The following is a 57,671-nucleotide window of genomic DNA, read 5'->3' as shown; positions in this document are numbered from 1 at the left end:
GGATTGCCTGGAACGAGAAGGGGTGGGAGGCTATATGGCCGGACAAGGCTATATGGCCGGGGATTAACGGGATTTTTTCCCGTTAATCCGGCTGAAATCGCCCATGGGAGAGAATTAACGGGATTTTCTCCCGCTAATTCGGTGCAAAATGGGCCGGGCGGGCTTTCCGAGGCGGAATTAGCTGGACATTTTCCTGCTATTTGTTCACCGCCGGCTTGAAGGGCTGAAATTAACGGGAAGTTTTCCCGTTAACTCCCCCTCCTCCCCGCCCACTTCATGTAACTCGTACACCACTTTCAGCCGCTAATACTCAAACCTATCATGTTACTCCAACTAACTAGTCTGTCTCATCCGTGCCAATGCATCTTGTTGGTGGGATCTAGGTGGGCCGAGACGCTGCAAACCCGGATGCTGAGGCTGGGACGCTGTGGCCGGGACTTAACGGGATTTCTTCCCGTTAATCCGGCTCAAATCGCCCATGGGGAGAGAATTAACGGGATTTTCTCCCGCTAATTCGGTGCAAATGGGCCGGGCGGGCTTCCTAGCCGGGGCCCGTACCCATAGCGGCCTTTTGGGCCGCTATTTCGGCTCGATTCGGCTCCACGGGGATAATAGCGACCAAAAACGGCCCTATTTTTTTGTTGCGGGCTTCGAAATAAGGGTTTGGCCTATCTTTTCCCAGAATAAGGCCCTAAAAGGCCGCTACTGGGCGTGCGTAAACCGGCAGCACGCGGAAAGGCCGCCCCGCCGCGGCGTATCTTACACCGACGGCGAGGCGGCCAGTCTCCCAGGCGAACAGCCGCCAGAAAGCTTATTGCGCGGTATAATCCCGCATCGTGCTTACGCTCAGCGACCCGGGCGAGCCCGCCACAAAAGCTTCGCCCCCCAATCCGCCGCGCCGGCGGAACTCCACAGTCACGGGCTGGCCGGGAATCAGGTCAAAGAAATTGTCCGTGAACATCCCTTCCTCCTCGGCATGAAGCCAAACCTGTCTGGCCAGAGCGTCCGTGCTCAGCTTAAACGCGCTGCCGCCGCTGCCCGGCATTTCTTCCACGATCACCTTTGCCGAAGGCAACTCGATGTCCCGGAAGGAGGCAAAATAATGAGGCCGGCGGGCCAGCACGACGCGTTCTCCGTCGTTCTCCTGCTCCACCGTCGCCAGCAGCACGACGCTACGCGGATCATGCCCGTTCAGCAGTTCCGCCGCCGGAGCCGTGTAGACCACCTGCGCGGCATCCGCCGGGAGCGTGACTTCGCGCGTATGTTCTCCGAGTGAACGTCCGCCGAAGTCGAACAGTTCCAGGCGAAGCCGGGCATGGAGCGGCTCCCTCCGGTCGGATACCAGATGGACCGTTACGACGCCCTTGCCCGCATCCGCTCCCGTATCCGCTTTCGCCTTGGCCTCGCCCAATCCCCTGCCATCGCCGGCTTCGCTTCCCCCGTCGATCGACAGCATGATCTCGCCGAAGCTGCGGCGCACGACATACTGCAGCGCCTTCCAGCGGCCGTAGTAGTCCATACCCGCCCAAGAGGCCACGGGCCAGCAGTCGTTCATCTGCCAATACAGCGTGCCCATGCAGTACGGCTTGTTTCTGCGGTGCGCCTCGATGGCGGTTTGGATCGCTTCGGCCTGAAGCACCTGGCTCATGTATAGAAACGCCTTGAAATCCCGCGGAACGGGGAGATACTGTTCCATATATTCCTTGATCAGCTGGTTGCCCCGGCCGTTCTTTTGGTGGGCGAGCATCACTTCGGATTCCAGCTCCAACTGCTCTTCCGTCGCGTACTTCAGCACCGTGGACAGCTCGGGAAAAGACTGGAAGCCGTATTCGCTCATAAAGCGTCCGACGCGTTCGTTATAATTGGAGAACGGCTCCACGGCGTGCCATACGCCCCAATAATGAATATCGCCTTCCCCGGTGACCTTCGTCGCGTGCTGACGCTCATCTCCGGTCAGCTCGCGCAGCGGCGAGGACGGCCAGTAAGCGATGCCTCCGCTCCAGCGTTCCACGGCTTCCGGGAGAATCCGGTGGAAAATCGCTTCGTAATCCGCCCAGATCTTCGACCGCTGCTCCGCGGTGTAGTCCTTTTTCCATCCCCAGCCGCCTTCCTCTTCAAAATGAGCCCAGGCCGAGTCGATTTCGTTATTCCCGCACCAAAGTGCGATACACGGATGATTTCGCAGCCGTTTGACATTGTATTCCGCCTCAGCGGCAACGCTGTTCAGGAAGGCGTCGTCTCCGGGATACATGCTGCAGGCGAACATAAAGTCCTGCCAGACGAGCAGGCCGTATTCGTCGCACAGTTCGTAGAAGACTTCCTCCTCGTAAATGCCGCCTCCCCAAACGCGCAGCATGTTCATGTTCGACTCGGCCGCCGAGGCGATCTCGTGACGGTAGCGCTCCGCCGTGACTTCCGGCGAAAAGCTGTCGTTCGGGATATGGTTGGTCCCCTTGATAAAGACAGGCACGCCGTTCAGTTCAAACAGGAACGAAGTCCCCGCGTCGTCCCGCTGGCGGACCAGCCGGATGTCCCGCAGCCCCGTGATTACCCGCCGGCTCGACACCGTTTCCCCGCCTTCGCGGAGACTGGCGGTAAACGCGTACCGGTTCGGTTCGCCCAGTCCCCGGCACCACCACAGCCTCGGTTCCGCCAACTCGGCCGCCAATTCCAGCGTCTGGCGTCCCGGCGTCAGGGCGACCTCTTTGGCCCAAGTCCGCCCGTCCGCGGCAACTTCCAGCGTCCCCTGCCAGGCAGCGTCGCTTTCGATCTCCACCACGGCCGTCAGCTTCGCTTCCTCGGCCGTGACCTTATCCTGCCGGATGAACAAATCCGTCAACCGCGGACCGGACCATCCGTTCAGCCGCACCTCCCGCCAAATCCCGCTGGTTACGAAACGCGGACCCCAGTCCCATCCGTAATGATAAGGAGCTTTGCGGGCAAAAACGCTGACTTTCCGGTCCCCCAAGCCCCCCAGCTCCGATTGATCGTTCGTCGCGGGCAGCGGATAACCGAGCTTCTCCAGCTTGGGCAAATCCTCCGCGATCGGGGAACGGAAGCGGACTCGAAGGGTATTTTCCCCGGGCACGATAAATTCCCCGATGTCCACGCTCCAAGCCCGGAACATATTGTCCGTGGACAATACATGTTGTTCGTTTACATAAACATCGGCATACGTATCCAAACCGTCAAACACGAGCTCGATGTGACGGCAGCGTTTCCAATCTTCCGCCAGGTTAAATACGGTCTGATATTCCCAGTCTTTCTTATCGATCCACTGCAGATCATGCTCATTCGTGCCGTAGAACGGGTCGGAGATTTTTCCGTTCCGCAGCAGGTCGCTGTGTACCGTCCCCGGAACTCTCGCTTCGCTCCATTCCGATTCGTCGCAAGCTTTAAAGCGCCATTCGCCCAATACCAAATGTTGGTTGTACATAAGACCTCCATCTTCGCTGTGTTATAATCCCATTATCCTTATTTCATATCAAATATCAATGTTTTTGTTAGCATTTTGTTAGATACATCTTGCAAACAAACATCTCGTTTTCAGAACATTTCCTGTAAAATAGCATGAAAGCACATCTATACAACATGACAATTCAAGACAACAAATAATAACTCAGTGCATTTAAGAACCCTAACAATTAGTCTAATATATAGGTGTAAGCGCTAACAAATACCTTAAACAAGGGGCGATTCAAGTGAAAAGAAATCTTCTGCTCACATTTCTAATGGTCTTTGCTCTCTCCGCGGTCCTGGCGGGCTGCGGCGGAAACGGCGGCGCCAAAACGGGAAATGCCGGCGGTACCGATACGGCCAATACCGGAGGCAGAGGAGGATCGGGCGGCGATAAGCTCAGCGGCAAAGTCACCTTCCTGACCAACCGTACGGACATGATCGGCAAAGAATACGACGAATACGTCAAGCGTTTCAACGAGAAATACCCCGACATTAAGATCGAATTCGAAGCCAGCCAAACGGACTATAACCAGCAAGCCAAAGTCCGGATGGCCAGCGGTGAGCTTCCCGACCTGATGTTCGTTCCGGATATTCCGAACTCCGATCTACCGAAATATTTTGCGCCGCTCGACGATATCCAGTTCAGCAGTGAACTGACCTTCAAGGATTTCAAATCGTACGAAGGCAAACTCTACGGTATTACCACCGGGAACTCGACTTCGGGCATCGTATACAACAAAAAAGTGTTCGCCGATGCCGGTATCACCGAAACGCCAAAAACCTGGGACGAGTTCCTAGCCGCTTGCGAAAAGATAAAACAGAACGGCGTCATTCCGCTCGCCTCCAACTTCAAAGACAAATGGCCGCTCGGCAACTGGGTATTCGATATGCCGCGGATCATCGAGAACAACAAAGGCTTCCCGAACGAAAGAATCAACATGGACGCCCCGTTCTCCATGGACAACGGCTACGGCAAAGCGATGATGCTGCTCAAGACGCTGGCCGACAAGGGCTATCTGGAAAAAGACATCAATTCCACCAACTGGGAGCAGTCCAAAAAAGACATCGCCAGCGGCAAAATGGGCATGTACTTCCTGGGTAACTGGGTCATTAATCAGGTCATCGGCGTAGGTGCGGAATCGGACAACATCGGCTTCTTCCCGCTTCCTTATGACAACTCGGGAGAACTGAGAGCCGCGCTCAGCCCGGACTTCTTCTATGCCGTCAACAAGAACAGCAAGAACCTGGAGGCGACCAAGACCTTCCTCAAGTGGATGATCGAAGAATCCGGTTATGAAGATTTTGCCGGCTTCATTTCTCCGCTGAAAGGACGCGAGTCCAAACTGACGCAGCTGGCCGAGTTTCAGGCTACCGGCGTGGAGCTTCAGGAAGGGGAACCGGACGACCCGAAAGTCATCGAGATCTCCAACAAGGCGCAAATCGATCTGCCTGCCATCGCTCAGGAGTTCGTGCTCGCCAAGGACCCGCAGACCGTTCTCGATAAGTGGAACAAAGCTTGGGCCAAAGCCAAAAAAGACTTGGGCTACTAATATAAAGAGACTAGCCTAAAACCGGCAAAATGGGTTATCCGCCAGAGATAATCCATTTTGCTTTCAAGATCATTCATCTGAAGTGCGGAAAGAAGGGATTTAAAGCATGTTCGGAACATTATCTTACAAAAAACAAAAAAGGCTCATCATCTTCTCCTTCCTGCTTATTCCGGTAGCCTTGCTGCTGTTGTTCACCTATTATCCGGCCGCCAAGCTGGTGTATTTCAGCTTTACGAACTGGGACGGCTATAGCCCGGAGAAGCCTTGGGTCGGTCTCGACAATTACCGGGAGGTCTTCTCCAACCCGGATATTTTCGGCGTATTCGCGCATAACTTTGCCTATTTTGTAATGGGGCTGATCCAGAACGTCATCGCGATTTATTTTGCGGTGATATTGAACAGCCGGCTGCGGGGGAGAAATATGTTCCGCCTGCTGCTGTTCCTTCCATATATTATGAACGGCGTTGCCGTGGCCTTTATGTTCGGTTACGTGTTCGACACCACCCAGGGGTCGCTAAACCTGTTCCTGAACAGCATCGGATTAACCGGCCTCGGTGAAACCAGCTGGCTCGGTACCGAGGGCCTTGTCAACTATTCCCTGGCCTCCACCGGACTATGGCGGTTTATGGGCTATAACATGGTGATTTACATCGCCTCGCTGCAGGCGATTCCGAGCGATATCTACGAGGCGGCCAAAATCGACGGAGCCAATGCCTGGCAGACCTTCTGGCGCATGACGCTGCCCAACATGAAACCGGTCATTCAGCTCAACCTGTTCCTGACCGTGACGGGCGCGCTTGAAGTGTTCGACCTTCCGTTCGTACTCACCAAGGGCGGCCCCGCCGGCGCGAGCCAAACGTATGTGCAGCGCGTCGTGGAGACGGCTTTTGCCTACAACAACTACGGCCTGGCATCGGCGATGAGCATTATCCTGCTCTTCTTCGTCGTGGCGGTCGTGGCACTTCAGCAATTCGTGCTTAGCAGAGGAGGCGGCAGCAAATGAATTCCAAAAAATTTTCGGTCATCGGCGCCCTGAAATATCTGACCCTGCTCATCGGGGTGTTCGTTGTGCTCTTCCCTCCTTACGTGGTCATCGTGAACTCTTTCAAAGCGGATGAAGAATTCAACACGGCCAGTACGATGGCTTTGCCGAAGAGCTTCTTCAACTTCGAAAACTTCAAGGTTGTCTTTGAGCGCGGCGGACTCCTGAGCGGGTTCGGAAATACGCTGATCATTATGGCCGTGGCGCTGATCTTCAACATCCTGTTCGGGACGATGGTCGCTTACGTCCTGGGCAGGTTCGACTTCCGGATGAAAAAAGCGGTGTTCGGCGCCTACCTGTTCGCCACCGTCATTCCGGGCATCACGACCCAGGTGGCCACCTTCGGCATTATCAAATCGCTGGGGCTTTACAACACGCTGGGGGCGCCCATTATTTTGTATATCGGAGCCGACGTGATCCAGATCATCCTGTATCTGCAATTCATCCGCAATATTCCCGTCGATCTCGACGAAAACGCCATGGTGGAAGGGGCTTCGCTCTTCCGGATCTACCGGTCGGTCATCTTTCCGCTGCTGACGCCGGCGACTTCGACGCTGATTATTCTGAAATCCATCAGCATTTACAACGATATGTATACGCCGTATCTCTACATGCCGAAGCAAAGCCTCGGGGTCGTCACCACCGTGCTTATGCGGTTCCAGGGGATCAACGTGGCGAACTGGAACTTGATCAGCGCGGCGATTCTGCTGATTTTGCTCCCGACGATCATCTTGTACTTTTTCCTGCAAAAATATATCTTTGAAGGCGTCGCCAGCGGCGCTGTAAAATAAGAGAAATACCGTCAACACGAACAAGGGGTCCACATCATGAAGAGAATCCGCCTTCTAGTCCGGGCATGCTGGATGTTTTTTGCCAACCTGTCGATGCAGAAAAAGCTTGTCGTCATTTTCATTTTCCTGATTTCCCTGCCGATCACGTATGTCAGCTATGCTTCCTACAGAGCGAACTCCAGCGTCGTGCTGGCCAGTGCCACCACCTCGGCGGGGCAGTTAACCGACAATGCCATGGACAAAGTCGACAGGTATATTGCGGATCTCAAACGCTATACGATGCTGCCGCTTTATAACAAGGACGTTCAGAAATATCTGGACCAGCAGGGTACGGATTGGGACAAAAGCTCGGCCGTCAACATGTTCCTGATGTACTTGACCAATACGAAGGAGGAAATCTCCGCGGTCTATATGATGGACCACTACGGCTCGATTTTTTACTACAACAAGCCGGGCTTAAATGAACTCTATCCCCAGGAAAGAGTGGCCGAGTGGCGGCAACGGACGCGGGAAGCCGGGGTGGCCCCGGTGCTGACGGGGACGCAGTCCATTCGGGTCAACGGAACCGCCCAGCGCCAGGTGTTCACCGTCATGCGCTCGATCCAGTCGGTCAGCACGCTTCAGGATATCGGCATCATCGCTATCGATGTGGATATCGGTCTGTTCGAGGAAATCATCACCCCCCTGAATGAGGTAACCCATGGGGACGCCCTGATCCTGGATGAACGCGGACGCGTCGTATATAACAAAAACCTGGGTCAACTGGGGAAAGATTTGGCGGGGAGCCCGCTTCTGACCCAGGCAACCGGAACCAAAGGAAGCTTCCGGCTCGAGATTGAAGGCAAACCTTACATGGCGGTATATACGGTCTCTAGCCATACGGGATGGAAAACGATCGTTTACATTCCGCTGGAAGAGCTGCTCGCGCCGATGAAGCAATCCCGGAATACGATGTTGATTATGGCGCTCTCCATCATCGGATTCGCCCTGCTGGTCGCCATCTTCATCTCTTACGCGCTGACCAAACCGCTGAAGCGGACCGTACAGCTGATGAAGCAGGTACAGCGCGGCAAGCTGGACGTCTTCGTCAATGTCAAATACAATGACGAGATCGGCATGCTGGGCAGCCACTTCAATCGGATGATCGGGCGGATCCGCGATTTGCTTCAGGAAGTGTACGAAACGGAAAAAAGCAAACAAAAGGCGGATATGCTGGCCTTGCAAAACCAGATCAATCCGCATTTCATATACAACACGCTGGAATCCATCCGCATGCTGGCCGAGTTGAACGATGACGACCGGGTGGCGGAACTGACATATCTGCTGGGTCAATTGCTGCGTTACAGCATTACCCGCAGCGATGAGATCGTCACCGTCCGCCGGGAGCTTGAGCATGTGGAGAATTATCTGAAGCTGCTGCAAATCCGCTTCCCGGGCAAGATCGGCTACCGCTTTATCGTGCCCGAGGCTTGCATGCACCTGCCGCTGATCAAGCTGGTTTTTCAGCCGGTTGTGGAGAACGCCATGTTTCATGGCCTGGAAAAGCAGGAGGAGCCCGGCACCATCACGATCCGGGGCTGGTTCGAGAACAGTGACGTGCTGTTTTCGGTACAGGATAACGGGGTGGGAATGAGCGCGGAACGGCTAGCTTCGCTGAACGAAAGCCTGAGCGACGGTAAAATCGACAAATTCGGCATCGGATTGCGCAATGTGAATGAACGTTTGCGTTTGTATTACGGGGAGAGCTCCAGTTTGGCCGTGGACAGCAGTCCCGGCGAGGGAACGACCGTCACGCTGCGGATCGCCGGACTTCTCGGGAACGGTCCGACGCAGCCGCTGGAACTGATGAGTCCAAGGGGACAGGAGTAAAGGAGGAATTGTCATGCTTCGCATCGCCATAGTTGACGATGAAGCTTCCATCCGCGAGGGGCTGGGCAAAATCATCCGCCGGGAGAGCGAACAATACGAAGTGGCCGGTACGTTCTCCAATGGACAAGAGGCGCTGGAATTCGCCCGGTCGGAACCGCTCGATATCGTCATTACCGACATCCGGATGCCGTTGATGGACGGATTGGAGCTGATCAAAGAGCTCAAAGCGGTGAAGCCCGAGACCCGCTGCATCATTATGAGCGGATTTACGGACTTTGAATACGCCAGGCAGGCTTTGCGGTATTCGGCGGTGGATTATTTGCTTAAGCCGATCAATAAAAAACAGCTGTTCGAGCTGCTCCAAAACCTGGGGGAGGAAAAGGCGGCCCGACTCGGCAAAAACCTGCAGCTCCGTTCGGGGCTTCTCATATCCTACATGAAAAGCTCCCCCTCCCTCTGTCCGAAGCTTCCGGAATTGGCGCTGCCCCTCCCCTACTTTGCGGTCATTGTGATCAAGGGCAGCGATATGGACGCGCTTCGCTCCAGCGTCGGGCTTTTGCAGCGCCAGCCGCAGCATCTGTTCGACGCCGTCGACACCGGGGAACGGCTGATTTCGCTGGTCAGCTATTATGCCGATCCTCCGCTGGCGGAGGATACGGACCGGCTGACCGGCGCGCTGCGCCAGTTCCCCCACCCCGGCGTCGTTCTCGTCGGCGTCAGCCGGGGCTACAGCGACCCCGCCCGGCTCGGCCAGGCGTTCGCCGAAGCGAAGCTCGCCTGCGAGCGCGGCATGTACCGCGAGGAGGCCTGGAGCTGCGAAGCGTTCGACGCGGCTGCTGCGGAGGCAGAGGCAGGCGGGGTTCTGGCCGCCGCCCGCGAGGCGTTGGTTCCGCCGATCCAGGTGCTGAACGTCCAGGAGACGCTCCATACGATGGAACGGCACCTGGACGTACTCCGGCGGGTCCGGGCCTCCCAAGCCGCCCTCCGCCAGTACTGCCGGGTCGTGCTGGAGACGACGGCGGCCGAATTGCCGGAATGGCGCAAGGCCTTCGGAGAGGCCGCGGCGGTCCCGGGCGAGGAGGATGGCCAGGAACGGGGCCTTGGTAAGGAACCCGGGCCGGGTTCTGGATCGGACCCTGTTCGGAGTTCTATTCCGAGTTCTGTTCGGAGTTCTAATACGCGGTCAGGTTCGAGTTCGGCCTTGGGACCCGGACCAAGCTCGGCATGGGATGCCACGGCGGCCGCAGCCCCGGAAGTTTCCCCGGGTTCGGCGGGTTCGCTGCATTCGGCAGGTTCGGCAGGTTCGGCGGGCTCAGCGGGGTCCGTAGGCTCCGCAAGTTCGGTGGCATCGACATCGGCATCTGTTTCGGCGCAGGCATCCGCTTCAGCACCGGCCGCTACATCGTCATCTGCCTCCGTACCGACAACCGCGTCCGTACGGGAATTCGCACTGGCATCTTCACCGGCTTCAGACCCGTTGTCGGACTCACCGTCCGCGCCGATGGGAACGCCGGATTCCCTGGACCGGAAGCTGGAGGCTTGCCTGAAGTTCGCCGAATACAAACAGCTCCTGATCGGCATAGTCGGGCGAACGCTTCAGGACATTCGCGAGAAGCGGCTGGCGCAAGGCGGGAAATCGGTCGAGGTCGTTAAAAGGTGGATCGAAGAACATTACAGCGAGCAGGCCGAGCTCAGCAGCCTGGCCGGCCTGGTCTACCTGACCCCCACCTATTTAAGCAAGCTTTTCAAGCAGGAGACCGGCATGACCATCACCGACTATTTGATCGAGATCCGGATCAAAAGGGCGAAGCAACTGCTCGCCGACTCCTCCAACCTGAAGATTCATGAAGTCGGACACGAAGTCGGCTATCCCGACCCAGCCTATTTTAACAAGCTGTTCAAGCGGATGGTCGGCGTCACGCCCAATGAGTACAAGCGGATCAGCCACAGCAAAGACGCCCCCCCTCCTAGCGGGGAAGTGAAAAAGGATCTCTTAAAGTAATAACGGCCTTCAGGGGCGCTATTTTGTCGAATTTGGGTCATCGGGGAGGAATAGCGGCTTTTTAAGGCCTTATTTTGGGGAAAAGCGGGCCAAAACCTGATTATTGGCCTACTCGAAAGGAAATAAGGCCCTTTTTGACCGCTATTTTCCCCGTGGAGCCGAATCGGGCCGAAATAGCGCCCCAAAAGACCGCTATTGCGCTCGGCTAGTGGAAAATCTCTAAACCCGCATCACGAAGCGCGGGCACCGGCCGGGCCATCCGAGCAGAAAAGATGCAAATCTGCAGGCATTTCCGCCGACTCGCTCGGTCATCCATTAAAAAGATGCAAATCTGCAGGCATTTTCCACTCTTTTTCCGAACCAGGGCGATTGCGCATGAAAAACCTGCACTTTTGCAGGTTTTTGAGTAAACAAGCGCCTCACTGCCGAAAATCCCTGCACATTTGCAGGAATTTGCTCAAAAAGGGGACGCCCTCCCCCATCCGAATGCCGGATGGGTATAGGGGGCGCCCCTTTTTGCTAGTTCGCGCCGGCGGAAGCGCGATCCTTGCCTTTGTCCGCTTCGCGGGCGTTCTTGTTCGCCGCTTCGCGGTCTTCCATCATCTCCGCTACGCTCTTGACCGCCAGGCGGGCCGCTCCGGCATAGCCCTCCCGGGTCGGCCGCCGCTTCCCTTCGGCCCGGCGGAGCTTCGCCTCCGCGATCGCCGCCTTGTACTGCGGCAGCCAGGCTTCCTGGGCGATCAGCATGTCGTCGACCATCTGCCAAATCTCCGGCGGATTGCAGACCGCGCCGACCAGCGGGTCCATCATGAACGCCTGGCGCAGCAGCCGGTCGTCGCCATGGACGGCCGCCTCCACCGCCAGACGCTGCACGGAGATGCTGGCGCTGCACACCGCGGCCGGGCCGAGGGGCAGGGGGCCGACATGCGGCATGGAAATGCCGTTGCGGTCGACGTAGCCCGGCGCTTCGATCACCGCGTCATCCGGCAGATTGGCGATGATGCCGCGGTTGACGACGTTGAAATGGCCCCGGTACACCCGGCCCGTTTCCAGGCCCTCGATAATGTAGGAGCCATGCTCCTCGCTCCGCTCCTCCGCCTTGAAGGCCAGGGCCGGCTCCTTCATCCAGTTCGGAAAATCCGTCTCGAACCAATTGCGCCCCTCCGTACAAACCCGCAGATAACCGCCGGTCTCGCCGTTGATCCAACTGCCGAGATCGATCCATTCCCGGATCTCCTCCGGCCGTTTGCGGTACCAGGGAACGTATTCGCTCAGATGCCCGTTCGACTCCGTGCTGTAGTAGCCGAACCGGCGGAGCATATCGATCCGCACCTTCTCCGTCCGGGAGAAGTCCGGATGCCGCTCAAACGCCTCCAGGAGTTTGCCCGTCAAGTCCTCCCCGCCATGCTTGATGCTGATATACCAGGTCTGATGATTAATCCCCGCGCATATAATGTCGACTTCTTCCTTGTTCAAGCCGAAGGCTTCGGCAATTTGATGGTGACCGCCCTGCACGCCATGGCAGAGCCCGATCGTCCGCACGCCGCCGTATTGGTTGCAGGCCCAGGTCAGCATCGCCATCGGATTGGCGTAGTTCAGCAGCAGCGCATCCGGCGCCGCCACTTCCCGAATATCCCGGCAAATGTTCAGCATCTCCGCGATGCCCCGCTGCCCGTACATAATCCCCCCGGCGCAAAGAGTATCGCCGACACATTGGTCCACGCCGTATTGCAGCGGAATATCGACGTCCGTCGCGAACGCCTCCAGTCCGCCGACGCGGATGGTGCAGATGACGTATTTCGCATTCCTCAACGCCTCACGGCGGTCCAGCGAAGCCCGAATCGTGATCGGCAATCCGTTTTCCCGGATATCCCGCTGGCATAACTCCGTCACCATTCGCAAATTAGACTCACTGATGTCAGTAAAAGAAACCTCGATATCACGAAACTCCGGCACGGACAGCAGGTCCCGAAGCAGCCCTCTTGTAAATCCGATGCTGCCCGCCCCGATAAACGCCACTTTAAAAGACATGTTCCCATGACCTCCCCAAGCTTAAAATCAGGCTTAAGATCCCGGAGATCTCAGAAAACCCGGAATCCCTTTGCACCACCCATTTTATCAGGGAGACCCGAGTAAGCGTTATCAGGATTCTGACTTATCCGCCGGCTTCCTGTCAAAAATCCTCACTTATCGTATCCGGTGCATCCTTCTGGGCGTGCAGAGAATTCCGGTATTCAATCGGAGTTACGCCCATATGCTTTTTGAACAGCGCGTGAAAATATTGCCGGCTCCCCACCCCCACATAATCGGCGATATCGGCGACCGGGATATTGGTATGGAGCAGCAGCATGGCCGCTTTATCCATCCGCAAGCGGGTCAGGTACTGCATGAGCGTTTCGCCCGTATGCAGCTTGAAAATCCGCTGCAAATACCCCGGATGCAGGTTAACGATCCCCGCCGCATCCTCCACGCGGATCTCGCGATCGTAATTCTCGTGCAGGTAGCCGAGGCACTGTTTGACGTAATAGTCCATCTCCTGATGGTTGCCGCTTTCATGTTCATCGCGAAGACGGCTCAAGGAAATCAGCAGCTCCGCAAACAGCAGGCGGACCATGGCCGAGTCTCCTTCTCCTTCCTCCGCGTGCTGCCGATCCAGCTCCAGTACGAGGCTTTTGAGCGTACGGTAAATTTCCTCGGGATCGCGCAGGACCACATATTGAAACGGGCGGGTCAGCATGGCCGCGACCTCCCTTCCCGCCCCGTCCAGGCATTGGCGAAGCGATGGAAACCGGCCGCTGCTGGGAGCAAAGCGGAACTCAATGTTCAGCATCCGGCAAGGGGAGTTCGGCTCGACGATCAACCGGTGCGGAACGCCGGCGTCAAGCAGAATAAATTCGCCCTTCTTGAGCTGTTTCCCCACGGGACTCAGGTGTTCCGGTGTCCGAACCTCCACCCGGCAAACTCCAGAAAGGATATACATAATTTCCGTCGAGTCATGGCGATGAAAGGACATATGCAGCTCATCCCATTGTTTAAAATAGTAAGCCGTAAACTCCGGCTGATATTCCCCGTCCATTAAGCCTGTACGGTACAGACTGCCGCGTTCCATGGGCCCCCTCCTCCCTTTCGGATTCATCCTGCCCCTATTTTATCAGGGGATAGGTTTCCCCGGCAAAACCTTGTATGATATGGCTGGGAATGGCTGGAACCCTCCCGAGCGGCATCCTATCCATATTTATGAAAGGGGTTGCACTATGAAAAAGCTAGGTTTGATCTATGTGCTGCTTATCGGATGTTTTTTGCTTTACGCGGCGGACTACCGCAGCAAGAGCCACCTTGAGGCGTCCCGGCAGGCGGGCGGACTTCGGGGCGAAATCGGCGAAAAATACATTATGATCACGTTTCAAATGGGCATCGATTATTGGAAAAGCAGTCTCAAAGGGTTTGAAGATGCCGCCTCCGCGCTTCAGGTTTCCGTCGAATATCGGGGAGCCACCCAGCGGGACGTGAATGAGCAGATTACGGTCCTTGAGCAGGCGATCGCCAAAAAGCCAGCGGGGATCGCCATTTCCGCCATTCACCCGCTTGAGCTGAACGCCACGATCGATAAGGCCGTGGAGGCCGGCATCCCGGTCGTTCTGTTCGACTCGGACGCTCCCGGCAGCAAAGCGTATTCCTTCCTCGGCACGGATAACTACAGCGCCGGGGTCAAGGCGGCCCGGCAGATGGCCGAGCTTACGGGGGGAAAGGGGCGGGTCGCGATCGTGACGCTTCCCGGCCAGCAAAACCATGAGGAACGCACCCGGGGATTTGCCGACACGATCTCCCGGGAGTTTCCCGAGATGAAGGTGATGGCCGTTAAGAACGGCAAGGGTGATCCGCTCCTCTCCAGACAAGCCGCCGAGGATATTTTGTCCGGCGACCCCGGGATCGCCGGGATTTTCACCACGGAAGCCAACGGGGGGATCGGCGTTGCCGAAGCCGTTCGGGAGCACCTGAAACGGGGCAATCCGGGTCCGAAAATACTCGGCTTCGATACCGACAAGGGTACGCTCGATCTGGTGAAGAGCGGGGATATCGCGGCCACGATGGCGCAGGGAACCTGGAATATGGGGTACTGGTCGCTCCAGTATCTTTTTGCCTTAAAACACGATCCCCCTGCGGCGCAAAATTCCGGCTCTTCCGTTCCCCGGAGAACCGACACCGGCATTACGGTAGTGACGCGGAGGAATGTCGATGATTATTACGCCAAATAAACGGTTAACGGGACTGGCGCGGATGTCCATGAACAATATGCCGATCCGCTATAAACTGATCCTTCATTTCCTGCTGATCAGCATTCTCCCTTCGATCGGACTGGGCTTTCTCGTCAACTGGTCGGCGGACCGCGTCATCGAGCGCCGGATGACGGAGAATACGCTGCAGCTGATCGGGAAGGTCAACCAAACGCTGGAGGCCTATGTCGAGAATTTGCAGAACATCACCTATTTCATCTCTTTTAATCCCGAAGTCCAGGACTTCCTGAAAAAAGGGACCGCCGGGTCCGGTAGCCGTATCGCCATCGGCAGTCCACAGCCCGAAAGCGGCGCGGAACCGGCATCTTATGCGATCCGCAAATTTCTGCAGGGCTTCACCACCCTGCACTCCGAGGTCGCCGGCATTCTGATCGTCAACCGCCGCGGAGCTTACCTCAGCAATGAAATGTATGCCCGCTATCCGAACGAAAGCCTCACGGAGGAGGAATGGTATTTGGAAGCCGTCCGGAACAAAGGCATCTTCAAAATTGTAGGCCACCCTTCCGGCCGTAACGTTACGACGCATGCCAGTTACAAAGACAGCGAGGTCGTTTCGGTCGTTCGGGCCATCCTGGATCCCGAAACCGGCGAGACGCTGGGCGTCGTGCTCATCGACCTTAAGCTGCGGGTTATCGCCGAAACGGCGCAGGATGTGCGGCTGGGTAAAACCGGCTACCTGACGGTGCTGGATCCCGGCGGCGAGATGATCTATGCGCCGCCGGAGCCTTATGTCGAGAAAATCCCGCGTTCGTGGCTCAAAAACCCGTCCGGAGCCGGCACGGCCACCCGTCAGGTGGACGGGCGCAATCTGCAGTTCATCTACCGGGAATCGGCTTTTACGGGATGGACGACGGTCGGTGTTTTTTCGCTTAAGGAATCCGCGGCGGAGACGCGGGAAATCCGCTTTTCGATCGTCAGCTTCGTGTTCTTCGTTTGCCTGCTCGGGATGACCGCCTCCTTCTATTTGGCCTACTCCCTGTCCAGGCCGATCGGGCAGCTGATGTCCTTCATGCAGAAAGCCCAGTCCGGTGACCTGACCATCCGTCACTGGGGCAGCCGCTCCGATGAAATCGGGCTGCTGGGCCGGAAGTTCAACGCGATGCTGCAGCAGATCAACCGTTTGATCAAGCTGACGGAGCGCCAGGAGCGGCAAAAGCGGGAGGCGGAGCTGCGTAGCCTGCAGGCTCATATCAAGCCGCATTTTCTGTACAATACGCTCGATACGATTCACTGGATGGCCCGGCGCAAAGGGGCCGAGGATATCGCGCAGATGGCCGAGTCGCTGTCCAGGCTGTTCCGGATCGGTCTCAGCAAAGGGAACGATATCATCCCGCTGAACGATGAAATCGAGCATATCCGCAGCTACTTGCAGATTCAACAGGTGCGTTACCAAAACAAGCTCAGCTATTCGATCGACATCGATCCCCGCGTGCAGGGGGCCTATGTGCTGAAACTGATTCTCCAGCCGATCGTCGAGAACGCCATCTACCACGGCATTAAGGAGCGGCGGGGACCGGGCAAGGTGGAGGTTCGGGGAAGCATCCAAGACGGCGGACTCCTGCTTACCGTCCGGGACGACGGAAAGGGGATGACGGCGGAACGGCTGCTTGCGCTCCGCCGCGCATTGGCCGCAGCCGGCACGGCCGAACCGGCGGGGGCGGCCTCCGAGCCTGACCCCGCCGGGGGAAAGGGCTACGGCATGCTCAATGTCCAGGCCCGAATCGCCCTGACCTTCGGGGGCTCCTACGGAATCTCGATCGAGAGCGAGGAAGGCGAAGGTACGACCGTTACAGTAACCCACCCTATTCTAACGGAACCCTTACTCACGAAAGGAGCTGGTGAAGATGACGAATAACAACCCGGGGACCGTACTCCCCGACTGCAAGGTGCTGATCGCCGACGACGAGGCGATTATCCGCGAGGGCATCCGCGAAAGCGTCCGCTGGTCCGAACTCGGGATGCGGGTCGTCGCGGAGGCCGAGGATGGCGAAGAAGCGCTCGAACTGGCGCTGCGGCATGGCGTGCAGATCGTGCTTGTCGATCTGAACATGCCGATTCTGGACGGCATCGGTCTGATGGAGAAGCTGCGTGAACATCTCCCCGCCTGCAAAATCATCATCATTACCGGACATGATGAATTTGCTTACGCCCAGAAAGCCATCCGCCTTCAGGTCAAAGATTACATCCTCAAGCCGGCCAATCCGGGCCAACTGGAGCGCGTGCTGCGTCAGGTCCGCGGGGAACTGGAGCAGGAAGCCGACAGGCAACAGCAGCTGGAAACGGCTTCCCGGCAGTTTTCCCGAAATTATCCCCTCTTGCGGGAACGGTTTTGCCAGGAATGGATGGACGGCCTTATGGACGCGGATGAAATCGCGGAACATTTGGGGTTTCTGAACCTTCCCGTCCTCCCCCCCGCCCTGCTTGGCGTGATCCGCCTGCGGGAAGCGATCTTGCCCCAGCCGGCCTTGAAGGAGCAGGAGCGGCAGCTTTTTCTATATGCCGTGGAAAATATCGCCGCCGAACTGCTCGCCCCCTACCCGAAAGCGATTTATCGCGATCCTTTCGGGTTTGTGGTCATCCTGCTTTGGGATGCGTCCGCTCCGGCCGAAGCCGCCTTCCGCCGGATCGAGCCTGCGGCACGCACCTTTCTGAAGATCGCCGTCGATCTGGAGGCCATGGAGGGCGGCAGGGAACTGACGGAGATTCCGGCGATTTACCGGAAATGCAAAAGCGCCGTGTTGAAGGAGGCCCCGCTCTCTCCGCTGGTGCGGCGGGCCAAATACTATATCCACGACCATTATGCCGATCGTGGTTTGACGCTGGAGCGAATCGCCGCCGAACTGCATACCTCTCCGGTATATTTAAGCCGTCTGATCAAACAGGAACTCGGCGTATCCTTCAACGGCTATCTGACCCGGCTGCGGATGCGCAAAGCCATACAGCTGCTTCATACTACGGAGCTGGCGATCCATGAAATCGCCGAGCGGGTCGGCTACGAAACACAGCATTATTTCAGTACGGCGTTCAAACGGACGACGGGCGTTTCGCCGCTGCAATTCCGGAAAGGCGAGAAAAGTTAATTTTTTATAAAAAGAGTAAATTCCGTATAAATACGCGACGCTCCCCCGTTGCTATACTCGGTCATGAAAACTGCAAACGCATTCATTGGCGAATGCGAAATTGTATTCCATTCCTAATCGAGGGGGAGATCGAATGATGAAAAAATGGACGGCTCTGCTTCTGGCCTGCGCCTTGCTGGCCTTATTAACCGCCTGCGGCGGGGCGGGAGGCGGAACGGAGGGCGGGACCGCCGGGAAATCCGGCTCCGGCGGCGGCTCTGGCGGAGAAAAAGGAACGGTCGGCATCGCCATGCCGACGAAATCCTCGGAGCGCTGGGTCAATGACGGAAACAACATGGTCAAGGAATTCGAGAAGCTGGGCTACGGGGCGGACTTGCAGTATGGCGAGGATGTGGTGGAAAACCAGATTTCGCAGATCGAAAATATGATCACCAAGGGAGTCAAGATCCTCGTCATCGCCTCCATCGATGGAGCGGCGCTGACCGATGTGCTGCAGAAAGCCCATGATCAAGGCATCAAGGTGATCGCCTACGACCGCCTGATCATGAACAGCGAACATGTGGACTATTACGCCACGTTCGACAACTTTAAAGTCGGCGTCCAGCAGGCCTCTTACATCGAGGAAAAACTCGGCCTTAAAGAGGGGAAGGGGCCGTTTAACATCGAGCTGTTCGGCGGATCGCCGGACGACAACAACGCCTATTTCTTCTTTGACGGAGCCATGTCCGTGCTTCAGCCTTACCTCGATTCCGGAAAGCTGGTCGTCCGCAGCGGTCAGACGAAAATGGAGCAGGTAGCCACGCTCCGCTGGGACGGGGCTACCGCTCAGTCGCGGATGGATAACCTGCTGAGCGCCCACTATGCGACGGAAAACGTGGACGCCGTGCTTTCGCCCTATGACGGAATCAGTATCGGCATTCTGTCCTCCCTGAAAGGCGTCGGTTACGGATCGGGCGACAAGCCGCTGCCCATCGTGACCGGCCAGGACGCCGAACTGGCCTCGATCAAGTCGATCCTGGCCGGGGAGCAGACGCAAACCGTATTCAAGGACACGCGGGAGCTGGCGAAAAAGGCCGTCGCCATGGCTCAAAGCATCCTCGAGGGAACGGAGGCCGAGGTCAACGATAGCGAAACCTACGATAACGGGGTTAAAGTGGTGCCCTCTTACCTCCTGGAGCCAAAATCGGTGGATAAGGACAACGTGGAAAGCGTACTGGTCGAGAGCGGCTATTACACCAAGGAAGAATTGGGCCTTTGAGGCGGGGTGACGACCGATGAGCGAGCACATTTTGGAGATGAGAGGCATCACCAAGACCTTTCCCGGCGTCAAGGCGCTGTCCCAAGTCCATCTGCAGGTTCGGGAAGGCGAGATCCACGCGCTATGCGGGGAGAACGGTGCCGGCAAATCTACGCTGATGAAGGTGCTCAGCGGCGTATACCCTTACGGCACCTATGAGGGCGACATTATTTTCCAAGGCCAAGTCTGCGAATTTAAAGATATCAAGCAAAGCGAGAACCTCGGTATCGTGATTATCCACCAGGAGCTTGCGCTGATTCCCTACCTGTCCATCGCGGAGAACATCTTTCTCGGCAATGAACAGGCCCAAAGGGGCGTCATCAACTGGCACGAAACGACGGTACGGACCAGGGAACTGCTCGAGCGCGTCGGTCTCCGGGAGTCTCCGACCGCTCCGGTGCTTCAGCTTGGCGTCGGCAAGCAGCAGCTGGTGGAGATCGCCAAGGCGCTGTCCAAAAAGGTAAAGCTCCTGATTTTGGACGAACCGACTGCCGCGCTGAACGAGGCCGACAGCGAAAACCTGCTTAGGCTGATCGTCGAGCTGAAGCATCAAGGGATCGCCTCGATCATCATCTCCCATAAGCTGAATGAAATCGAAAAAGTGGCTGACGCCATCACGATTATCCGCGACGGCCAAACGATCCAAACGCTGCGCATGGAAGAGGAGCCGGTTACGGAGGACCTGATTATCAAAGGCATGGTCGGCCGCGATTTGACGCAGCGCTATCCCGAGCGGACCTCCCGCAACGCCGGGGAGGTCATCTTCGAGGTGAAAGGCTGGGAAGTCCGGCACCCTCAGCAAGCGGACCGCAAGATGCTGGACGATATCCACCTGCATATCCACCGCGGCGAAATCGTAGGCATCGCCGGGCTGATGGGGGCCGGGCGGACCGAGTTGGCGATGAGCCTGTTCGGCCGCTCCTACGGCCGATATGTGCGCGGACAGACCTTTCTGCACGGCAAGGAGGTTCATTTGACCGATATCGCCACGGCCATCCGTCACCGCCTCGCTTATGTGACCGAGGACCGCAAACAATACGGGCTCGTGCTGATCGACGATATCAAGCGGAACATTACGCTGTCCAACCTCGGCAAGCTCTCGCGGTTCGGCGTCCTCAACGAGAAGGAAGAGGTGCTTGTCGCCGAGGATTACCGGCGCAGACTGAACATCAAAACGCCGGGCATCTGGCAGAAAACCGGCCATCTCAGCGGCGGAAATCAGCAAAAGGTCGTGCTGAGCAAATGGATTTTTACGGAACCGGAAGTGCTGATCCTCGATGAACCGACACGCGGCATCGATGTCGGCGCCAAATATGAGATTTACTCGATCATCCATCAACTGGCCGATGAAGGCAAAGGCATTTTGTTCATTTCGTCCGAACTGCCGGAAATTCTCGGGATGTGCGACCGAATCTACGTGATGAGCGAGGGCCGGATTACGGGCGAAGTCAAGCGCGAAGAAGCCTCGCAAGAGGTGCTGATGAAACTGATGACACGGGGAAGGGGGTAACCGGAATGCAAGCGATCGGCGAACTTTTTAGAAAAAATATCCGGCAATACGGCATGATTATCGCGCTGGTCTTCATTACGGTATTATTTCAAATTTTGACGGATGGGATTTTGCTGAAGCCGCTGAACATCACCAACCTGATCCTGCAGAACAGCTATATCCTCATCCTGGCGATCGGGATGGTGCTGGTGATCATTACCGGGCATATCGACTTGTCGGTCGGCTCCGTCGCCGCCTTTATCGGCGCCCTGGCCGCCATTATGATGGTCGATATGCAGCTCCATCCTTTCGTCGCGGTGATTCTCTCGCTGCTGATCGGTGCGCTGATCGGCGCCTGGCAGGGCTTTTGGGTCGCTTATGTGAATATCCCGGCGTTTATCGTCACCCTGGCCGGGATGCTGCTCTTCCGGGGCTTGACGATGATCGTGCTGGGCGGCCAGTCAATTGCGCCGTTTCCGAAGTCTTTTCAAAAAATCAGCTCCGGTTTCCTGCCCGACTGGCTCGGGGGCGGCTCCCTTCACGTACTGACCCTTGTGCTGGGAATCCTCCTCTCCCTGCTCGTCGTCTGGCAGGAGTACCGGGAACGGCGGACCCGGATCAAATACCGGTTCGAGGTACCGGCTTTATGGATCTTTGGCCTCAAACTGGCGGCGCTCGTCGTCGTGCTTAACCTGTTCACTTACGTGCTGGCCACGTATCATGGGATTCCCAACATTCTTGTCATCCTGTTCTTCTTGATCGTCATCTATTCCTTCGTGATGAACCGGATGATCGCCGGACGCCATATTTATGCGCTCGGAGGCAACGAGAAGGCCGCCAAGCTGTCCGGGGTCAAAACGAAGAAGGTCACGTTCTGGGTGTTCGTGAACATGGGCGCCTTGGCCGCCCTCTCCGGCCTGATCTTTGCGGCCCGGCTGAATTCCGCCACGCCGAAGGCCGGCACGAACTTCGAGCTGGACGCCATAGCCGCCTGCTTCATCGGCGGCGCCTCGGCCACCGGCGGGATCGGTACGGTCTATGGCGCGATTATCGGAGGTCTGGTCATGGGGGTTATGAACAACGGGATGTCCCTCATCGGTCTCGGCGTGGACTGGCAGCAAGGAATCAAGGGCTTGGTGCTGCTGCTGGCGGTCGCCTTCGATATCTACAACAAATCCAAAACCCAGTAACTCCCCCTGCCGTCAGCACGGAAGAAATCGCAGCGCCAAAAAAGCAAGTTCCTTTCGCCTTGAACGGCGGTAAAGGGACTTGCTTTGTTTCGCCTTAGAACGACAATGGCTGCCCATCGGGCTCGAACAAAAAGGCCCGCAGCTTGGCGCATTCTTCGCGCAGGTCTTCCAGTTGTTCGAGGTATATCAGCAGCGCCTTGAATACCACGCTCTCCGTTAAGGAGTCGTTCAGCTCCGTTCTTAATTTCCCGATCGCTTCGAGGTAATCTTCCTTTTCCTCCTCCTTCAGCGATTCGTGGTCTTTTACGATCAACTCCATATTGCGAAACGACTTCTGAAGCTGACGGGAACGCAGCACCGGGGTCATCTCCTCCGAACGGCAGTTCATCACCCAGGAAGGCGTCTCGAACAACAGCGGCATCTCGGGCTTGCGAATCTTCCAGCCCTCCACCAGTACGCCGATCAAATGCTCCACATAGGTGGCCAACCTGTAGCAGTGTTCGTGGGAAAGGTGCGGGCCGACCACGCGGATGTAATCCAGCAGCACACTGCTCGCGACAAAGGTCAAGTCCGTCGCGTAGCCTTCGACCTCTTCCCCGCATAAGTCGATGATGCTGTCCTGGAACCACATAAACAGTTTGCGCTCGATGACCATAAAGGCGTTCTGGATATCTTCATTTTCATAAATCGGCATCAGCGGCTCTATAAACAGCACCATATAGGTCCGGTGATTGAAAATATACTCCAGAAAAATCACGATCAGCTCGATAATCCGATCGCTTTTCGATAAACCGGCTTTTCGGTACAGCTGGTGAACCCTACCCTCGAGTTCCTCGGAGAGCATCGCCATCGCTTCGAGCAGCAGGTCCTCTTTTCCGGGAAAATATTTGTACAGGGACGGTTTGGTCATTCCGCAAGCTTTCGCGATTTCGTCCACCGTCGTAAAGGCATATCCTTTTTCCGCAAAGAGCCGAATCGCTGTCTGAATGATTAAGGTTTTCTTGTCCACAGCTACCGGGTCCTTTCAATTGGATTTCCGCCAAAAAGGCCGAACCGGGAACATTCCCGGTCCGATCATAAAGGCGGTTTTACATCGATAACGGATTCTGCGGCGCATCGGTGCCGGGTTTAACGCCGGACTTGTTCGCTTTACGTTCCTGGCGCTTGATTTTGTAGAGCGCTACAACCATATAAAGCGAAGGCACAACGACCAGCGTCAGGATCGTCGAGAACATCAGCCCGAAAATAATCGTGTATGCCATAGGCCGGAACAAGATGCTTCCCGATATGGCCAGCGGCAGCATCCCGATGATCGCGGTGAGCGAGGTCAGGAGAATCGGCCGGAACCGGGCGGCGGTGGCCTCGATGATGGCCTCCTTCAACTCCATGCCCTCCCGGCGGGCCTCCTCGATGAACTCGATCAGGACAATCCCGTTCCGCACGACGATACCGGCGAGGGAGATGATGCCCATGATGCTCATGAAGCCGATCGAGGAGCCCGAGATGAAGATCCCGATCACCCCGCCCGCGGCGGCCAGATAGACGGTGGTCATAATGATGACCGGTGCCGACAACGAATAGAATTGCACCGTAATCAAGAGCAGAATCAGGAAGATCACGATGATAAACAGGCTGCCCAAATCGCCGAAGATTTCCGACTGGTCGGAAGTTTCGCCGCCAAGCTCCCAGGTATACCCGTCCGGGAAAGGCATATCCTCCAGCATGGCGCGGATCTCCGTATTCAGCTCGGTCGCCGTTTTCCCCTTCGCGTCCGCTTCGACCGTTACGGTCCGCACCAGATTGTAATGCTGAATCTTCTGAATTGCGAAGGATGGCTTTAATTTAGCAATCTGCGACAGCGGCACCTGCATCCCTTGCGCGTTCGTCACATTCAATTGTTGGAACAGCTCGCCAGGGTCGCCGTTGTTGTTTTTCATATAGAGGTTGACGTCAATGATCTGTTCGCCCGTGTCAAAATCGCCGATATCCAGTCCGTCGCCCATCAGGCGCAGCGTCTGGGTCAGCGTTTTGTAGTCCACGAGATGCTGGTTCATCGCTTCCTTGTCAATCTCGAACTCTAACGTGTAGCTCTGGTTTCCGAAGTTGTCCTTGATTCCCGTAGTCCCGTCCACTTTGGCGATCTTCTCTTTCACCTGCTGGGACAATCGCTGCAGCTCATCCAAGTCCTCTCCGGCGATCCGGATCGAGACGGCCGCGCCGACCGGGATCCCCATTCTCGGGATGTTCAGGGAAATCTTCGCCGCGGGATACCGCTTCACCAACTCCTTCTGCCACGCATTTACGGTCTCCTGCAAATCAAACTCGCCTTCCTTACCCACGACGGCGATTTGTCCGACGGTCGGCGAAGAGCTCATCATGTTCGTGATATCGGAGAACAGCTGCGGCGCCTTGCCTCCCGCGGCGTAACTCACCAGCTCCGCCTCCGGCTGCTTGCGGACCCACTCCGCGATGCTGGAGAGGGTACGATCGGTTTCCTGGAAGGAGGTGCCGACCGGCATTTCCACATTGATGTTCACGTTCGGATCCTCCGCCTCGGGGAACAGGTCCACCGGGGTAAGCAGCGCAAAACCGAACGACGCGGTGCCGATCAAAAGGCCGGCCAACGCCGTAAGCAGCGGTCTTTGCAGCACTTTCGGAATCAGTTTCCCGGAATACGCCCGGGTCACGGTTTGAATCTGCTTGCCGAGCAGGCCGGGCGGCCTAGGCTCGCCCCCGTTCCTCTGCTTCTTGCTTCTCCGCTGTTCATGCCATTCCCGGAAGATCGGAATGATCGTGAGCGACATTAACATGGAAGCGAGCATCGAACTGGAGATGACGATCGGGATCGGCTTGATGAAGGAGCCGACGTCGCCCGTCAGGAACAGCAGCGGCGCGAAGGCGAAGATCGTCGACAGCGTGGCCGTCAAAATGGAAACGGCGACTTCCTTCGCGCCTTTGACGGAAGCGACCGCCGGGCTTTCCCCCAGATCGCTCAGCCTGCGCTCGATATTGTCGTTGACGACGACGGCGTCGTCGACGAGAATCCCGAGCACGATAATCAGACCCACGATCGAAATTTCGTTCAGCGAAACGCCGGTGATCGGCAGCACGATCAGGCCGAGCGCGATCGAAATCGGGATGGCCAGCGCCACGAAGGCGGATGTCAGCAGGTTGAGCCCCAGCGTACATACGATAATCACCGCGATAATCGCAATCAGCATCTCCCGGGACAAGTGGCTGAACATCTTGTTTACGACATCCAGTTGGGCAAACGCGTTGGTAAACGTCACATGTTTCGGCAAATCTTTGGTCAATTCGTCCAGTTTGACGTTGATCGCCTTATCCATGGACGGCACGTCCGAGCCCGTCTGGGCGTTCACATTGATCAAAATGGCGGGCTTGCCGTTGTAATACGGCAAATAATCGGCTTCCGCCTGGGTCACCGCCACTTCGCCGACATCTTTCAGATAGACCGGAAATCCGGTCTGCGTGCGCATGATCAGCACATCGTTCAATTCGTCGACTTCCTCGATGCTATCGACCAGCAGCTGATAATTGCGGCTGTCGACATCCAGATCCCCTAAAGGCACCCGCTCGTTCATGGCCTGAACGGACTGAACCACCTTTTCCCACGGAATGCCGTACTGCTGCAGTTTCTGCATATCGAGTTGTATCCGTACTTCCCGGTCCGGAAGGCCGCCGAGCTCACCCCCGGCTACTCCCTGTACGGTACGAAGCTTGTCGCGCCACTGAATCATCGTATCGTTGAGGGCGTAAAGCTCCTCCCGGGTATCGGCGTAAATGACGTACGAGCCGACGAACGCCGAGGCCAAATCATCATTGACGACCGGCTGAAGCGCATCCGCCGGCAAATCCGCCGAGGCGTCCTGCACGTTTTTGCGCAGCTGATCCCAGGTTTTCTCGGCGTCCGCGTCGGGATAAGCCTGAACCTGAATGCTCGAATAACCGTTGCCCGAGGTCGAGATTACCGTCTCGACGGTCTCGACTCCCTTAATCGCCTGCTCCAGCACTTTGGTTACGGATTGCTCCACTTTTTCTGGCGAAGCCCCGGGGTATACCGTGGTTACGAGCGCCGTCTTGACCAAGGCGTCGGGCATATCCTGTCTGGCCAGCCCCGTAAAGCTGTAGACGCCGAACACGATTAGCATGGTGAAAAAGAGCAGCGTGATTTTGCGTTTTTTGACGAAAAATTCAATCATAGGGTCACGTCCTCCGAAGCCGCGATGGCATCGCCGTCAAATAGCCCGTCGGCTCCGGCGCTGACGATCACGTCGCCCTCCTTCAGGCCGGCCACGATATGGAACCGGTTGTTGCTGATTTCACCCAGCTCCACCGGCGTCTTCACCGCCTTGCCGTCCACGGCCCGGAATACATAAGGCTCCTGACCGCTGCTGATAACCGCCTCGGCCGGAACGAGAATCCCCTGTTTCCCGGCTGTCTGGCGACCGGCCTTGACGACCTGCCCCGGGAACCAGTCCTTCTCCGGGTTCGGCACACTCACCTCCACGGAAATCGTGCCTGTCCCCGCATTCGTCTGGGGATGGATCCGGGTGACCGTTCCGGTCCGGGTTTTGCCGGACTGGTCCAGGTCCACCTTCTGTCCGGCCTTCCAATCTCCGATCTGGCCGTCGGGAACCGGCAGCATCACCTTAAGCGTCTGCGTCGAGCCGATGACGAAAGCCGGGGTACCGGCTCCGGTGGTTTGACCGACGGAGACGTTCTTCTCCAGCACCGTTCCGGAAATCGGAGCGGTCAGCTTCGTCTTCGACAGGGCCAGCTCCGCCTGGGCTTGGGCCGACAGGGCGTTTTTGTAACCGGCCTGCGCCTGCGCCTCCGCCGCCAAAGCCGACTCTTTTCCGGCCTGGGCCTGGGCCACGGTCGATTTCGCCGCCTGAACCTGCTCATCCGTCGCTCCTTCGGTGGCCTCCGACAAGGCTTGCTTCGCGTTGTCCAGCGTAATTTCCGCGTTCTTCAGCTGGACCTGGGACTTCTCGTAATCGTCCAGCGAAATCAGACCTTCCGCGTAAAGCTTATTGTAGCGCTCCGCGTCGGTCTTGATTTTGTTATAGGCTTCCTCCGCTTGTTTTACACCGTTCTGCGCTTGCGCCAGCTGCTGCTGGCTCGCGCCTTTCTCCACCGCGGCCAGATTGGCTTTGGCCGCTTGAATCTGGGCCTCCGCGTTGGCGATCCCCGCCTTGGCCGCCTTCAACTGCCCTTCGGCCTGGGCCACTCCGCTCTTGGCCTGGGTTAATTGGATGTGTGCCAGCTCCGTGTCGAGCTCGGCCAGCACGTCGCCCGCCTTCACCGTGTCCCCGACCTCAACCTGCGTTTTCTTGACCTCGCCCCCGGCCTGGAACGAGACCGTAGCGGATTGATTAGACTGAAGCGTGCCCGACAAATCATATACTGAATTCAAAGGTTCATTCTTTACTTTGATGGTTTTTACCGCAACCGAATCGCTTACTTTGTCGCTTTCCGCCGCCGCTTTCCCTCCGTCCGTTCCCGAAGAACATGCGGTGATGGACAGCGTTAATAAAGCTGCTGCAAAAAGGCATGCCCAGCGTCCTTTCATCAGGTTAATCTCCTCCCCCGTCTAACTCACCGGTTATTTTTTTAACTCCAAAGTAACCCAGTCAGGACACGGTTGTCAAGCGAACCCCCCTGCCATTGATTTTCAGAATCTTGATGTGTTAGCATGGGAAAATGAGAGAAGAATGGGGAGGGAATTTTTGATGAAAAAGGAAGCCGCCGCACTGGTCCTGTCCTTCGCTTTACTGGCCGCAGGCCCCGTTTCCGTGAAGGCCGCCGACGGCGATACGACCCAGACGGGACATCACGCGACGACAGGCGAGAAACTGAAGACGTCTTTTGTCGATTCCGGCACGCTTGCGTCGCTCAAGCATTGGGACCTCGATACGATCGTAAAGCGGGCCATCGACAATTCCTATAATTTGTCGCTGCTCAGTATGAAGCTGACCGCGTTAAAGCAAAATGAGAGCAATTTAAAAGACCAAAAGAAAGAGTTGGATAAGGCGAAGATGGATACGGGCTCGGGGAGCTATACATTGCCGACTAGCCCGGATGAAATCATGAAGAAGTACTTTCCGCCGGACCAAATGCCAACTGAACCGCCTTTATGGTTGGGGCCTGTGATCGAAACCAACACCGTGGTCAACCAAGTCATGAACGGGGTCGGCGGCATCGCTTCCGCCCTGAACAAGCAGTTGCAGAGCCAACGGGAACAACTGGAGCAAGGCTTGGAGCAGTTGAATACGGAGCAATCCAATACCCTCCTGGATCTGGAGATGGCCAAAGACGGAGCGGAGCTGCAAATCACCTCCCAATACGTCCAGCTCCTGTCCCTGGACAAGCAAATCGAGCTGGCGGAGCAATATCTGGAGCTGCTCAAGCGCGATGAGCATAGAGCCTCCGTGTTGCAGGAAGAAGGGCTGGCAAGCTCGGAAACCGTCATGAACGCACAGCGAGCCATAAGCGACCAGGAAGAGCAGTTGGAGTCCTTAAGGGAAAATTACCAGCTTGCCCTGATTCAAATGTGCTTCGATTTGGGGATTGTCTACGACCCGGAGATTACGCTGGAAGATATCGAATATACGCCTCAGCCCGTCACCCGCAAGGACAACAAGGCGTTATTGGAGAATTCCTATGAAATGAAAAAACAGTGGAACGCAATCGTCCAAGCCAAAAATGAAGAGTACGGCACCGATGCAGCCAACGACCATCAGGAGGATTACCTGAACACGATGACGCGAATTTCGGAGCAGCAAGCGGAACAAACCCGCGTCGAACTCAGCAAAAAAATCAGCAAAACCTACAGCGACGCCGATACCGCCTACCGGGCTTATCGGACCGCCGAGAAGGACCTGGCCGAGGCGAATCAGGATTATATCCATATGGAAGCCCGCTTCAATAACGGACTCGTTTCGTCTTATGACTTTTATAAGTACGGATTCACCCTCACCCAGCAAGAGCTCGCGCGGGATCTGACGCGCCTGCAGGTGTACATGGCCAATAAAGCCGCGGACAAAATGGAGGAAGGGTTAATCAAGTAAATTAAAGACTGTTCCGCCGACCATGCAGGGCCGGTGGAACAGTCTTTTTTGCGGTCAACTCGGTTCCGTGAAAAAGCAAGACTACGCTCACTACGCTCACTACGCTCGACGTTTCTCGTTTCCCTTACGGACGTAATAGCCGCTATTTCGCGCTTTTTCACCTTTCCGAAATTCTAACGGAAGCCATAGCGCCTATTCTGCTTATTTGCCCCCGGCTGGCCTCATTTTGCCAAAATAGCCGCTAATATTTCCGTTAGAACCCCGATTCGCCTTTAAAATACGAAATAGCGGCTATGGCTTCCGTTAGCGCAGAACGCGGACCACGGTCGTCCGCTTGCGCTAGCGAACCGGGGGCGTTGGCCCAGCGGAACGCAGGCGGACTCGGTCGTAGCGGCGACTACGCTCCACGGTCTCACCCCCCGCCAACGATGAAGGCCCCCGGCTGTCAGACAGCCAGGGGCCTTGCATATTCATGCCACATCCTTCGTATCGACGTTCCGGATCGCCAGGTACGCGACAAGCAGACCCAGCACCGCAATGATCACGGGGATGATTACGATTTTACTCAGCGTAAATTCCGTCCCGGTGTTGGCGTTCAGAGCCATCGCGACAAGGATGGAGGACACAATCGTCGTAGGTACCGAGTACTTTCTCATCCCGAAATATAGCGGGACAAGGGAGATGCAGCTGTACACCGCCGAATTTACCAGGAAGCGGATGCCATGTTCGATCAGGAGCGATGTCGGCAGCTCCCCCGGGATAAAATGAGTGAAGCTATTGTAAACATAAAACCCGTAAAAGGCCACCACGCGGCCGATGATGCCGAACAGGAATGTGAACAGGACCACGATGATGATTTTTGCCGCGAGCAGCTTCTTGCGCTGGATCGGATACATGAACAGTACGGTGATGGATTTGTTCTTATATTCGTCGATAATGAACTTGGACAGAAGTACGGAGGCATAGATGATGAACGTCAACGACACGAAGAGATCGACGCTCGTCAACACGTCCCCGTAATTGGTAAACGGCTTCTCGGAACCATCGTAGTTTACGACGATGACAAAAAACATGATCAAAAACGAGGCGATGAATCCGCCAAGGATGCTGCGGCCGATTTTCGTCTTTTTCAATTCCAGCTTGATTAAATTAAGCACTCCGGTTGCCTCCATTCAACAGGCTAAAGAAATAATCCTCCAGCGAGCTGTTCTTTTTGTGGATCGATTCGATCACCACATCATGCAGCACCAGCGTTTTGGTCAGTTCGTTCTGCCGGACCTGCGGATCATAGACCCGTACCGTAACCTCATCCATCAGTTTAAAATTGGACACACTTAACTGATTCGTCAAAACAAACGCCGCTTTTTTGCTGTCGCCGACCTTCAGTTCAATGTAATCCGTATTCCGCTCGCGCACCCGGTCCATCGCCACTTCCTCGATCAATCGCCCGTGGTTGATCACGCCGATCGTATCAGCCATCTGCTCCATTTCGCCCAAAATATGGCTTGATACCAGCAGCGTCATCCCGTACTCCTTCGAGAGCAGCTTGAACAAATCGCGGATTTCCTTGATCCCCAGCGGGTCAAGCCCGTTGATCGGCTCATCCAGAATAAGAAGTTCCGGCTTCGTAATAATCGCCCGCGCGATCCCGAGCCGCTGCTTCATCCCGAGGGAGAAGTCTTTTACCGGCTTCTGTTCGATATTTCGCAAATTAACCAATTCCAGCGCCTCATCGACCGCCTTTTTATTGTAGTAACCCATATATTCACAATGCATTTCGAGATTTTCCCGGGCCTTCAGTTTATCGTAAAAAATCGGGTATTCGATAATCGCCCCCATGCGGCCTAGCATCTGGTACGATTTTGTCGTCAACTTCTCTCCGAAAATTTCAATTTCCCCACCGTAGGCTTCACCAGATTGGTGAGCATTTTCATCACGGTCGTTTTCCCCGCTCCGTTCGGCCCCAAAAACCCGTAAATCTCACCCTTCTTTACGTTCATGTTTACCTCGGACACGACCTCCTTGCCTTGAAACACCTTCGTCAGTCCGATCGTTCTCAGAATAGAGCTCATCGTATCTCTCCTTTTGGTCTTGCCTTACTCGTGATCTGTTTTTCACTATATTTTTATTGTAAAGTCCCTTCCGTTCTTGTTTATTAATCAAATCTTACTTGTTTCTTAAGTTGAAGTTGCCGCATTTACAGCGCACAAAAAAAGCCCATAGCATGCAGTTGAACCTGCTTATCTATAGGCTAAGCCAGCAATTAATACCGAAACGGCCGGAGGTATACGGAGAAAATCGTCTTCTCGAAGGGCCGGCTGTAGAGCCGGACGTCCCCTCCCATCTGCTCGGCCAGCCGCTTCGTAATCGTCAAACCCAAACCGCTGCCCTGATACGCCTTGTTCCGGGAATCCTCCAGCGTATACATCCGCTCGAACACCCGGCTCTGGTGAATTTCGCCGATTCCCTTCCCCCGGTCCCATACGTCGATGCACACCCGGTCCTCTTCTTCCCTTAAACTCAAGCCGATCACTTTACCGTCTCCACCATACCGGATCGCGTTCGAAATCAGATTGTCCAGAATCCGATCCAGCGCACTCTCGTTGGCGTAGGCATAAATCGGTTCCTCGGGGATTGACAGATTAACCTCGAAGCCTTGCCCCGTCAGCACCTCGTAAAAAGCCAGCATATTCCGCCGGCAGACCTCATTCATGTGAACCCGGGTCAGCGGCACGGGCAGATCCCCCGCCTCCAGCTTGGCCAGGTCAAAGAATTGCCTGATCATCTCCAGCACTTCGTTGGCCTTGCGGTGAACTTTACGTATCAGCTCCGTCCGCTCGGTATCCGGCATGCCGGGGTCCAGCTCCATCGCCTCCAAATAACCGAGGACCACCGTAAGCGGGGTTTTCAAATCATGGGAGATGTTGGACAGCATTCTTCGGGTCGACTGCTCGGTCCCCGACCGCTCGGCCAAAATGCGCTGATTTAACTCCAGCACCCGGTTGATATCCGTGAGAAGCAGGCGAAGCTCCGGGTCCCCGGTAAAAAGCAGAAGCTTGGCGCCCGATTCATCCGTCAGAATCCGCTCCAGTTTGTCGTGAATATGCCCAAGCTGCCGGGATCTTCTCCGGTTGTCCTGATGCAGCTTGTATACCCACCCCGCCAATATGAAAATCACGCCGACCAGCACGCCGTAGATCATTCCGCAACCGTCCATCTGTAGCCGATGCCCCAAAGGGTTTGCAAATAGCGGGGTTCGGAAGGATCTTGTTCGATTTTTTCCCGCAGCCGGCGGATATGCACATTGATGACATTCTCGTCGCCCAGGTAATCGTCGTTCCAGATGAACCCGTAGATTTGCGCCTTCGTGAATACGCGATTCGGATTCCGCAGGAAAAGACCGAGAATTTCGGCTTCCTTGGCCGTCAGCTTGATCTCCTCCCCATTCCTGCGAACCAGGTAATTATCCAGATCCACGGTTAAACCGTCCAAGACGACGACCGTCTCCGGCTTCTCTTCGGATTCGCGCCGGGCATACAAGGTCGCCCGCCGGATCGCCGCCTTGATGCGAGCCGTGATTTCGATCAGCGAAAACGGCTTGGCGATATAATCGTCCGCGCCGAAGCCGAGACCGATGGCCTTGTCGACATCATTGTCTTTGGCGGACATGATCAGAATCGGGACGGAACTGGTTTCGCGGACCCTTTTGATCACTTCCATCCCGTCCAGCTTCGGCATCATCAAATCGACCACCAGCAAATCAAAGTTCTCGTTCCGGAACAGAGCCAGCCCGTCCTCACCATCGCCGGCCGACCGGATGACGTAACCTTCTTTGGTTAAATAGCCGGTCAGCATATCTATAATCGAAGCGTCATCTTCTATCAGCAAAATTTTATGCGGCACACTTGCCCACCCCGTCTCTCATTCTCTCCCTGATTATACACCATCGGAACAGCGGACGGCCGTTTTTGAGAATCGTGAGGCGGAAGCGTATAATGGGAATAAGGTTTTTGAAAAATTTTACAGGTGCAGGTGATGTCGATGTCGAATTCCCTTCTCACCAAAAAGGCGCTGGCCGCCGCTTTAAAGAACCGGATGAGTACGACTCCCTTAAGTAAAATAACCGTTAAGCATTTGGTGGAACGCTGCGGTCTCAACCGCCAAACCTTTTACTATCATTTTCAGGATATCTACGAGCTGCTGGGATGGATCTATCAAACCGAGGCCGTCGATACCATCGCGGGTTACCGCAGCTACGATACCTGGCCGCAAGGACTGCTCAAAATTTTCAAGTATATCGAAACGAATCGGAGCTTCTGCCTGAACACGCTTCACTCTCTGGCCCACGAACATCTTGACGCCTATTTGTTCGCCGTCACCAATCGGTTGATCATGGGCGTTGTCCAGGAGCTCTCCTGCAACAAACAGGTAAGCGACGAAGATAAGAAATTTATGGCCGATTTCTATACGCTGGCGTTCACGGGTTTGGTGATCCAGTGGATGCGGGAAGGCATGGTGACGGAACCGGAGTTGATCATCGAACGGCTGACGCGCTTAATGGAGGGAAATTTTGAACGAGCCCTGCAGCGCTACGAGGAGAGCCGCCTGTAATGTCCGAAAGCTCCATGGCTGATCGCGTCGCTTCTCTAGACAATCCGGGGCGGGTGTACAAAAATTAAACACGCGCATTCCTTTGTTGATTTTCAAGTCGGGGGTCGGCGTACTACATTAAAATTGTTCATAACATGAACAATCCCTTTTTGTGGAGGCGACAGATATGGCAGAGAACGGAAACGGAAGACAGGTGTATTTTGTCGGCGGCGGTATAGCGTCACTGGCGGGTGCGGCTTTTCTGGTACGGGATTGCGGCTTTCCAGGTGAACAAATTCACGTGTTGGAGGAAATGAAAATTCTCGGAGGAAGCAACGATGGCGCGGGAAACGAACAACAAGGCTATGTGATCCGCGGCGGCCGGATGCTGAACGATGAAACCTACGAAAATTTATGGGATCTGTTAAGCTCCATCCCTTCCCTTGATCAACCCGGCTTGTCCGTGCGGGAGGAAATCGTCGCTTTTGACACGGCCCATCCGACCCACTCCAATGCGCGGCTGGTCAACAAGGAGGGGCAGGTCGAAGACGTCACTTCCATGGGCTTCGATATGGCCGACCGGTTGGCGATGGCCAAGCTGATCGTCACGCCTGAGGAGAAATTGGGCACGGCCCGGATTAACGACTGGTTCGGCCCCCATTTTTTTGAAACCAACTTCTGGTTCATGTGGGCGACCACCTTTGCGTTCCAGCCTTGGCACAGCGCCGTCGAGCTGAAAAGATATATGATTCGCTTCATGCACGAATACCCGCGGATTCACACCTTGGAGGGCGTTACGCGCACGCCGTATAACCAGTACGACTCGATCATTCTTCCGCTGCATAAGTATCTGGAAGAGCATGGCGTGGATTTTACGCTGAAATGTACGGTAACGGATCTGGATTTCAAAGAAGGCGACGGGATTACCGTAACCCGCCTGCATTACATGAAGGATGGAGCGGAGCAAGTATTGGATTTGGGCGAAGGGGATTTGGTGATCGTCACCAACGGGTCCATGACGGAAAGCTCAAGCCTGGGCTCCATGACCTCCGCCCCCGAATTGCTGGGGAAGGGAAGCTCCTGGAAGCTTTGGGAGCGCATTGCGGCCAAAAAGCCGGGATTGGGAAATCCTTCGCCTTTCGCCGATCATATCGAAGGCTCCAAGTGGGAATCGTTTACGGTGACCTGCCAAGACTCCCGTTTCTTCGATCTGATGGAGGCGTTCTCGCGCAATAAGGCCGGTACGGGGGCACTCGTTACTTTCAAGGATTCGAGCTGGTTCATGTCCATCGTGCTCGCCCATCAGCCGCATTTCCGCAATCAACCGGAGCATGTGAAAGTGTTCTGGGGATACGGCCTGTTCCCGGATCGGGTCGGAGATTACGTGAAAAAGAAGATGAGCGATTGTACGGGGGAAGAAATTTTGACCGAGCTGCTGCATCATCTTCATTTTGAGAAGGATAGGGATGCCATCATCTCTACCGCCAACTGTATTCCTTGCATGATGCCGTTCATAACGGCACAATTCATGCCTCGTGCCTTGGGCGACCGTCCCAAAGTCGTTCCGGACGGCTCCACAAACCTGGCGTTCATCAGCCAGTTCTGCGAAATTCCGGACGATGTGGTATTTACCGAGGAGTATTCCGTCCGGGCGGCGCGGATTGCGGTTTACACGCTGCTTGGCTTGGATAAGCCGATTGCGCCGATCAACCAGTACCAATACGATGTAAGGACCTTGCTGCAGGGTTTTGTCACTTCGTTCCGGTAAAATACATCACACAAAGAGCTGCGTCCCTGTCTCGGGCACAGCTCTTTGTCATCCGCTATTCATGCAGCCCAACCGATCCCGCCGAAGCCGAATCATGCCGTCGGCTGCCTTCTCTTCATATCTTCATACTTCACCTTGTTATACTTATTAATCAATTTATCCAGCAGTACGGATTGATTGAGCACCGCCTTGTGACGCAGTCCGTAACGGTCCGCCAACTGGTTTAATTTCTGTCTCTCTTGTTCAATTCGCACTATCATTCTCTCCTTATTATTCATAGCCTCTCACCCTATGAAACATATTAGAAGATGTTGCCATTTATAGCATTATGAGACGTATTGCAAATATGAGATAATATACCAAAATGTTCATGAAAATGAAAATAGGGCCAGCTTGGGGCTGACCCTGAAGATATTGAGATTATCCACTCCAACCATGCGCCATGGTCGTTATCAAGCCAGTCCCACCAACAACCGTGACACTAAGCATTAGAATACCCGAAACCAACCAAGACATGTTCTTTTTCATTTTCCCACAACCTCCTGCAAAGTTTAATATACTCTTGATTTTGCTCTTCCGTAGAAAACTGCCGATGGAGTTCAAAGATGACCATAGCAATATTGACAAAGATATCCTTGCTGCTGATTTGGAGAGACATTTTCATGCTGTGCAGTATATTGTTGAGCCCCTCCTCATAAGAGCCTTTTCTGAAGAGATAAACCGCATAGTTTTGAAAAAACACGGCATACCGAAAAAAGTAAGGGGGTTCTTTAGAATAGTCCATTTCCAACGCATCTCTGGCCTGCCAATGTTCCTCGCCAAATCTTCTATATACCTCAATTTCTTCCGAGAACTTGTCTAGGACCTCATCAATATAAAAATCATATCTGTTGGCGGATTCGATTAATGTAATTAAACCTTCAACAATCTCGCCCGGATGAGCCTCCAAAAAAGAGACGTATTCCGGAATTCTCAATTGGTTGCCGGATTTAATATCCAAACATAAGTAATTGGCTTTAGCGAACATTTTTAATTGCTCCACTTCAGCCCTTGCCTCGTCATCCTGCCATTCAAACCAGCTTAAATCGGCATATTCGGCAATCCACTTTTTTGCCTCCTCATACATGCCGCGGTATTCGTAACTCCCTGACTTAAACAAAAAGGCTCTGCCATAGTAAAACACAAGAGGGCGAACCGGCTTAAAGTCCGGTTGCTTCCAAACTTTCTTTTCATAAAATGTCCAAGCCAGTTTAATTAGTTCATCCGCGTAATTTTCAACTTCCGTCCAATTAAATCTAAAGGCATAAATCTGAATAAGCATGGACAAACCTTCAAGCGCCAGCGCTTCGGGTAATCGATAACGGTAAGGCAAAAACTGCAGTGCCGCTTTAAATCCCCTTCGCCCGTCGTTTTTTAAAATCTGAAATATGCGATAATAGCTCATCGCCAACCGTTCCGAATGGCTGGAGCGCTCGCACTCAATAACGCTCTCATATAAGATAACGGCGGCTTCCTTCCAGCCTTGGGCAAACATGAGTTCCGCGGCTTCAAAGATCCCGGGGACCTGCTTCAGATCCTCAAGCAATCGATTTAAGATCCCGCTAATGCAGTCATGCCGTTTAAGTTCCGCGCAGCGCAACAAAAAAGGCTTAAGCCGACGCCAATGCGGTGCCTGGAAAGCAAAGCAGTCTTCCACGTACAGCTCGTACAACTCCCCTTCGGGAAGTCCCATCGCTGCCGTGATCCGGTCCAATTGCCCGATGGATATAGACCGGTTTCCGTTCAGAATGCCGCTTATTGTCCCAACATTCACTCCGGAAATTCCGGAAAATTGATGAAGGGTAACCCCTTCTCTCTTGATATGGTTTTCTATTTTTGCGCGAAGCGTGGTTGTGGAAATCAAAAAGCTATCACCCCCCAAGCCATTATCGCGTGCCTTTAAATCAACATCCATAAAATAACAACTTGTGATGTTATTAGTGAATATACTTCCAATATTTTCATACGTCAACAGGAAAAAGACAAAATTCATATATAATTTGGGTGTTTTGTCCTTCCTTCATTTTATTTGTTGAATTGCCCGGGAAATACCGCATAGTTCGACAAAAGTCCGGTTTGTTAAACATAGATTGCTCGGATGATATAGCAATTGGGATCTATACAAGAAAAGGAAAAAGTGGATTTTTCGAAGGTCGTTGCACCGCGGGGGAATGTTTCTGTCGGACGAAGTCGTCAAATTCTCCAAAGTAGGCTCAATTTTAAACTTTGAAGGAAAGGATTTGGCGGAAATAATAGCTGCTATTTGACTAAAGATCGGCTGTTTGGGCGCAAACGCTGCATTGAAACCTATCCTCCTCCTGACATCGCGAGAAGCAACCGGTAGACCCATAAGCCGCGACGATCCATTAACGGGAATTCCTCCCGTAAATTTGGTCTGCTTCGCTCCTGAGGTCCATTTAGCTGGAATTCCTCCAGCTAATCTCCCTCCAAAGGGCCAATTTGCCACTAGCGCTGCATTAACCCGAGGGGACTAACGGCTGTAACAGACTCCCTTTGAGCCGCACGGGTGAATAAGTGCCATTTGAGGCGCTATTTTGTCGAAATCGTCCTTTCTGTGTGAAATAGCGGTCCTTTGAGGCCATATTTTTGGGAAAAGCGGGCCGAAACCTGATTTTGGGACCCGTACTGGAGAAATAAGGCCCTTTTGGGCCGCTATTTTACCCGCGAAAGCGAATCTGGCCGAAATAACGGCCCAAAACGCCGTTATTAAACAGGCAGCACCATGTTAGGTTTAATGCAGCACCAGTACAAATTTGCCCCCTTTACAGGTGAGGTGATTAGTTGGAGATTTTCCCGCTAAGTCTGGGCGAACCGCCAAAAGGACCGGCCAGGCATGGAATGAAGCGGCGGGACTTTTGTGGCGCTCCGGCTAGGCGCTGCCTAGTACACTTCCGACTTCAAAAAGATGCAAATCTGCAGGTGTTTTGGCCGATCGACGCCCCTATAACGAAAAAAGATGCAAATCTGCAGGCATTTACAGCGATTTTAGAGAAACAAGCCGGTTTCGTCGAAAATTCCTGCAGAATCGCAGGAATTTTCATTTTTTTAGTTCCGAACAAGAAAAAACATGCATATTTGCAGGAATTCTATGTTATCAAGGCTATCAAGGCCGGTTGATGGGCCACTAGCGTTCCGGCGGTTGACGCTCGCCAGGCGTCATCCCTCATTCTCGACTAGCTCGGCCGCGCTCGCGTTCGCCTCGACTTGCGCCGGGTTCTTGCAGCCGGGGATGACCGCGCTGACGGCCGGATGGCGGAGGCACCAGGCCAGTGCCCACCGGGCCATGTCCACGCCCTCCGGCACCTCTTCCCGGGCGATCCGCTCCACCTCTTCGAGCTTCTGCCGCGTGCTCTCCGGGTCATGGCGGTGCCGCACATCCGTGCTGTCAAACACGGCCCCGGGTTTATACTTTCCGCTGAGGTAGCCGCTGGCCAGCGGAACCCGGGCCAGTACGCCCAAGTCCTGCCGCTCGCAGGACGGGAAGACCCGCTGCTCCGGCGTACGGTCCAGCCGGTTATAAACGACCTGGATCACCTGCGAATTGACCTTGGTCGAAGCCTCGGTCTGATGCAGGTTGTCATTGCTGCCGATCGACGTGCCGAGATGGCGGATTTTTCCGGCTTGAACCTGCTTGTCCAACGTCGTCCACAATTCGTCATTATCGAAGGCCTCGTCAGGCCCCGAGTGGAATTGGTACAGGTCGATATAATCCGTCTTCAGCGCTTTTAAGGAGCCGTCCAACTGCTCCAGCACGTCCTTGGCCCCAAATTTGTCGCTGCGGGTGAACCGTTCATGAAAGTGATGGCCAAACTTGGTCGCGACAATCCAGTCCTCCCGTTTGCGGCGGCTCAGGTAATCGCCTATGAACGATTCCGACAAATGATCGCCGTAGCATTCCGCCGTATCGATCAGATTGATTCCCAATTCCTGACCTTTGTCCAGGATGGCATCGACTTCCTTTTGCGTAAACTGCAAGCCCCACTCGCCGCCAAACTGCCACGTTCCGATCCCGATCACCGAGACGTCAAGCTCCGTTTTTCCCAATCTGCGATACTTCATAACGTTTCCCTCCCGCTGGTTAACTAATGGATTTGAGTGTCGATTTCATTGTATCACGCGGCCCGCCCGCGTCTCAAAAATGACGTTTGCAGCGTTGCTTCCGCGCCCCGTTTTTTTAAATTCCGCAGGAGTTTAGTCGCCGGGCGCTTCGGAAATAATGGGGCTAGAATCTCGAGAGGAAGAAGATCCCATGCCGCTTCGAAGAAAACACCGCCAGACCGGGGAAATCGGCCACCAAGGGAAAAGCCCGGATCATTCACCCGACTCGTCGGAGGACAAGCTGTTTCCCGATCTGCAGGCCAATTTGAAAAAGATCCGGCAGACGCTCGGAAACAGTAGCGATATCGGGATCCGGGAAATCCCGCTGGGCGAATCGCAAAAAAACTATATCGCCATTCTCTATACGGACGGACTGGCCGATCAGAACAAGATCTATGAGTCGATCATGAAAACCGTGGCTCACCTTGCCTCCAAAGCCGCCGGGCAACAGGATCAGCAAAGCTCTCCGTTCAGCGACGGGAAGCGCCTTTTGGCGGAAATCTCGCTATACAATCAACAAAGCAGGACCGTGAACGATTTTTTTACCCTGTTCCGCTCTCTTTTGTCCGGGGATACCGTCATTTTGGTGGATGGCTCCGCGGAAGGCCTTATTGCCGGCACAAAGGGTTGGAAGGATCGCGGCGTGATGGAAACGTCGGCGGAAAATGTCGTCCGCGGTCCCAGGGAAGCTTTCTCCGAGTCGTTTCGCACCAATACGTCGTTAATTCGCCGAAAAATCAAGGACCCGAATCTGTGGCTGGAAACGATGCAGATCGGAAGGGTGACGCATACGGATGTCGGCATAATGTACATCAACGGAATTGCCAATCCGGAGATCGTTCAGGAAGTTCGCGACCGACTGAATCGAATCGATGTGGACAGCATTCTCGAAAGCGGCTATATCGAAGAGTTCATCCAGGACACCACGTTCACGCCGTTCCCGACCATTTACAATACCGAACGTCCCGATGTCATCGCCGCTGAACTATTGGAAGGAAAGGTTGCGATCCTGGTGGACGGAACCCCCTTTGTTCTGGTGGTCCCGGCCCTGCTGATTTCCTTCCTGCACGCTTCCGAGGACTACTATCAGCGGGCGGACATCAGCAGCTTTCTGCGCATTCTGCGTTATCTTAGCGTTTTTATATCGCTGCTGGGTCCCTCTATTTATATCGCGGTCACGACCTTTCATCAGGAAATGCTCCCGACCCAACTGCTGTTCGGCTTGGCCGCACAGCGCGAACAAATTCCGTTTCCGGCTTTCGTGGAAGCGTTGTTGATGGAATTGACTTTTGAGATTTTACGGGAAGCCGGGGTTCGGCTGCCTAAAAACATCGGTTCCGCGATTTCCATCGTCGGAACCCTGGTCATCGGCCAAGCAGCCGTAGAAGCGGGGATTATTTCCGCCGCCATGGTAATCGTCGTGGCGATTACGGCGATATCCAGCTTCGTGCTTCCCGCCTTCAATATGTCGATCGCCTTCCGGATGCTGCGATTTCCGCTCATGGCTCTGGCCGGATCCTTTGGACTGTTCGGCATTTTTGTCGGCGTGATGGCCCTGATTCTCCATCTGTGCAGTCTTCGCTCCTTTGGAGTTCCTTATATGGCGCCTTTGGCCCCGCTCATCCCGGAATCCCAAAAGGACTCCATCCTGCGGTTACCCCATTGGCTGCTTTCCACCCGACCGAGGCTGCTCAGTAAGGCGAACCGCACGCGCAGACCGGGCAATCCTCCAAAGAAATCACGAAGCGAGAATTAAGCTATGTGGAAAGCGAGTGTGTTGGGCATGAAACGGATAGGAGCCTTATTTGTACTCTTCGCATTCCTCACTCTCCTGTTGAGCGGCTGTTGGAACCGCAGGGAATTGAATGAACTGGCCATTGCGGTGGCCGCCGGGGTTGACCGCGTGGACGACCGTTACCGGCTGTCCGTTCAAGTCGTGGTTCCCGGGCAGGTGGCTTCCAAAAAAGCGGGTGGCAGTCAGGCGCCGGCCACCTTGTATACGGCCGAGGGAGATACGATCTTTGAAGCGGCGCGAAGAATGACCCAAGTAAGTCCGCGAAAAATTTATTTTTCGCACCTGCGGATGTTTCTGATCGGGGAATCCATGGCCAGAGCGGGGATCGCCAAGTTTTTGGACTTTTTGATGCGGGATCATGAGTTTCGGACCGATTTCTACCTGGTAACCACAAAAGGCGCAACAGCCGAGGATACCCTGAAGATCATGACCCCACTGGAATCCATACCGGCCAACAAGCTGTTCAATTCGCTGCAAACCTCCGAGCGGGTGTGGTCCCCCAGCTTAACGGTGACGCTGGACGAGTTGATTAACGACTTGAGCAATGAAGGGAAGCATCCCATATTAACCGGCTTGGAAATCACCGGCAACCGTGAAGCCGGAGAAACCCCGGAGAACGTGAATGCAATCAAAACGGACGCCAATCTTCGATTTGTGGGGCTCGCTATTTTTAAAGTCGACAAGCTTATCGGTTGGCTCAACGAGACGGAAAGCCGCGGGTACCGCTATATTAAAGGCGGCGTCAAAAGCTCCGTCGCTTTTGTTCCCTGCGGCGATAAAGGGAAAGTCACCCTGGAAACCGTCAGAAGCCATACGAAAGTAACGGGAAAGATCCTCGGCTCCAAACCGGAAATTGAGATTAAGGCCTTTGTCGAAGGAAATGTGGGGGCCGTAGAATGCAGAGGGCTCGATCTGATTCAGACAAAGACCATTGATGAACTGGAAAGCAAAATGGAAAAAAAGGTGGAACAATTGATGAAGTCGGTCATCGCCAAAGTACAGGAAGAGTATAAGGTCGATATCTTTGGCTTCGGTGAAGCCATTAGGCGGTCCCACCCCGGTTTTTGGAAACGGCACAAGGAAGACTGGGACGACCGTTATTTTCCGGATCTGGCCGTCCGGATTAAGGTGGATTACCATATTCGTCGAACGGGGACGCTCAACAATTCTTTTATAAACGACATGAAAGAATGAGGCGATACGATTGATCCGAATATTATTGATTTTAGCCGTCGCAGCCTTGATCTCCTGGATCGAGCTTCCCCGGATGATCCGGGCGAAAGAACGGAGTGCCGTTTGGGTGTTCTCCGTTCTGCTCCTCCTTGCCGTCGGAATATCGGTGGCCAAGGTGCTATTTACCAGCCTTCCGACGCCTTTGACCTATATAGCGATCGCGTTCCGACCGTTCAGCCGCTTCCTTACGGCACTGGGACTAATCTAATTAACGAAAGGAACATAGTTATGCCGGAATATAAATTATCCCTGCGTCAACTTATGATCGTGACAGCGATGTATACGATCGGCAGCGGCATCTTGCTCGTCCCCTCAGGCCTGGCCTCGATCGCCAAACAAGATGCCTGGATCGCGGCGTTGATCGGCGTTCTTTTCGGCTTCGGCGCCGTCTCTGTACATCTGCTGCTGGCCAAAATGTATCCAACAAAGAACCTGATGCAAATCTGTGAAACCCTGATGGGCAAATGGATTGGAAAAGCCGTAGGCCTTCTATTCCTGGTCACTTTTTTGCTTTGCGGTCCCACAACGGTTCTGCAAGAAATCGGAAACTTTGTGACCATCCAAATGATGCCTGAGACTCCCGTCGAGGCGATCATTCTCCTCTTTGGCGTGATCATGACCCTAGGGGCCCGGCTGGGGCTCGAAGTCCTGGCCCGTTCCATCGAGCTGATGTTTCCCTGGCTTGTGTTTCTGTTTACGGCCATGACCCTGCTCCTGCTATCCGAAGTCAAGCCGGAACAGATGCTTCCGGTATTCGAGTTTGGGGCGCTTCCGCTTTTTTCGGCCGCCCTCTCCTTTGCCAGCGTGGTATTTTTCCCGCATATTATGCTGCTGATGATTTATCCGGCCAGCGTCAACCGACCGGAACGGGCCTATAAAGCCGTATATATCGGAAGTCTGTTCGGCAGCGTGGTTCTCGTCATCGTCATCGCGCTGACCATTCTCGTACTCGGCCCGAGTATTACGGCCCAAAGCATGTACCCCAGTTATATGCTCGCCCAAAAAATCAGCATCGGTAATTTTCTGCAGCGCATCGAAGCGGTCATGGCCATCATGTGGTTTATCTCGCTGTTTTTCCGGCTCGCCCTCTATCTGTATATGATCGTCGCGGGCCTTTCCCTTATTTTCGGGATAAAAAATAGTCAAGCCCTCATGCTGCCCGCCGGGTGGATTATGATTTCCATGGCGTTCTTTATCTATCCCAATGTTTCTTACAGGCAGTCTTGGGACGCCAAAGTTTGGGTCCCCTATACGCTAGTCGTAGGCGTGTTTTTCCCTTTGCTGCTGCTGATCCTGCACGGTTTCCGAAAATTATGGACAAAGAAGTCCGCCAGCCGCGCTTAATCCGCTATGAATTTCATCAGTTCCGAATTGAATTTGTCCCGTTCCTCGTAAAACAGGCTGTGTCCGCTGTATTCGAACCAGACGAGCTTGGCGTCGGAAATGCCCTCCTTCTGCGCGACGGCCAGTTCCGGGTAGCAGACCTTATCATGAAGGCCGTGCAGAATCAGCGTGGGCACCCCGATCTTGCCCAAATCGGAGAACAGGCTTTCGTCCCGAAAGGACATCGCCACCTTTGCCGTGGCGTAACCCGCAGCCGGCAGCGCTATGTCGAAGAACCAGTCGCCAAGGGCGTTCGAGATGTTCTGAAAAAAGAACAGTTCCTTCAGCCCCCGAAGCATCTGAGGTCTGTCGCTCAGCGTATCCTTGACCAGCTTGGTCACATCTTCCTTCGGCATCCCGTAAGGATAACCCGGCCGCCGGGTCAAACTGGGCGCCGCCGCCGCAAACAGCGCCAGCTTGGAAACCCCGTGTCCCCGGTGCCGGGCCATGTACCGGATCGCCGTCGCCCCGCCATAGGAATGTCCGGCCAGCGTGAAATCGCAGAGTCCCAGCGCGTCGACCACACCCCGCACATCATCCGCCATCCGGTCCAGGCAATAGCCGTCCCACGGTTTATCGGATTTGCCGAACCCTCGCGTATCGATGCCGATGCAGCGGTATCCTTTTTCCGGCAGCACATTGAACTGATATTCAAACGCCTTGTGGCTGAGCGGCCAGCCGTGAATAAACAGAATCGTCTTATCTCCGCGGGGGTTGACGTCTTCCACGTACAGCCGGACATCCGGCGCGACCTTCACATAATATCCCATTCTTCACCCTCCGATGGCTCAAGTAGTTGCTCTCCCAACAGCATACTCAGCCCCGTCTAAATAGGTGAATGCCCAAGATATTGATGTAAGCCAAAAAGCCTCCATCCCGCAAAATCGGGGCGGAGGCTTGCGCCATATTATGGATTTAAGGATTGACCTGTTGGATTTGGATCAGGTTCGTCGTCCCGGCCTGTCCAAGCGGCAGTCCGGCGGAAAGAACGACCGTGTCTCCGGGCAGCACATAGCCTGTCTTCAAAGCGCTTTGAATCGCCGTTTTGAACATTTCGTCCGTCGTCGAGACCTGCTCACCCTGGAACGGGAATACGCCGGAGAGGAGGCAAATTTTAGGGAGCACCTGCCGGTCATGCGTAATGGCCAAAATCGGAGCTTTCGGACGGTATTTGGACACCATTCTTGCTGTAAACCCGCTCTCCGTCGAGGTGATGATCGCTTTGGCGTCCAGTTCCAGCGAGGCGCTTACCGCGCTCTGGCTGATCACTTCGGTGATGTTCGTGGCATGCTGCGCTCTTTTGCGGTCGAATTGCTCGCGGTAATCGATCATCGATTCCGCCTGCTGAGCCACCCTCGCCATCGTCTGCACCGATTGGACCGGGTATTTGCCGGCCGCGGACTCGCCGGACAGCATAACCACATCCGCTCCCTGCAGGACCGCGTTGTACACGTCGCTGACCTCGGCCCGGGTCGGCCGCGGGTTGACCTGCATCGATTCGAGCATATGGGTGGCGACAATAACGGGTTTTCCGGCCAGATTGCATTTGTCGATCATTTCCTTCTGGCGCATCGGCACGATTTCGACCGGAACCTCCACGCCCAAGTCCCCGCGCGCTACCATGATGCCGTCCGAGGCCTCGATGATATCGTCCAGATTTTCGATCCCCTCGTCGTTCTCGATCTTCGAAATGACTTGGACGTGCTCCGCTCCCCGTTCCCCGAGGATTCGCTTCACCTCGCGGATGTCGTCGCCCTTGCGGACGAACGAGACGGCGATCATTTCGATCCCCTGCTCCAAGCCGAAGCCGATATGGCGGATGTCCCGCTCCGTAATGCCGGGCAGCGTCGTTTTAATCCCCGGCAAATTCACACCCTTCCGCGGCTTCAGCGTACCGCCGCTAATGATGCGGCAGCGGATTTCCGACCCCTCGACCGCAAGAACGCGAAGCTCGATCAGACCGTCGTCGATCAGAATCCGGTCGTTCTCATCTACGACTTGGGGCATCTCCGGATAGTTGACGGAAATGCGCCGCGAATCCCCCTCGATGACCTCCGTCGTCAGGATCAGTTCTCCGCCGGGCTCAAGCCGGCAAGAAGCTTCTTTAAGCTTGCCGATCCGGACCTCGGGCCCCTTGATGTCCATCATAATGGGAATGAAAGTGCCCAGCTCCCCGGCCGCCTGCCGGACCCGCTTGATCCTTGCGGCATGTTCCTCCGGTTCCCCGTGCGCCATATTCAACCGCCCTACCGTCATTCCCGCCCGGATCATTTCCTTCAGGGTGTCCAAAGAGTCACAGGCCGGTCCTAGCGTACAAATGATTTTTGTCCGCAGCATGAAATCCCTCCTGGTCTGATGTAGTGTGTGATTACTGGGTGTTTATTGGTTCTATTGGTTCAGCAGCGTGAACACATCCTTGGCGGGCAGCCCCTGCGCTTCGGCCACAGCCGGATAGGTCACATGCCCCGCCATGACGTTGATCCCCTTGGCCAGAGCGCGGTTATCCAACGCCGCCCGCCGGCATCCTTTGCCCGCGAGCTGCAGGCCGTACGGCGCGGTGACATTGGTCAGCGCGATCGTTGAGGTGCGGGCGACGGCTCCCGGCATATTGGCAACGGCGTAGTGCACGACGCCGTGCTTCTCATAGGTGGGCCGGTCATGGGTCGTGACCCGGTCCACGGTGGCGATGGAGCCGCCCTGGTCAATCGCCACGTCGATGATGACCGAGCCGGGTGTCATGCTCTTCACCATCTCTTCCGTTACCAGCCGCGGCGCTCTTGCGCCGGGAATCAGCACGGCTCCCACCAGCAAATCGGCCCGGCGGACAGCCTCGCCTATGTTGTACGGGTTGGAGATCAGCGTTTTCACCCGGCCCTGGAACACCTCATCGATTTGACGAAGCCGCTCCGCGCTCAGATCGATGATGGTCACCTCCGCGCCCAGGCCGATGGCCATCCGGGCCGCATTCGTGCCCACGATCCCGCCGCCGAGGATCGTTACCTTCCCCGGCTCCACGCCGGGGACGCCGCCGAGCAAAAGGCCCTTGCCACCGTGGGCCTTCTCCAGAAAATGCGCGCCGATCTGAATCGACATCCGCCCGGCGACTTCGCTCATCGGCATCAGCAGCGGCAGCCGGCCGTCGTCCAGTTGGATCGTTTCATAAGCCACGGCGGTTACTCCCGCTTGAACCAATGCCTGGGTCAGTTCCGGCTCGGGCGCCAGGTGCAGGTAGGTGAACAAAATCTGGCCTTCCCGGAAAAATGCGTACTCTTCGGGAATCGGCTCCTTCACCTTCACGACCATTTCCGCCGACCATGCCTCGGCGGCGGTGGGCACCACCGCGGCTCCGGCCGCGCCGTAGGCTTCATCCGTAAATCCGATGCCTTGCCCGGCCCCGGCCTCCACCAGCACCCGGTGGCCCGCCTGTACATAGGACAGCACGGTTCCCGGCGTCATTCCGACACGGTGCTCGTTATTCTTTCTTTCCTTGGGTACTCCGATGATCATCGATCCCATCCCCTTGATCCGAACTATACTTTCTATTACCCGAAAAACCCGAAAATGGCTGATCCTTTTAATACTTCAGTATATTCCGAAATTCCCGTCGTGATTTTTCCAGGATAGGGTTCCCGCGGAGAGGACGGGCTATGCTACCGGCGTATTTTTTTGCAGGATGGCGGTAAGGAGGCACCGGCCCGCGATCAACGCGGCAAGCAGGATGAACGGAAAGGAGGCGGCTTGCTCGGGCCTCATTGGGCGGAGTGCGTCTTCTCCAGCGCTTCTATGGCGGCTTGAAGTTCAACGTCCTGGCCCTCGATATATTTCGCGGCGAATGTCTCTTCGTTCAGCGGCACTTGAATATCGGGCGAGACGCCGCCCCGGCCCTGGCCGTCGCTGTCGCCTTGAACGGCATAATGAGCGTCCAGAGATCTCCCGTCCGGGAAGCGCAGCAGGTAGCCCTCCGGCATCTTCGCCTCGATCGGGCGGCTCATCACGCCGAAAGAGCCGTTCGTAGAGGTGAAGCCGACAATGACGGTTCGGGGCTGTCCTTTCAACACGAGCGGCAAGCCTTCCGCCGAACTGGCCGTACCGTGGTTGATCAGGATGGCCACCTTCCCTTTGTATCCCGACTCCTTAGGCGTTATGACGCGAGTCTCTCCGGCGTTGATTTCGAAGCGGCCCGTCGTCCGGCTATAGTAACTGACGAATTCATAATGCCGCTTCCAAACGCTTAAATATCCGGCAATAGCCGCAGCCACATCGTCGTCGCCGCCGGGATTGTCGCGCACGTCGACGATCAGGCCTTTCACGGACCGGTTCTGAAAATCCTTTACGATGCTCGCGAACAATCCGGCGGGATCCGGCACGGCATCGTTCGGCAGGAAGTACCGGATCCGGATATAACCGTAACCGTTCTCCAAAACGAGCCCTTCGACGGGGGCATCCGTCCGCTTCGGCTTGGCCCGGGTAGCCTTCAGGGTCGCATAGTCGTCTTCGTAGGCTTGCAGGGTCGTTTTTCTTAGCTCGCCATTCGCCCGGCTCCTGTACTCAACTTCGACCCGGCTCCCGACCGCCCCCCGGGTCATGAATCGGCCCTGATTCATTCTCCGGGCCCCCTCCGTCGCCGTCGGATTATCGCTCCAGGCCGCCGCCCGATAAACATCCAGCGCGGGCTTCCCGTTCCATTCGACGATCTCGTCGCCCAGCGCCATCCCGCCGCGCTCCGCCGGACTGCCCTTCAACAGCAGGCCGACCCGTACTTGGCCGTTATCCAGCAGCACGGCGCCGACTCCGAAGCCGCCTCCAGCCTCCCGTTTGAAGACGGGATTGTCCTCGTACAGAGCTTCGTTAACGATCTTGATGTGACCGTCCCGGAATGAGAACAAATACTCCCGCAAAGCCTTGTAATAGAGCTCCTTATCGCGCTTCTTCTCCGCCTCTTGGAAGACCGGCGCATACTTGCGCTCCAGAGCCTCCCAGTCGACCTGCTTCCGATCGCCGAAGGGATACTCCTTGGACAGCCGCTCGTTCAACCGAACGAAGGCCTCGGAGTAGCTTAACTTCCGGAAGTCGCTGGCCGGGTTGTAACGCAGCTCCCCGGCTAGCAGGAGCGCGAGAACGACCGCGCTCATGGCGGCGAGGCATGACGCGGCGCGGAAGATCGCGCGAAGTCTCGTGCGCTTGGGAAGCGGGGCACGCCGCTTGGGTGCCCGGATTCTTTTCACGGTGAACAGAAACAACAAGCCGCTCAGGCCGTAAAGGATCAGGGCCGGCAAGGTCATATCCCCGCGAAGCAAGCTCAGGGCGGACGTCAGCACGCCCGCGCTCGGCACAAAATCGACCCACCGGTAAGAGCGGCGAGCCGGGACGGCGTACCATCCCAGTAAAAAGAGATCAATCGCGCACAGCACCATCTCATACGGGGTTAACCACTTGTACGCCCCCAGCAAACTTTCCGCCAAAATACTCACTGTTCCGCCTCCAGTCTAATCGTTGAAAATTCCGTGACACTCACCGGAAGCGTAGAAGCGGAATATGAACGGAGCATGAACTGGCGCGAGCCGGACGAAACATTCATTCAACGCTAGAGGGGGGCGGGAACAGCGTTCCGCGGCAACCGGACCGTGAAGGTCGTGCCTCGGCCGGGGGAACTGGACGCTTCGATCCGACCCTGGTGAAGGAGAACGATCCGCTTGACGATGGACAGTCCGAGACCGCTGCCGCTGCCGCTTCGGCGGGACCGGTCGGCTATGTAAAAACGCTCGAAGATGCGATCCAGATCCTCCGGCGGAATCCCGATTCCGGTGTCCGATATCGTGACTTTGTATTCGTCGTCCTCGGGAATCAGATCGACGGTGATCTTCCCGCCTTCCGGGGTAAACTTGATGCTGTTGCCGAGCAGGTTCGTCCAAACCTGGTTCAACTGGTCGGGATCGGCCTGAATCTTAAGCGCGGGGGGCAGCGACAGTTGGAGGTCCAGACGCTTGGCGGACCACAGCGGTTCCAGCGTGACCGCGACCTGTCTGATATTTTCGTCCAGATGAAAGGTTCGCGCCGCCATCGGATGATGCTCCGATTCGAGAGACGCCAGTTTCAGCAGATTGTCGCTAAGCCGGGATAGACGACCGCTCTCGCTCAAAATAATATCGATATAACGGGCGCGGCTCTCCTCCGTCGTCAACCCCGGGGATTTGAGCGCCTCGGCGAAGCCGGAGATGGACGTCAGCGGCGACTGAATCTCGTGCGAGACATTGGAGACGAAGTCCTGCCGCATCTGCTCCAATCGCTTGAGGTCGCGGGCCATCGCGTTGAAGCTGCGAGCCAGTTCTCCGAGCTCATCCTGACGCTTCGCCTGCAATTCGACGTTGAAGCGGCCCTTGGCCAACTCCCGGGTCGCCGCCGTCAAGCCTTGCAGCGGCTTCACCAGATAGCGGGCGGCCGCCAGAATACACAAGCTGCCGACAACCAGCACCATCAGCAGAATGGCCGATATGAACTGTAGGATCGTCATTTCGTTTTTGGAGGAGGTTAACATAAACAAACCGTAGGAACGGCCTTCGGCGGCCAACGGCAGGCCGACCGTCAATTCATCGACGCCGCGAAGCGCGGAGCGGTAGGCTTGCCCGTCCAGCACCTGCCGAACCGCTTGCGGGTCAAGGCTGGAAGGAAGCTCCTTCAGTTCCCGGCCATAGGCCCGGTAATGATCCTTATCGCGGAATAGAATCAACGGATAGGAGATCAGCTTGGAAGTATGGGTTAGAAAACCGTCGAGATCCCGCGGACGCGTCAGTTCGTAGAGACGGATTACCCGCTCGCCGGCCTCGGTCATCTCCTCTTGGCCGAGGCGGTTCAGCTTCGTCTGAAACAGAACGAGGCCGACGATCGAAGACGACAACAGGCTGATGATCATGATCACCAAAAAAGTCAGCACGACGCGGACGTACAAGGTCCTCATCCCGCGTTCACCACAAGCCGGTAGCCGAGGCTGCGGGCCGTCTCGATATGGAAATGCGCGGCATCCCCGGCGAAACGCTGCCGCAGCCGCTTGATATGGACGTCGACCGTCCGGTCGTCTCCTTCGTAATCGATCCCCCAGATCTGGACGATGAGGCTCTCGCGAGTAAAGATCTGACCGGGATGGCTGGCGAGCTTGAACAGCAGCTCGAATTCCTTAAGGGGCAAAGCCAGTTCCTGGCCGTCTCGTATCACCTTGTTGCTGCGGCCGTCCAGCACGATCCCGCCCAGTTGAATGAGCCGGGAGGCGGCGATCCGATACCGCTTCAGCAGCGCCTTGACCCGCATCACCAGCTCCATGGGGTGGAACGGCTTGGTCAGGTAGTCGTCGCTGCCCAACTGGAAGCCTCTCACCCTGTCAGCCGCTTCCCCCTTGGCCGTCACCATGAGCAGAGGGAGATCGGCATTCCGCTTGCGAATTTCCCGACACAGCTCCCAGCCATCCATGAGCGGCATCATAATATCGAGAATAACCAACTGGACGCCCGCCCCCCCGACGAGCGCAAGCGCATCCTCGCCGTTGTCCGCCTCCGCGACCTCGAAGCCTTCGTTCCGCAGATAGAGGCCCATCAATTCGCGAATATGGGGATCGTCATCGGCGATCAAAATTTTTACCATAACGGCGCCACGCTCCATTCCTGTTTATTCTGACATATTATAACAGCGGGGATCGCACCGGGAATAGCCGCGGCGTATGATCTTTTTTTGTAGAATCCGGGCTGTTGTTGCTAGCGTATTGATCGATCCCGGGCTATACAAAAAAAGAGATGACCCCCTGGGCCATCCCTTTTCACACGATGTTTAAATGTCTTTGTACGTGTTCTTCCGTTGCGGATCCAGAATCAAAAAGTCTCCGGGCAACTCGGCCAGTTTTTCAATCAGCGCATCGCAGCCGAACTGAAGCTTCGCCTCCATCTCCTCCCGATAGAGAGGTACCGGAAAATACACCTGGATCTGATTTCCGTCTTTCGTATGAATCGTACTGACCTCTTCCGGGAGCGCAAGCAGAACCACACCCGACAATTCCGTATTCGGCGCATACGGGTCGTAATCCTCCGAATTCGGAATGGTGTGCCCGTAGCCTAACCAGGTGTGATATTGATGCGGAAACCGCGCGAGGACTTTAAGCAGCCGGATCGGCCAGTAATTCTCCTCCGCTTCGAAATCTTTCTGCTCCAAAGGCCAGTCCGACGGCAGAAACATCATCAGCTCCGCCCGTTCCAAATGCTTGTACTCCTCCCGGATCTCCGGCGGAAGCGTCATCGGCAGATCGCTCATTCCGTTCGTGAACAGCACGCGGTAGGGCTCGTCCGGCGTCGCTTCCATAACGTTTACGTCAATATGTACAAGATCCGATACGATTTCATGGAATACCGCCGTTTCCCGGTTCGGAAACACCTTGTTAAAATGCTCGCCGATTTCCTCCATGTACAAAATTTCCGACGGCGGCGCCCATTCCTGCTCCTGGGGTTCATCATAACGGTAGATGGTCGTGCCGTCCTCCGACTTCCCGGTTTCCCGGCCGCCGAACAGCTTTTTAAAAAAATTCATCGTTCTGCTCTCCTCATCCGAAATTTAATCATTGCCGTTCCATTCGAGTATGTATTTCTTGTATCCTGCTATGGAAAATTGCGGAACTCTCCAGGAAGTATATCAAAACCCACAGCCTGTGAGCCATGGGTCTTAAAACGCATATTACAAAATACCGCTCAACTTGCCGTCCAAGGATCGGAACATGTCGTTGCGCCGTTCTTCCGGCACCAAGGCATAACCATCCCCCACACTAAGTTCAAAATAGCTCGTCTCTCCGTCAAAGTCCCGCAAACTCCCGGTCACCCCGATACCGGTCTCTTCGCAGAGCGCAATCAGCAGCGGCTCCACCTTGTCCTTCGGCGCGTCGAAGTGAACATGAAACAGGTTGGACACGGGAACCGCCGGCCGGGTCGTTACTCCACGGCAAGCCTGAAATTGTTCGGACAGCGCCAAGGCCTCCCGGTAATAACGGTCCATTCGGCCGATGCGTTCCTTGAAGTAATGCGCACTCGTCAAAATATACGGATACAGGCTGATCAGATCGCCGCCATGCCTTCTTTTCCAAACCTTCGACTGCTCCGCAAACCCCGCGTCCCCCGCCAAAATCGCCCCGGCAATCCCCCCGATCGACTTGTAAAAAGAAACATACACGCTGTCGAACAGCGCGCAGACCTCCGCCGCCGTCTTTCCGTAGTACGGAAGAATTTCAAACAGCCGCGCCCCGTCCAGATGCAGCTTGATGCCCTTCTCCCGGCAGTACGCCGCAATCGCTTCAAGCTCCCGGAACTCCGGCAGCTGCCCGCCGATTTCACGCTGGGGAAGCTCCAGCAGCAGGCAGGCGATCTCCTCCCCGAGCCCGGTCACATCCTCCAGCGTAATCAGGCGGTGCCGGTCGGCCAGCAAAATCGGCCGGATGCCATGCAGCTCCTTCAGCCCGTCTTCCTCGTGGATCTCCAGATGACAGAGGGGGTGATAGGCAACCTGCGCGAGCTTGTTCTCATCACAATGGATTCGCAAGGCTATCTGCTGCGCCATCGTGCCGCTCGGAAAAAACACCGCCGCCTCCTTGCCGAGGTAGGCCGCCATCTCCTCCTGAAAATCTTCAATCACCTTGCCCTTGCCGTACATGTCGCTCTCCATATTCCCGTCAACCTGCTCCAATACCGCTTTAAGCACGTCCGCATTTCTCGGCCCGTGCCCCGATAACCGGTACTCCGCCCGGCTGAAAACCTCCGCCAATGTCGGCCGCTCGCTCATCCTGGTCCGCTCCTTTCATGTTACCGCTAATGGTTACCGCGTATTTGCGGGAAAACCTCCCGTTAATTGACCGCTATAGCCCCCTGAATCGGATTTAGCTGGAAAAACTCCATCTATTACGTGCCCCCAACCGCCAATTACTCGATTTCAGTTGAATTTACGGGAGGTTTTCCAGCTAATCGCCCTCTACGGTGGCGTTGACATCCAATTAACGGGAGAAAATCCCGATAATTTCCCAAGCTCATTAGCTTAAACCTATGATCTCATCGATAAAGATGATCTGTAAGGTAATCTGTAAGGTCATCGATAAATGACCCATAGGATTCGAATTGCGTTGAATCTATTGTATACCCCCTTACGGGAAAGGAACAGCGGCAGCCAAGCGCCAGCCGAAATTGTAACGGATGCAGCAGCGGGAATATGTCAGCTAAAAGTCTAACCGAGGCAGCAGCGGCTGTACGCCAGTTTGAAATCTAACGGCCGCAGCTGCGGCCTACGTCTGCCGTAATCTAACGGACGCAGCTGCGGCTTACGTCTGCCGTAAATCTAACGGAGGCAGCAACCGCTTACGTCTGCCGTAAATCTAACGGACGCAGCTGCGGCTTACGTCTGCCGTAAATCTAACGGACGCAGCAACCGCCTACGTCAGCCGTAATTCTAACGGACGCAGCAACCGCCTACGTCAGCCGTAATTCTAACGGACGCAGCAACCGCCTACGTCAGACGTAAATCTAACGGACGCAGTAGCGGCTATTTCGGCAAAAAGCGCTTTTCCCGCATTCTAACGGAAATAATAGCGCCTATTTGCTTGCCTCACCGCCAAAAAGGACAGATTTTCAGCAAATAGCGGCTATTATTTCCGTTAGCTTTTGAAAACCGCCGATTTGGGGCAAATAACGGCTATTATTTCCGTTAGAATTTCGGCGGCGGTTTGACGAGGACGATCCGACGAGGACGATCGATCCGACGACGAAGATGATTCATCGTCAGCATCCGGCGGACGGAGGCCGCATAATTTAAAAAGAAACCGCCCCTCGTTCATCGGATGAACGGCGGGGCGGCTTCTCGATTTCCTTACATTGTTACATATGAATCTCGATGACCTGGCGCTCGCGCGAGCTTTCGGCTAGCCGCTCGAGTTCAGCGCGGCGGATGCGCACGCCACCGGCCCGGTAGCGGTTGCTCATCGGCTCGGCCGCCGCCTCCCGGCCATTGACCGTAACCCGCTCGATCGCGGACCGGCCCGTGAGGCGGTAGACGATCGTCGCCGGCGATCCGGCCACCTCAAAATCGAAGGCCGCGCCGTCAAGAGACTCCGGCAGCACCGGATCCAGAATCAGGTCCCCGCTCTCTTCGCGAACGCCGAGAGCCTGGGAGATCAACTGATTCATATAGATTCCCGGGCCGCTGGAGTAAATTCTCCAGCCGCCTTTGACCGGCACGGCGCCGCTGCGGAGCTCGTCAAAACGCTCCTGCGCCTCGTACCGGTTGTTGAACTTCCCGTCCGAGCTGCTGAAATACGCGTTGGCCTGACGCAGCTCCGCGTTCGGCACCACTTCGCGGAGGCCGACCGGGTTGATCATTGCCAGGCCGCGCCAAACCTCATCGCGTTTGCCGAGCTTGGCCATCGCCTCCACGTAGCGGATATGCGCGTGCACATACTGCAGGCCGATCTCCCGGCCGAAGTTGGACGCCTGCTCCGCGCGTTTGAAGTGCGTGCTGACCCCGCCGGCATATTGGGCCGGACGGTTCATCAGACGCACGCCGTCCGGGCAGTAGAACTGCTCCCGGATCAACCGGTAATGCGCCTCCGCCTGTTCCGGCGTCAGCAGCTCGCTGATCATACTGCGCGTCATCGGCAGCAGCCGGTACTGGATGCCGGTTTCGGTATCGCTCGGATGCAGCATCAGCTTGGCCTCCTCCGGGCGCTCCATGTACACGAAGCCCGGAATGACGCCGGTCCCCAGCATGTACTTGCCGAAATCGGCGCGAATGCCGTCCGCCATATCCTGAAGCTCCTGCGACGCTTCCGGACGGACGCCGGACAACACCTGCGCAAACCGGCCGATCGTTTGGTACGTCAGCGCCACCGTCCAGCTGCTGATCATGTACTGCTTCAGCTGCGCGTTCGCCGGCTGCAGCGTATCATCCCAGTCCCCGTCCCCGTAGGAGGACAAATGGGTGCCGTGGAGGAAGTGCCGCCGGATATAGCCGATTTCTTTTTCCGCGTGTTCCATCAAGGTCGCCGTCTCGGCGGTAAAGTCGAAGGAACCTTTCCGTGTGTACGGAATGGGTTCGTCCAGAATGCCGTAATCCCCGGTCACCGCCAGGTAATCGCCCAGGACCTTGAGGGGCCAGACGATAATATCGCCATGGCTCTCTTCCTGCTGGATGCGGGTGTAATTGTCGAACATAAACCATTGCGGCCAGTTTCCGTCATCCTCGTATTGGTGAGCGAAGACGGTCAGCAAAATTTCACGGACCCGGTCATATTTGCGGGTCGCCAGGAAATACTCGACCGGCCCCTGGCAGACATCGCGCGTCCCCCAAGCCGCGCCGCCGTATTGCTCCAGCCCGTGCGGCACCGAGTAGTGGACGAGCATGTTATGCGTGTACCACCAGGCCAGCGCATTGACTTTGAACAGCTCGCCCTCGTCGCCGCCGTTTCGATACAGGCGGAAACCGTTCATGACGCCGCGGAAAAATTCGCGGTAGCGGGCGATCTCCTCTTCCGCGGAGGCCGGGACGGAGGAGGAAAGCGAAGGCGCCCCCGCCGCCGCTTCATCCTCCAACTGCGCCTGGATCGTCAAGGACCACGAAGCGGCCGGATTCAACTCCAGCACGGCCAGCGGGGCCGTTTCCGACTGCGGCAGCGAGACCAGCTTGCGGTCGTCGAACAGCTTCATCCCCATGCCGGCTCCCCCGGAAACCTCCATCCGGTACTGCAATCCAGGGTACGCGTCTGCCCCGGCGCTGAGCGCGGACGGGTCGGCCCGGAAAATCACGGCGTTCTCTCCGTCCACCTCGAACCGGTAAGGGATTTCATGCTCGTTCACGTGCATCGTAATCTGATTCGTGACGAGGCAGCGGTAGGTGTTACGGTTCGCGGAGGCAAAGTGCAGTACCACCTCCGGCGAGTCATTCCGGGTGTAGTTCGTGATCGTAAGCAGATCATCGCTCAATTGATAGTACCACCGCACGTAGTTGAAGCCCATCTCAAAAGCCGAAGGCATGGTCAACAGGCGGTAGACGCCGCCTTGCTCGATATATAAACGCTGGCCCGATGTTTTGGCGGCGTTGAGCGCATTGCGGGTGTTGGACATCAGCTTGTTGAAGTTGGTGTTGCCGATCACGACCTGCGAATTGAACACGCCATATATATAAGAAGTCGTCGTGATCACCCGGCTGTTCATCCGGTCGTTACCGCCGCTCATCAAAATATGGCCGTGGGGGCGTTCCACGCGCAGTTCTTTTTCTTTCAATACCACGTGCTCGTAGGTGTCCGTAAAAAACGACAGCAGTTGTCCGTCCTCCCGCTCCTCCTGCTTGCGCCGCGGGAACAACCGATCCAGTTCCTCCGCGGTCAGCGAACGCCCCGTTATCGGCTTGCCGATTTCCGGGGAACGTACGGCGCGCGGCAGAACTTCCGCATCCGCATCCGCTTCCGCTTCCGATTCCGTTTCCGCCGCAGCCGGGTTCCCGGACTCCGCCTCGCTCCAGGCCGCACGAATCTCCTCGCGGAATTCCAGACGCTCTATCGCAAACGGATGATCTTCCTTGAACAG

40 protein-coding genes and 1 pseudogene (1 of these 41 only partly in view) are annotated in these 57,671 nt (G+C 55.8%); 19 read left to right on the top strand and 22 right to left on the bottom strand.

Features of this window, described 5'->3' with window-relative positions; all coding sequences use genetic code 11:
* Positions 1 to 811: 811 nt before the first annotated feature.
* Positions 812 to 3,436, bottom strand: a complete 2,625-nt coding sequence (locus LBW89_RS17775; RefSeq protein WP_225039738.1) for a beta-mannosidase — start codon at positions 3,434 to 3,436, stop codon at positions 812 to 814.
* A 265-nt stretch (positions 3,437 to 3,701) separates the two neighbouring features.
* Between LBW89_RS17775 and LBW89_RS17770 the strand changes: the two genes are divergently transcribed.
* From LBW89_RS17770 to LBW89_RS17750, 5 genes are all read left to right on the top strand, one after another.
* Positions 3,702 to 5,009 (top strand): ABC transporter substrate-binding protein, encoded by a 1,308-nt coding sequence (locus tag LBW89_RS17770; protein WP_225039736.1) that lies wholly within the window; start codon positions 3,702 to 3,704, stop codon positions 5,007 to 5,009.
* Positions 5,010 to 5,115: 106 nt separating this feature from the next.
* Positions 5,116 to 6,012 (top strand): carbohydrate ABC transporter permease, encoded by an 897-nt coding sequence (locus LBW89_RS17765; RefSeq protein ID WP_148455239.1) that lies wholly within the window; start codon positions 5,116 to 5,118, stop codon positions 6,010 to 6,012.
* The gene (locus tag LBW89_RS17760) at positions 6,009 to 6,842 is read left to right on the top strand and encodes a carbohydrate ABC transporter permease (RefSeq protein WP_148455237.1); all 834 of its coding nucleotides are present in this window, start codon (positions 6,009 to 6,011) and stop codon (positions 6,840 to 6,842) included. The genes LBW89_RS17765 and LBW89_RS17760 overlap by 4 nt, the downstream gene beginning before the upstream one ends.
* Positions 6,843 to 6,878: 36 nt before the next feature.
* Complete coding sequence (locus tag LBW89_RS17755; protein WP_148455235.1) at positions 6,879 to 8,711, top strand: sensor histidine kinase; 1,833 nt, start codon at positions 6,879 to 6,881, stop codon at positions 8,709 to 8,711.
* Between the two features lie 13 nt (positions 8,712 to 8,724).
* Positions 8,725 to 10,713: a response regulator gene (locus tag LBW89_RS17750; RefSeq protein WP_148455233.1), complete on the top strand. Its 1,989-nt coding sequence runs from the start codon at positions 8,725 to 8,727 to the stop codon at positions 10,711 to 10,713.
* A 519-nt stretch (positions 10,714 to 11,232) separates the two neighbouring features.
* Here LBW89_RS17750 and LBW89_RS17745 read toward each other — a convergent pair.
* Both LBW89_RS17745 and LBW89_RS17740 read right to left on the bottom strand, forming a co-directional pair.
* The gene (locus LBW89_RS17745) at positions 11,233 to 12,744 is read right to left on the bottom strand and encodes an alpha-glucosidase/alpha-galactosidase (protein ID WP_225039735.1); all 1,512 of its coding nucleotides are present in this window, start codon (positions 12,742 to 12,744) and stop codon (positions 11,233 to 11,235) included.
* A gap of 142 nt (positions 12,745 to 12,886) precedes the next feature.
* Positions 12,887 to 13,822: an AraC family transcriptional regulator gene (locus LBW89_RS17740; protein WP_148455229.1), complete on the bottom strand. Its 936-nt coding sequence runs from the start codon at positions 13,820 to 13,822 to the stop codon at positions 12,887 to 12,889.
* Between the two features lie 145 nt (positions 13,823 to 13,967).
* Here LBW89_RS17740 and LBW89_RS17735 point away from each other — a divergent pair, with 145 nt between their 5' ends.
* From LBW89_RS17735 to mmsB, 6 genes are all read left to right on the top strand, one after another.
* A complete protein-coding gene (locus LBW89_RS17735; RefSeq protein WP_225039733.1) occupies positions 13,968 to 14,969 on the top strand; it encodes a substrate-binding domain-containing protein in 1,002 nt (333 codons plus the stop codon).
* Entirely contained in the window at positions 14,950 to 16,863 is a 1,914-nt protein-coding gene (locus LBW89_RS17730; protein ID WP_225039731.1) for a sensor histidine kinase, read from the top strand. Before LBW89_RS17735 ends, LBW89_RS17730 begins: the two co-directional genes overlap by 20 nt.
* Complete coding sequence (locus LBW89_RS17725; protein ID WP_225039729.1) at positions 16,853 to 18,088, top strand: response regulator; 1,236 nt, start codon at positions 16,853 to 16,855, stop codon at positions 18,086 to 18,088. The genes LBW89_RS17730 and LBW89_RS17725 overlap by 11 nt, the downstream gene beginning before the upstream one ends.
* A 136-nt stretch (positions 18,089 to 18,224) precedes the next feature.
* The gene (chvE, locus tag LBW89_RS17720) at positions 18,225 to 19,346 is read left to right on the top strand and encodes a multiple monosaccharide ABC transporter substrate-binding protein (protein WP_148455904.1); all 1,122 of its coding nucleotides are present in this window, start codon (positions 18,225 to 18,227) and stop codon (positions 19,344 to 19,346) included.
* A gap of 16 nt (positions 19,347 to 19,362) precedes the next feature.
* Entirely contained in the window at positions 19,363 to 20,895 is a 1,533-nt protein-coding gene (mmsA, locus tag LBW89_RS17715; protein WP_225039727.1) for a multiple monosaccharide ABC transporter ATP-binding protein, read from the top strand.
* A 5-nt stretch (positions 20,896 to 20,900) separates the two neighbouring features.
* On the top strand, positions 20,901 to 22,064 hold the full coding sequence (mmsB, locus tag LBW89_RS17710; protein WP_148455219.1) for a multiple monosaccharide ABC transporter permease: 1,164 nt from the start codon (positions 20,901 to 20,903) through the stop codon (positions 22,062 to 22,064).
* Positions 22,065 to 22,158: 94 nt separating this feature from the next.
* On the opposite strand, the gene LBW89_RS17705 is transcribed toward mmsB, so the two are convergent.
* The 3 genes from LBW89_RS17705 to LBW89_RS17695 form a co-directional block, all read right to left on the bottom strand.
* A complete protein-coding gene (locus LBW89_RS17705; protein ID WP_213508605.1) occupies positions 22,159 to 23,073 on the bottom strand; it encodes a TetR/AcrR family transcriptional regulator in 915 nt (304 codons plus the stop codon).
* Between the two features lie 79 nt (positions 23,074 to 23,152).
* Positions 23,153 to 26,284, bottom strand: a complete 3,132-nt coding sequence (locus LBW89_RS17700; protein ID WP_225039726.1) for an efflux RND transporter permease subunit — start codon at positions 26,282 to 26,284, stop codon at positions 23,153 to 23,155.
* Positions 26,281 to 27,657, bottom strand: a complete 1,377-nt coding sequence (locus LBW89_RS17695) for an efflux RND transporter periplasmic adaptor subunit (RefSeq protein WP_225039724.1) — start codon at positions 27,655 to 27,657, stop codon at positions 26,281 to 26,283. Before LBW89_RS17695 ends, LBW89_RS17700 begins: the two co-directional genes overlap by 4 nt.
* Before the next feature lie 160 nt (positions 27,658 to 27,817).
* On the opposite strand from LBW89_RS17695, the gene LBW89_RS17690 reads away from it, so the two are divergent.
* Positions 27,818 to 29,155, top strand: coding sequence for a TolC family protein (locus LBW89_RS17690; protein WP_170287142.1), 1,338 nt, complete (start codon positions 27,818 to 27,820; stop codon positions 29,153 to 29,155).
* 470 nt (positions 29,156 to 29,625) lie between these two features.
* Here LBW89_RS17690 and LBW89_RS17685 read toward each other — a convergent pair whose 3' ends face one another.
* The 4 genes and pseudogenes from LBW89_RS17685 to LBW89_RS17670 form a co-directional block, all read right to left on the bottom strand.
* Positions 29,626 to 30,312, bottom strand: coding sequence for an ABC transporter permease (locus LBW89_RS17685; protein WP_225039722.1), 687 nt, complete (start codon positions 30,310 to 30,312; stop codon positions 29,626 to 29,628).
* A pseudogene (locus tag LBW89_RS17680) lies at positions 30,305 to 31,227 on the bottom strand (ABC transporter ATP-binding protein). Before LBW89_RS17680 ends, LBW89_RS17685 begins: the two are co-directional and overlap by 8 nt.
* Before the next feature lie 191 nt (positions 31,228 to 31,418).
* Positions 31,419 to 32,372: a sensor histidine kinase gene (locus LBW89_RS17675; RefSeq protein WP_225039721.1), complete on the bottom strand. Its 954-nt coding sequence runs from the start codon at positions 32,370 to 32,372 to the stop codon at positions 31,419 to 31,421.
* Entirely contained in the window at positions 32,354 to 33,058 is a 705-nt protein-coding gene (locus LBW89_RS17670; protein WP_148455204.1) for a response regulator transcription factor, read from the bottom strand. Before LBW89_RS17670 ends, LBW89_RS17675 begins: the two co-directional genes overlap by 19 nt.
* A 138-nt stretch (positions 33,059 to 33,196) precedes the next feature.
* Between LBW89_RS17670 and LBW89_RS17665 the strand changes: the two genes are divergently transcribed.
* Together LBW89_RS17665 and LBW89_RS17660 are read left to right on the top strand one after the other, a co-directional pair.
* The gene (locus tag LBW89_RS17665) at positions 33,197 to 33,766 is read left to right on the top strand and encodes a TetR/AcrR family transcriptional regulator (protein ID WP_148455202.1); all 570 of its coding nucleotides are present in this window, start codon (positions 33,197 to 33,199) and stop codon (positions 33,764 to 33,766) included.
* Positions 33,767 to 33,932: 166 nt separating this feature from the next.
* On the top strand, positions 33,933 to 35,513 hold the full coding sequence (locus LBW89_RS17660) for an oleate hydratase (RefSeq protein ID WP_148455200.1): 1,581 nt from the start codon (positions 33,933 to 33,935) through the stop codon (positions 35,511 to 35,513).
* A gap of 92 nt (positions 35,514 to 35,605) precedes the next feature.
* Here the strand turns inward: LBW89_RS17660 and LBW89_RS17655 are convergent, their stop codons facing one another.
* Together LBW89_RS17655 and LBW89_RS17650 are read right to left on the bottom strand one after the other, a co-directional pair.
* Positions 35,606 to 35,767, bottom strand: a complete 162-nt coding sequence (locus LBW89_RS17655) for an aspartyl-phosphate phosphatase Spo0E family protein (protein WP_373317760.1) — start codon at positions 35,765 to 35,767, stop codon at positions 35,606 to 35,608.
* Positions 35,768 to 35,994: 227 nt separating this feature from the next.
* Positions 35,995 to 37,467: a helix-turn-helix domain-containing protein gene (locus tag LBW89_RS17650; RefSeq protein ID WP_225039719.1), complete on the bottom strand. Its 1,473-nt coding sequence runs from the start codon at positions 37,465 to 37,467 to the stop codon at positions 35,995 to 35,997.
* 887 nt (positions 37,468 to 38,354) lie between these two features.
* Between LBW89_RS17650 and LBW89_RS17645 the strand changes: the two genes are divergently transcribed.
* Complete coding sequence (locus LBW89_RS17645) at positions 38,355 to 38,690, top strand: hypothetical protein (RefSeq protein WP_225039718.1); 336 nt, start codon at positions 38,355 to 38,357, stop codon at positions 38,688 to 38,690.
* 39 nt (positions 38,691 to 38,729) lie between these two features.
* Here the strand turns inward: LBW89_RS17645 and LBW89_RS17640 are convergent, their stop codons facing one another.
* Positions 38,730 to 39,632: an aldo/keto reductase gene (locus LBW89_RS17640; protein WP_148455192.1), complete on the bottom strand. Its 903-nt coding sequence runs from the start codon at positions 39,630 to 39,632 to the stop codon at positions 38,730 to 38,732.
* A gap of 190 nt (positions 39,633 to 39,822) precedes the next feature.
* On the opposite strand from LBW89_RS17640, the gene LBW89_RS17635 reads away from it, so the two are divergent.
* From LBW89_RS17635 to LBW89_RS17620, 4 genes are read left to right on the top strand one after another with little or no spacing between them, the layout of a single operon-like run.
* Entirely contained in the window at positions 39,823 to 41,427 is a 1,605-nt protein-coding gene (locus tag LBW89_RS17635) for a spore germination protein (protein WP_148455190.1), read from the top strand.
* A 27-nt stretch (positions 41,428 to 41,454) separates the two neighbouring features.
* Positions 41,455 to 42,660, top strand: coding sequence for a Ger(x)C family spore germination protein (locus tag LBW89_RS17630; RefSeq protein ID WP_225039762.1), 1,206 nt, complete (start codon positions 41,455 to 41,457; stop codon positions 42,658 to 42,660).
* A 10-nt stretch (positions 42,661 to 42,670) separates the two neighbouring features.
* Positions 42,671 to 42,907: a hypothetical protein gene (locus LBW89_RS17625; RefSeq protein ID WP_225039716.1), complete on the top strand. Its 237-nt coding sequence runs from the start codon at positions 42,671 to 42,673 to the stop codon at positions 42,905 to 42,907.
* 20 nt (positions 42,908 to 42,927) lie between these two features.
* Positions 42,928 to 44,043, top strand: a complete 1,116-nt coding sequence (locus tag LBW89_RS17620; protein ID WP_225039714.1) for a GerAB/ArcD/ProY family transporter — start codon at positions 42,928 to 42,930, stop codon at positions 44,041 to 44,043.
* Here LBW89_RS17620 and LBW89_RS17615 read toward each other — a convergent pair.
* The 9 genes from LBW89_RS17615 to LBW89_RS17575 form a co-directional block, all read right to left on the bottom strand.
* Positions 44,040 to 44,852, bottom strand: coding sequence for an alpha/beta fold hydrolase (locus LBW89_RS17615; protein WP_225039712.1), 813 nt, complete (start codon positions 44,850 to 44,852; stop codon positions 44,040 to 44,042). The genes LBW89_RS17620 and LBW89_RS17615 overlap by 4 nt on opposite strands.
* Before the next feature lie 145 nt (positions 44,853 to 44,997).
* Positions 44,998 to 46,419, bottom strand: a complete 1,422-nt coding sequence (pyk, locus tag LBW89_RS17610; RefSeq protein WP_225039710.1) for a pyruvate kinase — start codon at positions 46,417 to 46,419, stop codon at positions 44,998 to 45,000.
* Between the two features lie 51 nt (positions 46,420 to 46,470).
* The gene (gene ald, locus LBW89_RS17605) at positions 46,471 to 47,589 is read right to left on the bottom strand and encodes an alanine dehydrogenase (protein WP_225039708.1); all 1,119 of its coding nucleotides are present in this window, start codon (positions 47,587 to 47,589) and stop codon (positions 46,471 to 46,473) included.
* A 242-nt stretch (positions 47,590 to 47,831) separates the two neighbouring features.
* A complete protein-coding gene (locus LBW89_RS17600) occupies positions 47,832 to 49,553 on the bottom strand; it encodes a S41 family peptidase (protein ID WP_225039706.1) in 1,722 nt (573 codons plus the stop codon).
* A 113-nt stretch (positions 49,554 to 49,666) separates the two neighbouring features.
* On the bottom strand, positions 49,667 to 51,037 hold the full coding sequence (locus LBW89_RS17595) for a sensor histidine kinase (protein ID WP_225039704.1): 1,371 nt from the start codon (positions 51,035 to 51,037) through the stop codon (positions 49,667 to 49,669).
* Positions 51,034 to 51,714, bottom strand: coding sequence for a response regulator transcription factor (locus LBW89_RS17590; protein ID WP_225039703.1), 681 nt, complete (start codon positions 51,712 to 51,714; stop codon positions 51,034 to 51,036). The genes LBW89_RS17595 and LBW89_RS17590 overlap by 4 nt, the downstream gene beginning before the upstream one ends.
* A gap of 183 nt (positions 51,715 to 51,897) precedes the next feature.
* Positions 51,898 to 52,647: a suppressor of fused domain protein gene (locus tag LBW89_RS17585; protein ID WP_225039701.1), complete on the bottom strand. Its 750-nt coding sequence runs from the start codon at positions 52,645 to 52,647 to the stop codon at positions 51,898 to 51,900.
* 144 nt (positions 52,648 to 52,791) lie between these two features.
* A complete protein-coding gene (locus LBW89_RS17580; protein WP_225039699.1) occupies positions 52,792 to 53,886 on the bottom strand; it encodes a threonine aldolase family protein in 1,095 nt (364 codons plus the stop codon).
* Positions 53,887 to 54,968: 1,082 nt separating this feature from the next.
* Positions 54,969 to 57,671: the 3' portion of a GH36-type glycosyl hydrolase domain-containing protein gene (locus LBW89_RS17575; RefSeq protein WP_148455167.1), read on the bottom strand. The gene runs 729 nt beyond the window's last position; the window shows 2,703 of its 3,432 coding nt (coding positions 730-3,432); the start codon falls outside the window, past its right edge; it ends in the stop codon at positions 54,969 to 54,971.

It is taken from the genome of Paenibacillus sp. alder61 (assembly GCF_020179875.1).
GTDB lineage: Bacteria > Bacillota > Bacilli > Paenibacillales > Paenibacillaceae > Fontibacillus > Fontibacillus faecis.
This window is presented reverse-complemented; position numbering and strand designations above follow the sequence as displayed.

Coding starts and splice junctions, on each gene's coding strand:
- LBW89_RS17620 (WP_225039714.1), top strand. CDS start 42,928: ATGCCGGAATATAAATTATCCCTGCGTCAACTTATGATCGTGACAGCG.
- LBW89_RS17690 (WP_170287142.1), top strand. CDS start 27,818: ATGAAAAAGGAAGCCGCCGCACTGGTCCTGTCCTTCGCTTTACTGGCC.
- LBW89_RS17740 (WP_148455229.1), bottom strand. CDS start 13,822: ATGGAACGCGGCAGTCTGTACCGTACAGGCTTAATGGACGGGGAATAT.
- LBW89_RS17775 (WP_225039738.1), bottom strand. CDS start 3,436: ATGTACAACCAACATTTGGTATTGGGCGAATGGCGCTTTAAAGCTTGC.
- LBW89_RS17750 (WP_148455233.1), top strand. CDS start 8,725: ATGCTTCGCATCGCCATAGTTGACGATGAAGCTTCCATCCGCGAGGGG.
- LBW89_RS17640 (WP_148455192.1), bottom strand. CDS start 39,632: ATGAAGTATCGCAGATTGGGAAAAACGGAGCTTGACGTCTCGGTGATC.
- mmsA (WP_225039727.1), top strand. CDS start 19,363: ATGAGCGAGCACATTTTGGAGATGAGAGGCATCACCAAGACCTTTCCC.
- LBW89_RS17665 (WP_148455202.1), top strand. CDS start 33,197: ATGTCGAATTCCCTTCTCACCAAAAAGGCGCTGGCCGCCGCTTTAAAG.
- LBW89_RS17660 (WP_148455200.1), top strand. CDS start 33,933: ATGGCAGAGAACGGAAACGGAAGACAGGTGTATTTTGTCGGCGGCGGT.
- LBW89_RS17635 (WP_148455190.1), top strand. CDS start 39,823: ATGCCGCTTCGAAGAAAACACCGCCAGACCGGGGAAATCGGCCACCAA.
- LBW89_RS17695 (WP_225039724.1), bottom strand. CDS start 27,657: ATGAAAGGACGCTGGGCATGCCTTTTTGCAGCAGCTTTATTAACGCTG.
- chvE (WP_148455904.1), top strand. CDS start 18,225: ATGAAAAAATGGACGGCTCTGCTTCTGGCCTGCGCCTTGCTGGCCTTA.
- LBW89_RS17745 (WP_225039735.1), bottom strand. CDS start 12,744: ATGTCTTTTAAAGTGGCGTTTATCGGGGCGGGCAGCATCGGATTTACA.
- LBW89_RS17650 (WP_225039719.1), bottom strand. CDS start 37,467: ATGGATGTTGATTTAAAGGCACGCGATAATGGCTTGGGGGGTGATAGC.
- LBW89_RS17755 (WP_148455235.1), top strand. CDS start 6,879: ATGAAGAGAATCCGCCTTCTAGTCCGGGCATGCTGGATGTTTTTTGCC.
- LBW89_RS17595 (WP_225039704.1), bottom strand. CDS start 51,037: ATGAGGACCTTGTACGTCCGCGTCGTGCTGACTTTTTTGGTGATCATG.
- LBW89_RS17580 (WP_225039699.1), bottom strand. CDS start 53,886: ATGAGCGAGCGGCCGACATTGGCGGAGGTTTTCAGCCGGGCGGAGTAC.
- LBW89_RS17615 (WP_225039712.1), bottom strand. CDS start 44,852: ATGGGATATTATGTGAAGGTCGCGCCGGATGTCCGGCTGTACGTGGAA.
- mmsB (WP_148455219.1), top strand. CDS start 20,901: ATGCAAGCGATCGGCGAACTTTTTAGAAAAAATATCCGGCAATACGGC.
- LBW89_RS17725 (WP_225039729.1), top strand. CDS start 16,853: ATGACGAATAACAACCCGGGGACCGTACTCCCCGACTGCAAGGTGCTG.
- LBW89_RS17760 (WP_148455237.1), top strand. CDS start 6,009: ATGAATTCCAAAAAATTTTCGGTCATCGGCGCCCTGAAATATCTGACC.
- ald (WP_225039708.1), bottom strand. CDS start 47,589: ATGATCATCGGAGTACCCAAGGAAAGAAAGAATAACGAGCACCGTGTC.
- LBW89_RS17730 (WP_225039731.1), top strand. CDS start 14,950: ATGATTATTACGCCAAATAAACGGTTAACGGGACTGGCGCGGATGTCC.
- LBW89_RS17735 (WP_225039733.1), top strand. CDS start 13,968: ATGAAAAAGCTAGGTTTGATCTATGTGCTGCTTATCGGATGTTTTTTG.
- LBW89_RS17630 (WP_225039762.1), top strand. CDS start 41,455: ATGAAACGGATAGGAGCCTTATTTGTACTCTTCGCATTCCTCACTCTC.
- LBW89_RS17675 (WP_225039721.1), bottom strand. CDS start 32,372: ATGGACGGTTGCGGAATGATCTACGGCGTGCTGGTCGGCGTGATTTTC.
- pyk (WP_225039710.1), bottom strand. CDS start 46,419: ATGCTGCGGACAAAAATCATTTGTACGCTAGGACCGGCCTGTGACTCT.
- LBW89_RS17585 (WP_225039701.1), bottom strand. CDS start 52,647: ATGAATTTTTTTAAAAAGCTGTTCGGCGGCCGGGAAACCGGGAAGTCG.
- LBW89_RS17765 (WP_148455239.1), top strand. CDS start 5,116: ATGTTCGGAACATTATCTTACAAAAAACAAAAAAGGCTCATCATCTTC.
- LBW89_RS17700 (WP_225039726.1), bottom strand. CDS start 26,284: ATGATTGAATTTTTCGTCAAAAAACGCAAAATCACGCTGCTCTTTTTC.
- LBW89_RS17590 (WP_225039703.1), bottom strand. CDS start 51,714: ATGGTAAAAATTTTGATCGCCGATGACGATCCCCATATTCGCGAATTG.